53 protein-coding genes and 1 pseudogene (2 of these 54 only partly in view) are annotated in these 57671 nt (G+C 60.2%); 36 read left to right on the top strand and 18 right to left on the bottom strand.

Annotated elements, in window-relative coordinates; genetic code table 11:
• A protein-coding gene (locus ACGYK2_RS15635) for a lipid-transfer protein (RefSeq protein WP_152467141.1) crosses the window boundary here: on the bottom strand, positions 1-410 show its start. 775 nt of this gene lie to the left of the window's left edge; 410 of the gene's 1185 nt are visible here — the first part of the coding sequence; its start codon is at positions 408-410; its stop codon lies beyond the left edge, outside the window.
• 253 nt (positions 411-663) lie between these two features.
• Here ACGYK2_RS15635 and ACGYK2_RS15630 point away from each other — a divergent pair, with 253 nt between their 5' ends.
• Entirely contained in the window at positions 664-1275 is a 612-nt protein-coding gene (locus ACGYK2_RS15630) for a transferase hexapeptide repeat family protein (protein WP_043753615.1), read from the top strand.
• 111 nt (positions 1276-1386) lie between these two features.
• Here ACGYK2_RS15630 and ACGYK2_RS15625 read toward each other — a convergent pair whose 3' ends face one another.
• The 5 genes from ACGYK2_RS15625 to ACGYK2_RS15605 are packed head-to-tail and all read right to left on the bottom strand — an operon-like array spanning position 1387 to position 7588.
• Entirely contained in the window at positions 1387-2994 is a 1608-nt protein-coding gene (locus ACGYK2_RS15625; protein ID WP_043753618.1) for an acyl-CoA carboxylase subunit beta, read from the bottom strand.
• A gap of 2 nt (positions 2995-2996) precedes the next feature.
• A complete protein-coding gene (locus ACGYK2_RS15620; RefSeq protein WP_232237131.1) occupies positions 2997-3500 on the bottom strand; it encodes an acetyl-CoA carboxylase biotin carboxyl carrier protein subunit in 504 nt (167 codons plus the stop codon).
• Positions 3500-4969 carry an acetyl/propionyl/methylcrotonyl-CoA carboxylase subunit alpha gene (locus ACGYK2_RS15615; protein ID WP_136340206.1) on the bottom strand — a complete coding sequence of 490 codons (1470 nt, stop codon included), beginning with the start codon at positions 4967-4969 and terminating at the stop codon, positions 3500-3502. The genes ACGYK2_RS15620 and ACGYK2_RS15615 overlap by 1 nt, the downstream gene beginning before the upstream one ends.
• 12 nt (positions 4970-4981) lie before the next feature.
• Positions 4982-6781: an acyclic terpene utilization AtuA family protein gene (locus ACGYK2_RS15610; protein ID WP_152467139.1), complete on the bottom strand. Its 1800-nt coding sequence runs from the start codon at positions 6779-6781 to the stop codon at positions 4982-4984.
• Between the two features lie 21 nt (positions 6782-6802).
• Complete coding sequence (locus ACGYK2_RS15605) at positions 6803-7588, bottom strand: enoyl-CoA hydratase-related protein (protein ID WP_394374337.1); 786 nt, start codon at positions 7586-7588, stop codon at positions 6803-6805.
• A gap of 139 nt (positions 7589-7727) precedes the next feature.
• Between ACGYK2_RS15605 and ACGYK2_RS15600 the strand changes: the two genes are divergently transcribed.
• Genes ACGYK2_RS15600 through ACGYK2_RS15575 form a run of 6 tightly spaced genes read left to right on the top strand, consistent with a single transcriptional unit; the run spans position 7728 to position 12711 of the window.
• Positions 7728-8942, top strand: a complete 1215-nt coding sequence (locus tag ACGYK2_RS15600; protein ID WP_152467198.1) for an acyl-CoA dehydrogenase family protein — start codon at positions 7728-7730, stop codon at positions 8940-8942.
• Between the two features lie 13 nt (positions 8943-8955).
• The gene (locus tag ACGYK2_RS15595) at positions 8956-10155 is read left to right on the top strand and encodes an acyl-CoA dehydrogenase family protein (protein ID WP_152467138.1); all 1200 of its coding nucleotides are present in this window, start codon (positions 8956-8958) and stop codon (positions 10153-10155) included.
• A 9-nt stretch (positions 10156-10164) separates the two neighbouring features.
• Entirely contained in the window at positions 10165-11019 is an 855-nt protein-coding gene (locus tag ACGYK2_RS15590) for an SDR family NAD(P)-dependent oxidoreductase (RefSeq protein ID WP_057796873.1), read from the top strand.
• On the top strand, positions 11012-11815 hold the full coding sequence (locus tag ACGYK2_RS15585) for an enoyl-CoA hydratase-related protein (protein ID WP_152467137.1): 804 nt from the start codon (positions 11012-11014) through the stop codon (positions 11813-11815). Before ACGYK2_RS15590 ends, ACGYK2_RS15585 begins: the two co-directional genes overlap by 8 nt.
• A 12-nt stretch (positions 11816-11827) precedes the next feature.
• On the top strand, positions 11828-12310 hold the full coding sequence (locus ACGYK2_RS15580; protein WP_027264417.1) for a PaaI family thioesterase: 483 nt from the start codon (positions 11828-11830) through the stop codon (positions 12308-12310).
• Positions 12310-12711, top strand: a complete 402-nt coding sequence (locus ACGYK2_RS15575; protein WP_028093915.1) for a PaaI family thioesterase — start codon at positions 12310-12312, stop codon at positions 12709-12711. Before ACGYK2_RS15580 ends, ACGYK2_RS15575 begins: the two co-directional genes overlap by 1 nt.
• Here the strand turns inward: ACGYK2_RS15575 and ACGYK2_RS15570 are convergent.
• Positions 12693-14060 carry a TetR/AcrR family transcriptional regulator gene (locus ACGYK2_RS15570; RefSeq protein ID WP_394374340.1) on the bottom strand — a complete coding sequence of 456 codons (1368 nt, stop codon included), beginning with the start codon at positions 14058-14060 and terminating at the stop codon, positions 12693-12695. The genes ACGYK2_RS15575 and ACGYK2_RS15570 overlap by 19 nt on opposite strands.
• A 124-nt stretch (positions 14061-14184) precedes the next feature.
• On the opposite strand from ACGYK2_RS15570, the gene ACGYK2_RS15565 reads away from it, so the two are divergent.
• The 7 genes from ACGYK2_RS15565 to ACGYK2_RS15535 all read left to right on the top strand — a co-directional run bounded on the left by ACGYK2_RS15565 (position 14185) and on the right by ACGYK2_RS15535 (position 20330).
• Positions 14185-14946 carry a glucose 1-dehydrogenase gene (locus ACGYK2_RS15565; RefSeq protein ID WP_152467136.1) on the top strand — a complete coding sequence of 254 codons (762 nt, stop codon included), beginning with the start codon at positions 14185-14187 and terminating at the stop codon, positions 14944-14946.
• 115 nt (positions 14947-15061) lie between these two features.
• Entirely contained in the window at positions 15062-16999 is a 1938-nt protein-coding gene (locus ACGYK2_RS15560) for an AMP-binding protein (protein WP_197918524.1), read from the top strand.
• Positions 16996-17850, top strand: a complete 855-nt coding sequence (locus ACGYK2_RS15555) for an SDR family oxidoreductase (RefSeq protein WP_152467134.1) — start codon at positions 16996-16998, stop codon at positions 17848-17850. Before ACGYK2_RS15560 ends, ACGYK2_RS15555 begins: the two co-directional genes overlap by 4 nt.
• Positions 17851-17854: 4 nt before the next feature.
• Positions 17855-18559, top strand: a complete 705-nt coding sequence (locus ACGYK2_RS15550; protein WP_394374336.1) for a helix-turn-helix domain-containing protein — start codon at positions 17855-17857, stop codon at positions 18557-18559.
• A 21-nt stretch (positions 18560-18580) separates the two neighbouring features.
• Positions 18581-19036 (top strand): PaaI family thioesterase, encoded by a 456-nt coding sequence (locus ACGYK2_RS15545; protein WP_152467132.1) that lies wholly within the window; start codon positions 18581-18583, stop codon positions 19034-19036.
• A 194-nt stretch (positions 19037-19230) separates the two neighbouring features.
• Entirely contained in the window at positions 19231-19629 is a 399-nt protein-coding gene (locus tag ACGYK2_RS15540) for a DoxX family protein (protein WP_394374339.1), read from the top strand.
• Entirely contained in the window at positions 19626-20330 is a 705-nt protein-coding gene (locus tag ACGYK2_RS15535; RefSeq protein ID WP_043753650.1) for a glutathione S-transferase family protein, read from the top strand. Before ACGYK2_RS15540 ends, ACGYK2_RS15535 begins: the two co-directional genes overlap by 4 nt.
• 461 nt (positions 20331-20791) lie before the next feature.
• Here ACGYK2_RS15535 and ACGYK2_RS15530 read toward each other — a convergent pair whose 3' ends face one another.
• Positions 20792-22312: a class I adenylate-forming enzyme family protein gene (locus ACGYK2_RS15530; RefSeq protein WP_152467131.1), complete on the bottom strand. Its 1521-nt coding sequence runs from the start codon at positions 22310-22312 to the stop codon at positions 20792-20794.
• A 26-nt stretch (positions 22313-22338) separates the two neighbouring features.
• A complete protein-coding gene (locus ACGYK2_RS15525) occupies positions 22339-24339 on the bottom strand; it encodes an FAD-dependent oxidoreductase (protein WP_394374338.1) in 2001 nt (666 codons plus the stop codon).
• 126 nt (positions 24340-24465) lie between these two features.
• Between ACGYK2_RS15525 and ACGYK2_RS15520 the strand changes: the two genes are divergently transcribed.
• The 18 genes from ACGYK2_RS15520 (at position 24466) to ACGYK2_RS15435 (ending at position 45212) form a co-directional block, all read left to right on the top strand.
• A complete protein-coding gene (locus ACGYK2_RS15520; RefSeq protein WP_043753664.1) occupies positions 24466-25647 on the top strand; it encodes an acyl-CoA dehydrogenase family protein in 1182 nt (393 codons plus the stop codon).
• On the top strand, positions 25644-26423 hold the full coding sequence (locus tag ACGYK2_RS15515; RefSeq protein ID WP_027264403.1) for an enoyl-CoA hydratase/isomerase family protein: 780 nt from the start codon (positions 25644-25646) through the stop codon (positions 26421-26423). Before ACGYK2_RS15520 ends, ACGYK2_RS15515 begins: the two co-directional genes overlap by 4 nt.
• 9 nt (positions 26424-26432) lie before the next feature.
• Positions 26433-27593, top strand: coding sequence for an acyl-CoA dehydrogenase family protein (locus tag ACGYK2_RS15510; RefSeq protein ID WP_027264402.1), 1161 nt, complete (start codon positions 26433-26435; stop codon positions 27591-27593).
• A 27-nt stretch (positions 27594-27620) separates the two neighbouring features.
• The gene (locus ACGYK2_RS15505) at positions 27621-29012 is read left to right on the top strand and encodes a phenylacetate--CoA ligase family protein (RefSeq protein WP_136340197.1); all 1392 of its coding nucleotides are present in this window, start codon (positions 27621-27623) and stop codon (positions 29010-29012) included.
• Positions 29009-30616 (top strand): acyl-CoA carboxylase subunit beta, encoded by a 1608-nt coding sequence (locus tag ACGYK2_RS15500; RefSeq protein ID WP_152467130.1) that lies wholly within the window; start codon positions 29009-29011, stop codon positions 30614-30616. The genes ACGYK2_RS15505 and ACGYK2_RS15500 overlap by 4 nt, the downstream gene beginning before the upstream one ends.
• 10 nt (positions 30617-30626) lie before the next feature.
• A complete protein-coding gene (locus ACGYK2_RS15495; RefSeq protein WP_152467129.1) occupies positions 30627-32633 on the top strand; it encodes a biotin carboxylase N-terminal domain-containing protein in 2007 nt (668 codons plus the stop codon).
• Positions 32634-32637: 4 nt separating this feature from the next.
• Positions 32638-33597, top strand: coding sequence for a hydroxymethylglutaryl-CoA lyase (locus ACGYK2_RS15490; protein WP_152467128.1), 960 nt, complete (start codon positions 32638-32640; stop codon positions 33595-33597).
• A gap of 12 nt (positions 33598-33609) precedes the next feature.
• Positions 33610-34524, top strand: a complete 915-nt coding sequence (locus ACGYK2_RS15485; RefSeq protein WP_152467127.1) for an SDR family NAD(P)-dependent oxidoreductase — start codon at positions 33610-33612, stop codon at positions 34522-34524.
• On the top strand, positions 34524-35318 hold the full coding sequence (locus tag ACGYK2_RS15480) for a citryl-CoA lyase (protein ID WP_152467126.1): 795 nt from the start codon (positions 34524-34526) through the stop codon (positions 35316-35318). Before ACGYK2_RS15485 ends, ACGYK2_RS15480 begins: the two co-directional genes overlap by 1 nt.
• A 3-nt stretch (positions 35319-35321) precedes the next feature.
• Positions 35322-36485, top strand: a complete 1164-nt coding sequence (locus ACGYK2_RS15475) for an acyl-CoA dehydrogenase family protein (protein ID WP_152467125.1) — start codon at positions 35322-35324, stop codon at positions 36483-36485.
• 11 nt (positions 36486-36496) lie between these two features.
• On the top strand, positions 36497-37336 hold the full coding sequence (locus tag ACGYK2_RS15470) for a MaoC family dehydratase N-terminal domain-containing protein (protein WP_152467124.1): 840 nt from the start codon (positions 36497-36499) through the stop codon (positions 37334-37336).
• Between the two features lie 211 nt (positions 37337-37547).
• Positions 37548-38327 (top strand): ABC transporter ATP-binding protein, encoded by a 780-nt coding sequence (locus tag ACGYK2_RS15465; protein ID WP_028288584.1) that lies wholly within the window; start codon positions 37548-37550, stop codon positions 38325-38327.
• Positions 38328-38331: 4 nt separating this feature from the next.
• Entirely contained in the window at positions 38332-40329 is a 1998-nt protein-coding gene (locus ACGYK2_RS15460; RefSeq protein WP_234163364.1) for an AMP-binding protein, read from the top strand.
• A 15-nt stretch (positions 40330-40344) separates the two neighbouring features.
• Positions 40345-41229 carry a branched-chain amino acid ABC transporter permease gene (locus ACGYK2_RS15455; RefSeq protein WP_028288586.1) on the top strand — a complete coding sequence of 295 codons (885 nt, stop codon included), beginning with the start codon at positions 40345-40347 and terminating at the stop codon, positions 41227-41229.
• A 3-nt stretch (positions 41230-41232) separates the two neighbouring features.
• Positions 41233-42285 (top strand): branched-chain amino acid ABC transporter permease, encoded by a 1053-nt coding sequence (locus ACGYK2_RS15450; RefSeq protein ID WP_027264390.1) that lies wholly within the window; start codon positions 41233-41235, stop codon positions 42283-42285.
• 34 nt (positions 42286-42319) lie between these two features.
• Positions 42320-43558 carry an ABC transporter substrate-binding protein gene (locus ACGYK2_RS15445; RefSeq protein WP_051630972.1) on the top strand — a complete coding sequence of 413 codons (1239 nt, stop codon included), beginning with the start codon at positions 42320-42322 and terminating at the stop codon, positions 43556-43558.
• A 61-nt stretch (positions 43559-43619) separates the two neighbouring features.
• Positions 43620-44411 carry an ABC transporter ATP-binding protein gene (locus tag ACGYK2_RS15440; protein ID WP_028288589.1) on the top strand — a complete coding sequence of 264 codons (792 nt, stop codon included), beginning with the start codon at positions 43620-43622 and terminating at the stop codon, positions 44409-44411.
• 12 nt (positions 44412-44423) lie between these two features.
• Positions 44424-45212 carry an SDR family NAD(P)-dependent oxidoreductase gene (locus tag ACGYK2_RS15435; RefSeq protein WP_043753691.1) on the top strand — a complete coding sequence of 263 codons (789 nt, stop codon included), beginning with the start codon at positions 44424-44426 and terminating at the stop codon, positions 45210-45212.
• Positions 45213-45237: 25 nt separating this feature from the next.
• Here the strand turns inward: ACGYK2_RS15435 and ACGYK2_RS15430 are convergent, their stop codons facing one another.
• Positions 45238-46413 (bottom strand): CaiB/BaiF CoA-transferase family protein, encoded by a 1176-nt coding sequence (locus ACGYK2_RS15430; protein ID WP_276155042.1) that lies wholly within the window; start codon positions 46411-46413, stop codon positions 45238-45240.
• Between the two features lie 41 nt (positions 46414-46454).
• Here ACGYK2_RS15430 and ACGYK2_RS15425 point away from each other — a divergent pair, with 41 nt between their 5' ends.
• The 3 genes from ACGYK2_RS15425 to ACGYK2_RS15415 are packed head-to-tail and all read left to right on the top strand — an operon-like array spanning position 46455 to position 49681.
• The gene (locus tag ACGYK2_RS15425) at positions 46455-47243 is read left to right on the top strand and encodes an enoyl-CoA hydratase/isomerase family protein (RefSeq protein ID WP_152467123.1); all 789 of its coding nucleotides are present in this window, start codon (positions 46455-46457) and stop codon (positions 47241-47243) included.
• Positions 47244-47259: 16 nt separating this feature from the next.
• Complete coding sequence (locus tag ACGYK2_RS15420) at positions 47260-48498, top strand: thiolase family protein (RefSeq protein WP_152467122.1); 1239 nt, start codon at positions 47260-47262, stop codon at positions 48496-48498.
• A gap of 16 nt (positions 48499-48514) precedes the next feature.
• Positions 48515-49681, top strand: coding sequence for an acyl-CoA dehydrogenase family protein (locus ACGYK2_RS15415; RefSeq protein WP_136340189.1), 1167 nt, complete (start codon positions 48515-48517; stop codon positions 49679-49681).
• 146 nt (positions 49682-49827) lie between these two features.
• Here ACGYK2_RS15415 and ACGYK2_RS15410 read toward each other — a convergent pair.
• A pseudogene (locus tag ACGYK2_RS15410) lies at positions 49828-50349 on the bottom strand (SDR family NAD(P)-dependent oxidoreductase); the annotation flags it as partial.
• Between ACGYK2_RS15410 and ACGYK2_RS15405 the strand changes: the two are divergent.
• A complete protein-coding gene (locus ACGYK2_RS15405; protein WP_168733229.1) occupies positions 50300-51277 on the top strand; it encodes an FAD-binding oxidoreductase in 978 nt (325 codons plus the stop codon). The pseudogene ACGYK2_RS15410 and the gene ACGYK2_RS15405 overlap by 50 nt on opposite strands.
• Before the next feature lie 225 nt (positions 51278-51502).
• Here the strand turns inward: ACGYK2_RS15405 and ACGYK2_RS15400 are convergent, their stop codons facing one another.
• From ACGYK2_RS15400 to ACGYK2_RS15370, 7 genes are all read right to left on the bottom strand, one after another.
• Entirely contained in the window at positions 51503-52699 is a 1197-nt protein-coding gene (locus ACGYK2_RS15400) for a phenylacetate--CoA ligase family protein (protein ID WP_232237126.1), read from the bottom strand.
• 27 nt (positions 52700-52726) lie between these two features.
• Positions 52727-53536, bottom strand: coding sequence for an enoyl-CoA hydratase/isomerase family protein (locus ACGYK2_RS15395; RefSeq protein WP_028095226.1), 810 nt, complete (start codon positions 53534-53536; stop codon positions 52727-52729).
• Positions 53537-53564: 28 nt separating this feature from the next.
• Positions 53565-54716: an acyl-CoA dehydrogenase family protein gene (locus tag ACGYK2_RS15390; RefSeq protein WP_152467119.1), complete on the bottom strand. Its 1152-nt coding sequence runs from the start codon at positions 54714-54716 to the stop codon at positions 53565-53567.
• Positions 54713-55837, bottom strand: a complete 1125-nt coding sequence (locus ACGYK2_RS15385) for an acyl-CoA dehydrogenase family protein (protein ID WP_394374335.1) — start codon at positions 55835-55837, stop codon at positions 54713-54715. Before ACGYK2_RS15385 ends, ACGYK2_RS15390 begins: the two co-directional genes overlap by 4 nt.
• A complete protein-coding gene (locus tag ACGYK2_RS15380; RefSeq protein WP_136340184.1) occupies positions 55824-56273 on the bottom strand; it encodes a MaoC family dehydratase in 450 nt (149 codons plus the stop codon). The genes ACGYK2_RS15385 and ACGYK2_RS15380 overlap by 14 nt, the downstream gene beginning before the upstream one ends.
• Positions 56270-56989, bottom strand: a complete 720-nt coding sequence (locus tag ACGYK2_RS15375; RefSeq protein ID WP_152467118.1) for a transglutaminase family protein — start codon at positions 56987-56989, stop codon at positions 56270-56272. The genes ACGYK2_RS15380 and ACGYK2_RS15375 overlap by 4 nt, the downstream gene beginning before the upstream one ends.
• A gap of 63 nt (positions 56990-57052) precedes the next feature.
• Positions 57053-57671 carry the 3' portion of a CaiB/BaiF CoA transferase family protein gene (locus ACGYK2_RS15370; protein WP_394374334.1) on the bottom strand. It continues 518 nt past the right edge of the window, so 619 of the gene's 1137 nt are visible here — the last part of the coding sequence; its start codon lies off the right edge, out of view — the gene reads right to left on this strand; it ends in the stop codon at positions 57053-57055.

Genomic DNA, 57671 nt, shown 5'->3' with positions numbered 1-57671 from the left:
TCGTCGGTTTCACTGTCGAATGCCGCAAACGGGCTGACCCGGTCATGGAACATCGCACCGATTGCGCCGGGCTGCATCTGTTCGAACCCAAGTGCCAGAGCACATTCGACCGCGCCGCTTTCAACTGCCTGCCTGGCCAGGAACAGGGCGGACGATCCGGTCGAGCAGTTGTTGTTCACATTCAGAACCGGGATGCCTGTCATTCCGACATGGTACAGGGCGCGCTGACCGCAGGTGCTGTCGCCATAGACATAGCCAACATAGGCCTGTTGGACTTTATCATAATCCAACCCCGCGTCTGCCAGAGCGGACCGGGTCGCAGCGGTCGCCATCACATCGTAGCTTTCGGATTTTCCCGGCTTCTGGAACGGGACCATCCCAACGCCTGCAACATAGGCTTTGTCTGTCATTTCTCTCTCTCCCAAGTTCGGTCAGGCCACCCTAATCGGTCCGCCAGCCTATTTTCTACCATTTGTTAGATTTTAAATCCCAACCTTGGGAAGTGTCAATATCGCCAAGCTGTGACGTAGGGAGCTTGCGCTATTTTCTAACTTGTGTTTGTTTTCGGGCCACACGCCCTGATCGGCGGCACAATTGAGGGATTCTGGTCCCGGCGCAACCGCTGACAAGCGTTTAGCACTCAGCTTACGAAAGGTGGTCGGAATGGCATACTGTTATGAGTTCAAGGGTTTTATACCCGTCGTGCCCGAGGATACATATGTCCACCCCCAGGCCGTTCTGATCGGAAATGTCATCTTGGGTCATGGATGCTACATCGGCCCCGGAGCAAGCTTGCGGGGCGATTTCGGCAGGATCGTGATCGGGGATGGAGCCAATGTTCAGGACAATTGCATCATCCATTCCTTTCCCGGCCGCGACGCCGTGGTGGAAAGCGACGGCCACATCGGCCATGGCGCGATCCTGCACGGTTGCACAGTGGGCCGGAACGCTCTGGTCGGAATGAATTCCGTCATTATGGATGGTGTAGAGCTTGGGGCGGAATCGATTGTCGGCGCGCAGGCGTTTGTGCGTGGCGAAACCGTGATTCCGCCGCGTTCGATGGTGGTGGGATCGCCGGCAAAGGTGATCCGCGAGGTCAGCGAGAAAGAAATCGCGTGGAAAACGCGCGGCACCGCGGAATACCAGCAACTTGCGCGCGACTGTCTGGCCGGATTGACGCCGGTCGAGCCGCTGAAGGCGGTCGAGGCAAACCGGCCCGGCATGGCGGCCTCTGACGTCGTCTCCATTCAGGAGGCGCGGCGGACATCGTCCTGACCGGTCCGGGAACCGGACCGGTCAGGACTACTTCAGATTCCGAAAGCACCAGATGGAAGCGCCTTGACGCGGAACGGCACTCCCCGACCCGGTGTGCCGTCCCTCAAGCCTTTACAGACGGAAGATCCCGTAGTGCGGATCGTCGATCGGTGCATTGAGCGAGGCAGAAATCGACATGCCAAGCGCGTTGCGTGTGTCCGCCGGATCGAGGATGCCGTCGTCCCACAATTCCGAGGTCGAGGTATAAGCCTCGACATCGCGCTTGTATTTTTCCAGCACCGGTTCGCGGATCGCGGCGATTTCTTCTTCGGTCAGCTCTTTGCCTTCGCGCTGAAGCTGCCGAATCTTGACGTCCGCCATGGTATTTGCGGCCTGATCCGCCCCCATCACGCCGATCTCGGCCTGGGGCCACATGAACAGCGTGCGCGCGTCCCAGGCCCGTCCGCACATCCCGTAGTTGCCGGCCCCGTAAGACGCATTGGCGATCACGGTAAACTTCGGCACGACCGAGCCGCCCTGCGCCATCAGCATCTTGGCGCCATCCTTGGCGATGCCTCGTTCTTCGTATTCGCGGCCCACCATATAGCCGGTGATGTTCTGGAAAAAGACCAGAGGCGTGCGGTTCTGGTTGCACAACTGCATGAAATGCGCTGCCTTGAGCGAACTGTCGTTGAACAGCACCCCGTTGTTGGCAAGGATGCCGACCTTGTAACCCCAGATATGGGCAAAGCCGCAAACCATCGTGGTGCCATAGTCGGGCTGGTATTCGTGAAAGCGCGAGCCATCGACGATCCGCGCCAGAACCTCGCGCATATCAAACTGGGTTTTCCGGTCCTTGGGGATGATCCCATAAAGCTCCTTGGGGTCGTAGTATGGCTCTTCAAAAGCGGCGGTTTCGATGATCGTTTTCGGGGTGCGCATCCATTGGCTGACAATCTCGCGCGCCAGTGAAAAGGCGTGTTGTTCGGTCGCGGCGCGATAGTCGCCGGTGCCCGATACCGAGGTGTGCATGACCGCGCCGCCAAGCTCCTGAACACCGACCTCTTCGCCGGTAGCCGCCTTGACCAGCGGGGGACCGCCAAGGAAAATCGCGCCTGTGCCTTCGATGATGATGTTGTAGTCGCTCAGCGTCGGCACATAGGCACCGCCAGCCGTGCAGTGTCCGCCGACCACGGCAATCTGCGGGATATTGGCCTGGCTCAGCTTGACCTGGTTGCGGAACACCCGCCCGCCCAGATACCGGTCGGGAAACACCCCGTGCTGCAGCGGCAGGAAACCGCCCGCGCTGTCGCAGATATGGATGACCGGCAGACGGTTTTCCAGCGCGACATCCAGAAGACGCACGACCTTTTTCACGGTATGCGGATACCAGGCACCGCCCTTGACGCTGGCATCATTGGCATGAATGGCGACCTCGCGGCCTTGCACGATGCCGATCCCCGTAACCACGCCTGCGCCGGGCACCACCCCGTCATATTCACGACAGGCCGCCAGGGTTGAAAATTCCAAAAACGGAGTGCCGGGGTCCAGCAGCAGTTTCAACCGCTCGCGCACGCCCAGTTTGTTCTGGCGGGCGAGGCGGTCGATATCGCGTTGCGGACGTTCGAAACGCGCCGCGTGCTGGCGAGCGTGGAATTCCTTCAGCCGTTCAGACATGGCGGCGAAATTTGCCTTGTAGTCGGCGGCATTGGTGTCGATCTGACTTTCAATTCTGCGCATGGTCACTCCTCCTCCGGAGCCAATTGGGCCAGGATGTCTTTCAGACCAAAACTGTCGCCTTCGGCGAATGGCATTTCGGCAACGACCCCGTCGCGCGGCGCCGTCAGTGTGGTTTCCAACTTCATGCTTTCGATCACCAGAAGTGGCTGGCCTTCTTCAACCGCATCGCCGGGTTTAACCGCAACTGACACCACGACACCCGGCATGGGCGCCACCAATCGGTCGTCGCTCGCGCCACCGTCGCTTCCGGCCAGGCGTTCGGCGGGATCAACCCGCCCGACTTCGTAGGTTCGCCCGTCCATGTGCACAAAAGTTGCTTCCGGCCCCACGGCCAGTCGCAATTCGCGCACAACACCCTTGGCCCGCAGCTTGTAACCGCCCGGCAGACCCGTCGGATCCAATTGGCAGGCAACAGCGCCAGTGGGGGTGTTGAGCACGAACCGGCTGCCATCATGACCCAGCCAGCAATCAGTCTCTTCTCCGTCGATCTGAAAAATCCGTTGCATCAGTTTCTCCACCCACCCATCTTGCGGTACATTTCCGGTATCTGCATTACGTCACTCACCAGGCGCTCGTCCGATAGGGCCGCCGCCGCTATCAGCAAGTCAGAGACATCTTCGCCCGGCGCGGTTAGCGTTTCGGATTGTTCAGCCAGGAAGCCAGTTGAAACGTCACCAGAGGCGAAATCCGGATGTGCAAGGATTGCATCCAGGTAACCGGTGTTGGTCGTTACCCCGAGAATCACATAGCTTTGCACCGCGCTCCGGGCACGGGCGATGGCCTGCGCGCGATCCGGGCCATGCACGATCAGCTTGGACAACATCGGGTCGAAGTCGGTCGTTACCTTGCCGCCATCCAGAATGCCGCTGTCTACGCGGATCCCCTCGCCCTGGGGTTCGTCCAGCAGCAGGATATTGCCGATCGCGGGGCGAAAATCGGCGGTCGCATCCTCGGCACAGATGCGCAGTTCGATCGAGTGTCCGGTTTGGGGAATATCCGCCTGCACGGCGCTCAGCCCGTCGCCCGCCGCGACACGCAGCTGCTCGGCAACCAGATCAAAGCCGGTTACCATCTCGGTCACCGGATGTTCGACCTGAAGGCGGGTGTTCATTTCCAGGAAATAAAAGGCCCCATCCTGTGCATAGATGAATTCGACAGTCCCTGCCCCGCGGTATTTGACGGCGCGGGCAATTCCGGCAGCGGTCTCGCAGATCTCATCCCGTTGCTCGGGGGTCAGCGCCGGTGACGGCGTTTCCTCGATAATCTTCTGGAACCGGCGCTGGATCGAACATTCACGTTCCCAGAAATGGACCACGTTGCCCTGTCCGTCGCCCATCACCTGCACCTCGATATGGCGCGGGCGTTCGATATAGCGTTCGACGAAAAGCCGCCCGTCGCCGAAATATCGTTCGCCTTCGCGGCGCGCGGTTTCGATTTCGGTCTCCAGCGTGCTGTCCTCGCGTACGACGCGCATGCCCTTGCCGCCACCGCCGGCCGAGGGCTTGATGAGCAGCGGATAGCCAACGGCGCGGGCGCGTTCGACAAAGCTCGCCGGATCATCATCCTCGATGGCCGAGGGGGCGACGGGAAACCCGCGTTCCTCGACGAAGGCGCGGGCGCGGACCTTGTCCCCCATCAGGTCGATGACCTCGGACGTCGGGCCGACAAAGGTCACTCCGGCTTTTTCCAGCGCCGCGACAAAACCGGCATTCTCTGACAGAAAGCCATAGCCGGGATGAACCGCGTCCGCGCCGATCCCTTTGGCGGCTTCGACGATCTGAGGAATATCGAGATAGGCGGCCACGGGCGTCGGGCCGTCGATCATCACGACCTCATCTGCGATCAGATGCGCCGGCCCCTCTTGCTCGGCGACATGACGCAACACGGCAGTCGCAAGCCCGCGGGCCTTAGCGGTGCGCAACACGCGCGCCGCGATCTCGCCCCGATTGGCGACCAGGAGTTTCGAAATGGTCATGGTGTCGTCCTCTTAGTTCCGGGCCGCGGCATTCAGTCCGTCACGTGCGGCCAGATCGGCTGGCACGGGAATTTCGATATCAAGCAGCATCTGCGCGAACCCTTTGCCCTGCGGGTCTATGCGGACCGAGGCGATGCCGCCACCGCCAAGCGATTCATGCAACAGGAAATTCAGCGAATGGCTTCCAGGCAAGTCGAACCGTTCTACCCTGCCGTCGCAGACATGGGCGAAATAGTCCTTCACCACCTCTTCGCTGAGAGCCGAGCGGATATATGGTAGGTAGTCCGGCTTGCGCGCGAGGATGCCGATATTGGCGATGTCCCCCTTGTCGCCCGAGCGGCCCCAGGCCAAATCGACGAGGCGGACCTTGACAACGTCCGGACCGGGCTCGCGGCTATCTGCGGGCGGTGCGGCAGGCGGATCAAGGTGGACTGGCGTAGTGGCCACGCTCACGGGCACATCCTTGCCGTCGACCTCGACCGCGACGGGGGTTTCGGCCTTGCTCTGAAGGAAGGAAAATAGACGGACCACCGGCTGCACCTTTGGCCGTCCGGCGAAGAACCCGGTCAGACCCTGCGCGGTCGAAATCGCCATCGGTGCGATTTCGCCGGCAAAGATGTTCAGCGCGGCGCGATCGTCATGGACCGCGCCGATCTTGAGCACCACCTCGCGGGTCCGGGCGCGCGCATTTGCGCCGTAGGCCGCCTCGGCCCCCAGCACCTCGACGCTGACCTGCCGGAAATCTCCCATGTTGCGGTCGCGGAAAATCCGGCGACAGCGGGTCAGGATCGCCTCGGCCACACGTTCGGCCTTGGCGGGTGCGTCAATCGCGGCCAGTGTCAGGGTAGAGACCGCGCGCCAGCCATCGGCATGGGTCGCCGACACCTTGTAGCTGTCGGTGCGCCCAAGCCCCCTGCCGCCCTTGACCAGCACCCGGTCGGGTCCGACCTGTTCCAGGGTGACCCCGGACCAGTCGCAGATCACGTCGGGCAACAGGTAGGCGCGCGGGTCCCCGATTTCATAGAGCATCTGCTCTCCGACTGACCCGGGCACGACCAGCCCGCCGGTGTCAGGCGTCTTGGTCATGATGAAACTGCCGTCTTCGGACACCTCGACGATGGGCATGCCCATATTGTCCCAACCCGGCACGTCCTGCCAGTCGGTGAAGTTGCCGCCGGTTCCCTGGGGGCCGCATTCGATCAGGTGGCCGGCCAGCGATCCCTGGCTGAGCTTGTCCCAGTCATCGTCGCCCCAACCGTATTCATGCATCAGGGGACCAAGCGCGACCGCGCTGTCGGCGCAGCGTCCGGTGATCACGATGTCGGCCCCGGCATCCAGCGCGGCAGCGATGGGGCGGGCACCCAGATAGGCATTCATGCTCCAGATATCATCTGGAAATGCGACACCCGAGAACATTTCCGTCTGACCGTTTTTGCGAATTTCATCGGCCCTGGGCAACAGGTCATCGCCTAGCACGACTCCGACGGACAGATCGATCCCGGCCTGGGCGGCGGCTTTGGCAAGCGCATCGCTGCAGCCACGCGGGTTCACGCCCCCTGCATTGGCAACGACCTTGATCCCTTTTGCCTTGATATCCGACAACCAGGGTGCCAGCGCCTTGACGAAGTCCGGCGCATAGCCCGACTCGGGCGCTTTGGCGCGGGCCCGCGCCATCAGCGACATTGTCACCTCTGCCAGATAGTCAAACACCAGATAGTCGATCTCGCCCTTTGAGACCAGTTGACCGATCGCTTCCGGCGTATCGCCCCAGAAACCCGACGCGCATCCGATGCGCAGCTTTCGTTCCGACATATTCCTCTCCTCCCCGTTTGATCAGCGGCCCGTCCATTCGGGTTTGCGCTTCTCAATAAAGGCATCAAAGCCTTCGCGCGCGTCTTCGGTCTGCGCCACACGCGGTAACAGTGTTTCTGCAAACCGCATCTGCTGCGGATAGGTCATGTCCTCCATCGCGTGACAGGCGTATTTTCCCAGCCGGATCGCGCTCGGCGACTGCGCGGCGATCTGGGCAACCAGTTCTGCAACCTTGTCGTCCAGCCCCGCGGCATCGGTCACATAGTTGACCAGATTGAACTGCAGGGCTTCCTCGGCCGTCAGAGGAACGCCGGTGATGAACATCTCCATCAGCCTCCGCCGGGGCAGCACGCGCATCATGGGTGGCACGATCGTCATGGGAAACAGACCCACCTTCACTTCCGGCGTTCCGATGCGAGCATGATCCGCCATCACAGCCAGATCGCAGGCACAGATGATGCCCGCTCCTGCCCCCATAGCGACGCCATTGATGCGCGCGATCGTTGGCTTTCGGCACGCCTGTATCGTCTCGAACAACCTTCCGGCAAAATGATCCGGGTCCGCCGGATCCTGAACAAACGGGCCGCCATCCGCCCCCGCCTTGATGTCGCCCCCGGCACAGAAGGCGCGCTCGCCCTCGCCGGTCAGAACGATCACGCGGCAATCGCTGTCCCTCTCGGCAGCACATATGGCGACCATGATCCCGTCTGCGACCTCACGGTTGAGGGCATTTCGATTGTCAGGACGTCGAATCGTGATACGCACTTCTTTGCCGAGCGCCTGCGATTGAACAACGCTCTCAGTCATTTCCGAAGCTCCCCCCCCCTCTGTATTGCAGGACACCGCGCTTTCTTACGTCAGGTCGTCAAAAGCTTGGCTTGATCTATTTTCTAACATATGTTTGATTTTGGTCAACACGGCGGACGACATTTTTCGGGAGGATGATATGACCACTCAAAGTGAGGCCATCTCGGCTGATCTGGAAGCCATCAGGGCGAACTATTCTTTGACTGATGAGCAACGGCAGATCGTCGATCACGTGGATCGGGTGTCGCGCGAGGTGCTACACCCACTGCAAGCGCGTATGGATGACGAGGAATGGTGGCCCGATGATCTGTTCAAGCAGATGGGCGAGCTGGGCCTGCTGGGGATTACCGCACCCGAAGAGCTTGGCGGATCGGGACAGAACGAGTTCACCCAGGCGCTGGTGTCCGAGGTGATTTCGAAGTGGAATCCGGCTGTGGGCCTCTCACACGGGGCGCATGACAACCTGTGCCTGAATAACCTGCTGCGCAATGGATCCGAAGAGCATGTGAAGAAATACGTGCCGGGCCTTTGCTCGGGCGAGCTGGTTGGTGCTTTGGGCCTGACCGAACCGGGTGCGGGATCCGATGCGCTCGGATCCATGGCCACAACTGCCCGCCGCGACGGTGATGATTATGTCATCAACGGCTCGAAGATTTACATCACCAACGGCCCCATTGCCGATGTGATCCTGCTTTATGCCAAAACCGACAAGTCGAAGGGCGCCAAGGGCATTTCTGCTTTCATCATCGAGACGGACAATCCCGGTTTCAAGGTGGCGCAAAAGCTTGACAAGATGGGCTTTCGCGGCTCGCCAACCGGAGAACTGGTGTTTGAGGATTGCCGCGTACCCGCATCCGCCATGGTTGGACCGGAAAACACCGGCGTTTCGGTGGTAATGAGCGGGTTGGATCTGGAGCGTGCTATGGTTGCCTCAGTCTGCGTTGGCATGGCCGAACGCGCCCTGGAACTAGGGCTGGAATACGCCAAGATTCGCGAACAATTCGGCAAACCGATTGCAAGTTTCCAGATGATGCAGTCGAAACTGGCCGAGATCTACACCGAGGTCGAAACCGCGCGCGCATTCGGTTATCGGGCACTGGCCGCCTGTACGGGCCTACCAAAAGGGGCCGGGGGCCGTGGCGAAATCCACAAACTGACCGCGGCGGCCTGTCTTTACGCAGGCGAGGCATTCAACAAGGCGGTGACCGAAGCCTGTCATATTCATGGTGGCTCTGGCTACATGCAGGACACCGAGATCAACCGGCTGTTCCGCGCCAACAAATTGTTGGAGATCGGCGCGGGAACAAGCGAAGTCCGCAAGATCATCATTGCCGAAGAACTTTTGCGCGCCTGAGGGGGACGAGACAATGAACAAGCAACTGCGCAACGACACCGCTCTGCCAACACATTTCATGACGGACGAACAGCAGGCCCTGGCCGATCAGGCCGGCAAGTTCTTCATGTCCGAATTCCACCATCTGAATGCGGAAATGGACGATACTGATGACCTGCCGTCTTCGGTTTTCCCCAAGCTGGGCGAAATGGGCTACCTGGGACTGAACGTGCCGACGGAATTCGGCGGTGCCGGGCTCGATTTTACCTCGGCCTGTATCATCACCGAGGAAATGTCGCGCGCCTCGGCGGCCATCGGACTGACCCATGTGGCGCACGACAACCTCTGCGTCAATAATATCTATCGCAACGCCAATGACGAGTTGCGCCGAAAATACCTGCCAGGTCTGTGCGACGGCACGCTGGTGGGTGCCCTGGGTCTGACCGAACCCGGCGCGGGGTCTGATGCGCTTGGCTCGATGCGGACCACGGCCAAAAAGGATGGCGACGACTACATCCTGAACGGCGCCAAGATCTACATCACCAATGGGCCGATTGCCGATCTGGTGCTGGTCTATGCCAAGACATCGCCCGAAAAAGGGGCCAAGGGCATTTCCGCCTTTATCGTGGAAACCGACACGCCCGGTTTCAAGGTGGCGCAGAAGCTGAACAAGATGGGATTCCGGGGCTCGCCGACGGGCGAACTGGTATTCGAAGATTGCCGTGTTCCGGCCAGAAACATGGTCGGCAAGCTGGATGGCGGGGTTGCCGTTACCATGTCCGGACTTGATCTGGAACGTGCCATCGTCTGTTTCAACGCTCTGGGCATTGCGCAGCGGGCGCTGGATATTTCCATCGATTACGCCAAGACACGCCAGCAATTCGGCAAACCGATCGCCAGTTTTCAGATGGTTCAGGCGATGCTGGCCGACATGTATACGCAGATCGAGGCCGCGCGGAGCCTGTCCTTGCGCACCGCTGCCATGTGTGAAGGCCTCGAAGAGGGCGAAGGCGGGCGCGGCGAAATACACAAGCTCACCGCTGCGGCGATCTACAAGGCCGCTGAGGCGACATCCTTCGTGCTGGACAAAGCTGTCCAGATTCACGGCGGCTCGGGTTACATGCGTGATACAGAAGTGAACCGGCTATACCGGACCGGTCGCGTGCTTGAGGTCGGCGCAGGCACCCAGGAGGTTCGCAAACTCATCATCTCTGGCGAATTGCTGAAGAACTAGGGGCGGAACATGAGCGAAGCGAAATCAAGGCGTTACGCGTCGGATCTCATGGCGGGTCAAGTTGCCCTGGTCACGGGGTCCGGATCTGGAATGGGCCGGGCGACGGCGATCGAAATGGCCGCTTGCGGGGCAAGGCTTGCGCTGTTCGCGCGCCGCGAAGAGCCGCTGGAAGAGACCGCCGAAATGATCCGGGCGGCGGGGGGCGAGGCCTTTGTCGTGCCCGGAGACACCCGCGACGAAGACAGTATCGAAGCTGCGATGGGGCGGATCAAGGACCACTATGGGCAGTTGGATGTTTTGGTGAACAATGCCGGCGGCCAGTATATCGCGGCCGCCCGCGATATCACCAACAAGGGCTTCGAAGCCGTGATCCGCAACAACCTGATCGGATCTTGGCAGATGACCCGGGCAGCGGCGGATCACTTCATGTACGACAATGGTGGATCGGTTGTGTTTGTCACCGCCATCTCTGCGCGCACCGCGCTTACCGGCTTTACACACACCGTCGCCGCCCGCGCCGGTGTGACGGGCATGATGAAAACGCTGGCCGCCGAATGGGGCGAGTACGGCATCCGGCTGAACTGTGTCGCGCCGGGCACGATCAAGACCGATGCGCTTGGCCGCTATCCGATTCCGCCGGAACAGTGGAAAAAGCTGAACCGCTCGGTGCTAAACCGGATGGGGGCGGCCGAGGACATCGCAGGCACGATCATTTTCCTGGCCTCGAAACTTGGCGGTTTCATCACCGGAGAAGACATTTATGTAGACGGCGGTGAAACCTTGCATATGGGTCATGACGCGCGGGACATGATCAACCCCGCGATGTTCGAGAAACGCGAACGGGGAGATGGCAAGAATGAATAAACAGCCCGTCCTTCTGGAGATTTCCGACAGGATCGCTACGGTTACGCTGAACGACCCCGAGCGGCGCAACCCGGTCACCGGCAACGACATGATCGCTGCCCTTCTGGAGACCTTCGCCAAGGTGCAGGCCGATCCTCAGGTCAGCGTGATGATCCTGACCGGGGCCGACCCGGCCTTTTGTGCAGGCGGGGACATCAAGGAGATGAACGATCCCGACAGCGTGTTCCGCAAGGAGCCGCTGGCGGCGGCGCAGAGTTATGTTGATGGGGTGCAGCGGCTGCCGCTTGCGCTCTACAACATGGATATTCCGACGATCGCCGCAGTCAACGGCCCGGCGGTGGGCGCGGGGTGCGACCTGACCATGATGTGCGACATGCGCATCGCGTCAGAAAAAGCAAGGTTCGGCGAGGTGTTTCTGAATCTCGGAATCATTCCGGGCGATGCGGGCAGCTGGTTCCTGTTGCGTCGTCTGGGCCACCAGAAGGCCGCCGATCTGACCTTCTCGGGGCGCATGGTCGAGGCCAAGGAAGCGCTGGAGCTTGGTATGGTGCTTGAACTTGTGCCTCATGAAAAATTGATGGAACGGGCCCGTGAACGGGCCGCTGTCATCGCCGCGAAACCGCCGCGCGCGGTGCGGGTCGCCAAGCGTCTGATGCGCAATGCCGAACGGATGGACCTGCCGGATTTCCTGAATTCCGCGGCGGCCTATCAGGCGCTCATGCATCAGACCGAAGACCACCACGAGGCGGTTGCTGCGTTCGTCGAAAAACGAAAACCCAATTTCACGGGGCGTTAAAGGAAAGATCGCATGTCAGACATCACCCAAAAGAAGATGGAGCAAATCGCGCAGATGTGGAATGCGCGCGGCAAGGGTCTGATAACGCATATGGCGCTTGAGATCGAAGAGGTCTCGACGGAAGGTGTTCGGGTTCGGATGCCGTTCAATCCGGACTTTTGCGTCGATGCGGAACAATCGCTGCTCCACGGTGGTATCCTGACGGCACTTCTGGACAGTGTCTTTGGACTGGCGAACTTTGTTGCCATCGAAGGCGTCAGTACCATGGCCACTCTTGACCTCAGAGTTGATTACCTGCGCCCGGCCCGTTCGCGCGCGGATGTCATCGTTCAAGCGCATTGTTTTCGCAAGACCCGCCACATCGCCTTCAATTCCGGCAGCGTCTGGTTCGCGGGCCATGAGGATGCTGAAATAGCTAGGGGAACCGCCTCGTTTGCATTGACGCGCGGCGAAACCAGCCTGTTTGACGCAATGACAAAAGGAAAAACCTCGTGATGGACGTGCAAACTGTCAATGCCAATGTATCCCGGGTGCCGTTCTTCCGATTTCTCAACTTTGAGGTCAGAAGTCTAGACAGTCTCCATGCTGAGGCGGAAATGACCTTTGATGACCGCCATATCGGTAACCCGATCATGGAGTACTACCATGGCGGCATAATCGCGAGTTTTATGGAGGCCACTGCCGCCATCGCGGTACAGCCCGATTTCGCCGACGTTCCGGCCAAGCCGATCAACCTGACCGTCGATTACCTCAGACCCGGTGTGAAGGGACCGCTTTTTGCGCGCGCTAACGTCACGCGCAAAGGCAAGCGGATGGCAAGCGTCAGCGTGCTCAGCTGGCAGACGGATCGGGAAAAGGCGGTTGCCGAAGGGCTGTATCACTTCCTTCTGGTCTGACCGGGGCAACCGCTTTCAGGGCTACCTTGTCCTGTGGACGGGGTCGCTTCCCGGTTACAAATGCCTTCCAATAGCAGATTGATGAGCATGCTGGAGAATTCAGGCAGTGATAGATATCCTTCCACTCCTGCCTTGTTCGGGTCGAACCATTCCACCGTCCAGTTTAAGGCACCCAACATCACTTGGCGCAAGGGGACGATCTTGATATCCGACCGTATGGCACCGTCGTCCTGAGCTTCACGGAGTATCCGATCCCAGAGTTTTCCATACTCATGGCGAATACCCCTGTGCCTCTCCCTGAAATGATTGGGGAGCATTCCATAGCTTCTGATATTCGCCGAGGTGAATTCACTTGCCTTGAAGAGGAAATCCAGGTGCGCCCAGATTGCAGTCGCTATCTTGGCGTGATGATCGTACGGGGCATCGAATTTCCGAACGGCGGCGGCTTCGACACCTGATAGCAAGTCCCTCAGTCCGGCGTTTAGAACTTCGTCAACGATCGCTTCTTTGGAGTTGAAATGGTAATAGACGCTGCCCGCTTTCATGTCCGCTTCTTCCGCGATCTTTCTCAGCGTGGTCGCCTTGTAGCCATTGTCCCTCAGAACGCGCGCTGCGGCCTTTAGAATTTCTGCACGGGTCTTAGCCGCCTTGCTGTCGGGATCCGGGGTTTTGGCGGTAGTGGCGGGGCACAGCTTCAAGCCTTCGGTATCCGCCTTGCGATGTGGACACATTCCGTCAAGTATCAGCTTACTCATTCGTTCCGCGAGTATGCGCACCGGATACGAGTCGACATCGTACCATTCTACGGTCCAGTTCATGGCACTCAGGATGAACTGGCGGATCACAGCAGTGGATATGTCGCTTCGAAGGTGGTCGGCGCGTTTGGCGTCATTCAGGAATTTGCCCCAGGCACCCGCATATGATGCACGCAATTCGCGATGCGGGGCGCGTGTTTCGTCCGACAACATCGGATAGTTCCGAATATTGGCTGACGTAAAGTCGCTGTCGGTCAATAGGTAGGCAAGGTGTGTTTCAATCAGCAGTCCGAAAGTCTTGCGAAAATCCTCCGAACTTGTCGGTGCCGACCGAACGATTTCACTGACCGCCTGATATAGTTGACGGACGCCAAGATCGAGAACTTCGCTCAGAATCTGGTCCTTGGATTGAAAATGATAATAAATGCTGCCGGCCTCAATGCCAGCTTCCTGCGCGATGTCGCGCATAGTCGTTGCGTGATAGCCTTCATACCGAAAAAGTCGCGCAGCCGCCGAAAGGATACCCTCACGTGTCCTCTCAGACTTGCTCAAGTCTTCGCTCAGTGTCCTGGGGGGGTCAGTCTTGTGTACCATTTCATTTCGATACTTGCGGGACACGAGACTGTCCATTGCATTAAATCTAACAAATGTTAGAATAATCCAAGGAACGTTCCGAATCAAGTTCTTGACAAAGGTTTATCGGAAGAGGAGGACCTCCATGCGAGGGTTGAGTGGAAAACGGGTCATTGTGACCGGCGGTGGAAGCGGCATTGGCCGCGCAGTTTGCGAACGGTTCGGCGAAGAGGGCGCCGAAGTTGCCGTTTTCGATCTGAACAAGGATGGGGCGGAGGAAACTGTCCGACTGATCACCGAGGCTGGCGGGAAGGCGCAGGCCTTCAAGGTAGATATCACCGACCGTAGTCAAGTCGACACGGCGGTGGCCGAGTTCGAATCCGGCGGCCCGATTGATGTGCTGGTGAACAACGCCGGCTGGGACGTCAGCAGAATGTTTCTCGACACCGATGCCGATCTTTGGAAAAAGGTTATCGACATCAATCTTTACGGCCCGCTCAACATGCATCACGCGGTGCTTCCGGGCATGGTCAAGAGCGGCGGCGGTCGCGTGGTTAACATCGCCTCTGACGCTGGTCGTGTCGGGTCATCCGGCGAGGCGGTTTATTCAGCCTGCAAGGGCGGCATCATTTCGTTCACGAAGACCGTGGCGCGCGAGCTGGCGCGCAAAGGTATACAATTGAATGCGGTCGCCCCGGGACCGACCGACACACCTCTGTTCGCTCAATTTGCCGAGGGCGAGGCAGGTCAAAAGATCGCCGAAGGTCTCAAGCGGGCGATTCCGATGAAGCGCCTGGCGCAGCCGACGGATTACCCTGGCATCATCTGCTTCCTGTCGTCGGACGACGCAGGGTTCATTACCGGCCAGGTGATTTCGGTTTCGGGCGGCTTGTCCATGCACGGTTGAAGCCATGACAGCAGCGCCGGACACCAGGCGTTGCTGCCAAACCGTGCCAAAAGAGTTACCTCCCCGACTGGCCGCGCCTTTTGTGCGGCCCTTTTTCATTCTAGAAAGGTTGCGAATGTTTCAGCCAGGCTCTGACATCCAGCGGACAAGCACTCTGACCGCATTTCTGACGGGCTGCGGCATTGACAGTTACGAGGAACTCGTCCGCCGTTCGAATGAAGACCCAGACTGGTTCTGGGGCCGGATCATTGACCATGCCGGGATACGGTTCGCGCGGCCCTACAGCCGGTTGCGAGATATCTCCGAAGGGCCCGAATCGATCCGGTGGGCCGTCGGGAGTACTTTGAATCTGACGGAAACCTGTCTTGACGCCCGAATTGTCGATGGCTTGGGCGACAAGGTCGCAATCGACTGGGTCGGCGAAGACGGAAGCCGCCGCCGCTGGACCTATTCCGACCTTACCGCCGAAGCCTCCCGCGTTGCCTCGGCCCTTGCCACGCGCGGTGTAAGGCCCGGTCAGGCGGTGGGCATCTATATGCCGATGATCCCCGAAATCGAGGCCGCGCTTCTGGGGATTGCCCGGCTGGGCGCGGTTGCGGTGCCGCTGTTTTCCGGTTTTGCGCCTCATGCCATCGTATCGCGCCTGAACGACGCGGATGCCGTGGCGGTGCTGACAGCGGATGCCACACCCCGGCGAGGCAAGCCGGTCTGGATGGAGGCGAGCCTCGCCCAGGCTTTGACCGACGTGCCATCGGTTCATACCGTGATCAGCCTGCGACGGTTCGGCGGTGCGGTAGCCGATCCCGCCCGCGATCTGGACTGGAGCGAAACCGTGGGCCGCGCCAGTCCGGAGCTTGCCGCCGTTCCGGTCAAGGCCGAAGCCACCTTTCTGATCGCCTATACGTCAGGCACCACCGGACGGCCCAAGGGCGTCGTGCATACCCATCTGGGCGTGCAGGCCAAGGCCACGGCCGATTTCCTGCTTTGCCTCGACATGAAACGGGATGACCGGCACCTCTGGATGACCGACATGGGGTGGGTCATGGGACCGCTTACCCTTTTGTCGGTGCTCTTGTCCGGTTCGACTCTGGTGCTGGCCGAGGGCGCACCATCAATGCCCGGCGATCCCTTCAGGCTGTTGCGTCTTGCGTCCGAGATGGAGGTCACGCATCTCGGCGTGGCCCCGACCCTGGTACGGCAGTTCATGACGCAGGATACTGAATCTTTGTCGGGCTACGACTTGTCGTCCCTGCGCATCGTCGCCTCGACCGGCGAGCCCTGGACCGAGGATGCCTGGCTCTGGCAGCTCGATCATATCTGTCGCCGCCGCGCCGTGCCGCTGAACATCTCGGGCGGGACCGAGCTTTTTGGCGCGATCCTGACCTCGACCGTGCTGCACGAGCTCAAGCCCGGCGGATTTTCGGCCCAGGCCCTGGGTGTCGGGGCCAAGGTTCTGCGCCAGGACGGCAGCGAAGCCGCACCGGGCGAGGTCGGCGAACTGGTCGTGACCCAGCCGCCTCTGGGTCTGACCCCGGCCATCTGGGGGGACCGCGATCGCTACCTTGAAACCTACTGGTCCACCTTCCCCGGCCTCTGGCGGCACGGCGACTGGGTGCGCTGCGATCCGGACGGGACATGGTATATCCTGGGCCGGTCGGACGACACGCTGAACATCGCCGGCAAACGCATCGGCCCGCCCGAGATCGAGGCGGCCCTGACCGAAACCGGAGAGGTGGTGGACGCCGCTGCCATCGCGGCACCTGATGACATCAAGGGCGTGGCCGTCGTCTGCGTCTGCGTGGCGGCCCCAAATGTGTCGCCGGACGCGGAGCTCGTGAACCGGCTCAAGGATCGTGTCGGAGAGATCGTCTCGAAGCCCTTCCGCCCGCGCGAGATCCACTTTGTCGAAGCGCTGCCCAAGACCCGCAGCATGAAAACCATGCGCCGTGTCGTGCGTGCCGCCTTTCTCGGTGAAGATCCGGGCGATCTGTCGTCGATCAGCAACCCGGAAACCATTCAGCCCATCGCAGACCTGCAAAAGGAAAAGTCATGATCACTGTTTTCGGAGCCACGGGCACGACTGGCGCGCCCCTCGTCGATACGCTTCTGGCAAAAGGCGCGTCCGTGCGCGCTGTCACCAGCGCCCCCTCCAAGTTAGATGCGCTAAGGGCCAAAGGATGCGAGGCGGTCGCAGCGGATTTCACGGACCCTGCCGCGCTGGCGCGGGCCTGTGACGGGGCAGAAAAGATATACCTGGTCACGCCTGCCCATCTGAACATGCGCCAGTGGAAGGCGAACGTGATCGAGGCGGCCAAGGCCGCGGGCGTGCGCCATATCGTTGTGGCCACGGGGCTTGGCGCGTCGCCCAAGGCGGGGCTGACCTTTGGAAAGTGGCATTCCGAAACCCAGGAGCTGCTGAAGCAAAGCGGCCTTGACTGGACCTTTGTCCAGCCGACCTATTTCATGCAGAACCTGCTGTGGCAGGCCGGCAACATTGCAAAGGACGCCGTGTACTATGACGATCTGGGCGGCCCCGTGGCCTGGATCGACGCCCGCGACATCGCGGATGTCGCCGCCGAGGCGCTGACCGCTCCGGGTTACGAAGGCAAGGCTCTTGGCCTGACCGGGCCCGAAGCTCTTGCAGGGGATGACATCGCGGCCCTTCTGTCCGGGGTGACGGGACGAACAGTGTCGTGCGTGTCCCTGTCGGCCGAAAATGCCAAGGCGGGCATGGTGGCTGGCGGAATGCAGGACGAGGTCGCCAGAGCCATGGTCGAATTGGCTTCCATCGCGCCCAAGGGCTACCTTGCCGGCATCGAGACCACGGTCAGTGATGTGATGGGACGCCCGGCGCGCCGATTTGCCGATTTCGTCGCCGAGAACCGGGATGCTTTCGTCAAGTAACCTGATGGAGCCGCCGCGTTATCTCGAACTGGCTCCGCCTGAGGAAGCGGCCAAACAGATCGACCATTTGTTCGTGTTCCGCGATACCGGTGTGCTGAGCGGTGGTGGACACGGGCGGTTCGCAACCGACCTCTTTACCCTTTCGGTAACGCGCTACGACAGCGGCGGCGGGCGCGTATCGCTGGCAGAACCGCGCCCCTATTTTTCGCCCCGCCCAAGGCCATTCCTGGGTGTCGTGGCCGGGCTGCGACTGTCGTCACGACCGCAGCGATTTCCCGACTCCAAAGGGCTGGACATGCTGGCCTCAGAACTGGCCCGGGTTCAGAACGGGGACGATGACCTGCCTGCGCTCATCGCGGTGCTTGACGGCCTTGCGAGAGACCTGCGCTTTGCCGCACCAACCGGAGCTTACAGCGACCGGACCAAACGTCGAAAGGTGCGGGCGGAAACCGGCGTGTCGCGGCGGCGGCTTGCGACCTTGCGACGCTTTCGCCGGGCTCTCGGGCAGCTTGCGTCAAAGACCCTGCTGCTGAGCGATCTGGCGCTGGACGCCGGATACTACGATCAATCTCACTTGTCCGCCGCTTGCCGGATCTTCGCCGGCAAACCGCCCGGCGCGTTGCGCGCTCTGTCTATTCCGCGTCGTTTTGACCTTTCGCTACAAGATACGCGCCTCAAAGACCGCCTAAGATTGGTCATTGACGAATGAAATCGAAGAGGAAGACCCGCCATGACACAATTCAAACCGAAAAACCCCGACTATGACGCACGCGTGCGCAACAGTTTCGATCGCCAGAAGGTGATGAACACGTTGGGGATCAGCATTGCCGAGTTGTTACCCGGCCGCATCGTTCTGGAAATGGCACATCAGGTTGCACTGACCCAGCAGCATGGGTTTTTGCATGCCGGAATCCTGTCGACAGCGCTGGACAGCGCCTGCGGATACGCGGCCTTTTCGCTGATGCCAGCGGACGCGGCAGTGTTGACGGCCGAATTCAAGATCAACCTACTCAACCCGGCGGACGGCGAACGGTTTCGCTTCGTCGCTGACGTGGTGAAACCAGGCAGGACGCTGACCATATGCGAGGCGCGTGCCTATGCCGTGAAGAGCCAGGATGAAAAGCTCGTCGCAACGATGACCGGAACGCTCATGGCGCTGATCGGGCGGGCGGGGGTCGCGGACTGAGCGCAACCCGGCCGCAGCACATCCGATCCGGGCGGCCGGGCCGATTATTCAGACAGCTGGATCAGCTGTTCCAGCGGCTCGCGACCTCGGCCAACCGTTTCCCGTAGGCGCGCGCGGTATCCAGATCGCCGCCAGCAGGTTCAGACCTGCCAAGCGGTAATGTTAGCCTTTAGCAGTGCGGTCGCCGATTATTCCTGCTCCGTATAGCACTCGGGATCATGTTCCTGGCGCACAGCCTGTTTCTCAAGCTCTTCATTTTCACACTTCCCGGAACGGCGCAGTTCTTCATTTCGATCGGGCTGCCCGGCTGGTTTGCTTATATGGTCTTTGCAGTCGAGGCGATTGCCGGTGCCCTTTTGGTCCTCGGCGTACAGGCTCGGTGGGTCGCGTCGGCGACCGTGCCCATCCTGGCCGGTGCGACCTGGGCTCACTCCGGAAACGGCTGGATGTTCGGATACGAGAACGGCGGGTGGGAATACCCGGCCTATCTGACGCTGCTTGCCATCGTGCAAGGGCTTCTGGGCGACGGCCGTTTCGCCCTCAGCCCTTCCTTCGCGCCCGGTAACGTGCAGATGGCGGGAGAGACAACATGAGCCTCCACCTCATTAGCCATGCGCTCTGCCCATATGTGCAGCGCGCGGCGATCTCGCTCACTGAGAAAGGTGTCACGTTCGAGAGAACTGACATCGATCTTTCGAACAAGCCCGACTGGTTTCTTGCCATATCTCCGCTGGGCAAGACGCCTGTCCTGGTTGTGGACGGGACGCCGATTTTCGAATCTGCGGTTATCCTCGAATATCTTGAGGATACACAACCCCACGCGCTTCATCCGCACGACGCTCTCGATCGCGCCCGCCACCGTGCCTGGATTGAATTTGGATCTGCTGTCTTGAACGACATTGCGGGGTTCTACTCGGCGCCGAACGAGAAAGCGTTGGAAGAAAAAGTGGCGGCGCTCCGCGCAAAGTTCCTTCGGCTGGACGCGGAGCTTGGGGAGGGACCATGGTTCGATGGCCACCGGTTCAGCCTCGTCGATGTCGTATTCGGCCCGGTCTTCCGCTATTTCGACGTTTTTGACACCATCGGAGAGTTTGGCGTCTTCACAGGGCTTGCCCGTGTAAGGGCCTGGCGACATGAACTGGAGCGTCGGGTTTCTGTGAAGAATGCCGTCAGTGAAGATTACCCGACCCTTCTGCGTGACTTCATCAGACGGCGCAATTCTTACCTGTCCCAGATCATGCAGACAGGAGGGCCGAAGAAGACAGTTACACAGGTGCGATCGGCTGACCGCTGATCACTTGATATCGTTTTGTCGGGCCGCAGTACAGAACCGGACGTTTGAGGTCGCTTGGCGAATGTCCGCTTTGTCCCGCACATCGGATAGTCGCCGACTTTCCCTTGAAGGCCCGCAGCAGCCCCAACCGGCAATTGCCGGCAGTCCATGCCCGTCGGTGCGATGCGCCGGGTTACTGCTGCCCCCACAGCGCAACCGGGAACAAACCACCGATCGCACTGATGAATGGCTCAGGGATCTACGAATCCTCCTGAGCTCAAACACCCGGAAAACCCTAGCCGTGTAGTCCGACAGAGGGCTGCGCTTCAATCGCGGGTCAATCTATCCCAGATGGTGGATCACTTTCAGGGGGTTACTCCAAAGGGCGGGGATAAGAAGCTCGTGGCAACGAGGATAAGAACGCTTTTATCGCTATTGGGGCGAACTGGCGTGGCTGGCTGACGATCGGGTCAGAGCGAAAATTAATCTGCGAGCCGGGCTTCGAGGATATGCCGCTGGATCTTGCCGCTGGTCGATCTGGGAAAATCCTCGAACGCGATGAAGCGAATTTCGCGTGGTCGCTTATAGCCAGCGAGGCTTTCGCGGCACAAGTTCAGCAGCGCCTCGGCATCCGGCCCGTCATCGTCACAGGCGACAAAGGCCACCGGGCTTTCCCCCCATTTCGCGTCGAAGGCCCTTACCACGGCGGCATCGATCACATCGGGATGAGAAAGAAGCACACGTTCGATTTCCGCCGGATAGACGTTTTCACCTCCGGTCTTGATCAGGTATTTCGCCCGATCCACAAAGTCGACGGTGCCGTCCGCATTGCGCCGGAACAGATCGCCCATGTGGAAAAAGCCGTTGCGAAAGTCACGGGCATTGGTGTCGTCGGCGTTCCAGTACCCGGAAAACAGCGTCGGACCCCGAAGCGCCATTTCGCCCGGCGTTCCATCGGGGACTTCGCGGTCGTCGGGATCGACCAGCCGCACCTCGCAAAAGGCGCTGATGCGCTTGGACAGCCGGTCCGGGGTCACACCCGGCGCGATCAGATCGGCGGTTCCCGGCGGCAGGCCGGTTTCGGTCGCCCCGAAGGAATTCAGATAGGGCGTGTCCAGAAGACCGGTCAGTTCCGCGATCTGATGCGGCGGCACCAGATCAGCCATTGCGCCGCAAACCTTGATCCCCTTCAGCGGCAAAGGGTTGGCGTGCCGTTCGTTAATAAAAGCCTCCAGTGCCCCGGGCATCATCACGAACCAGCCGATCCTGTGGCGTGACAGCGCCTCGTTGATGACGGCGGGCTGCAGCCCGTCCACCATCACCACGGTCCCGCCCCGCAGGATCGTTGCCAGCGCATGATCGGTGGAGGCCATGTGGAACATCGGCGCCCAGGCGATGAACCCGTCGCCGGGATCCAGCGCCAGCTGGGCCGCAAAAACCATGGATCGGGCGATATGCGCGCGGTGGCTGATATGCGCCCCCTTGGGCAGGCCCGTGGTCCCCGAGGTATAGAGGATCGTCAGACCGGCCTCGGGGTCGTCAACCATGGTTCCGGTGCGCGGGTCCGGCTCGACCCCGGCAATGGCCGTTTCCAGGTCTGGCCCGACGGTTAGACAGGGTGTCGACGCGACGGCGCGGTAAGCTTCTGAAAGTTCCGGTTCGACAACCGCGAGAACCGGCTCGACCAGATCGATGCAGTGCCGCAGTTCATCGGGGGCAAGCCGCCAGTTCAGACAGGCGACGATCGCGCCGATTCCCGCTGCTGCAAGTTCGACCTCCAGGTATTCTGAGCGGTTATGCGACAGGATCGCGATCCTGTCTCCGGGCGCCACGCCTCGTGCCAGAAATACAGCCGCCAGACGATCGACCCGCTCCAGCAGTTCTGCATAGGTCAGTTTTCTGCTGCCGTCCTCGATGGCGAGGGCGCGGGCGCAGTCATGTGCGCGGGTTCGAAAGATCGAATACAGATCAGCGCGCCCCGCGCGGATGACGTCGGTCAGCATAGTTTCCCCCTTGCCCGAGCCTCGGTTCAGAGATCCTGCGCCAGGCGCACGCCCTCATCAATGGCGCGCAGCGCATCCAGTTCGGCGGCCTCCTTTGCCCCGCCGATCATCGTAACCGGGACGCCGCGCGCTACAACCTCTTTGGCCAGGGCCCGTTCCGGTTCCTGACCGGTGCACAGCACAATTGTATCGGCTGCGATGACCGTCGGGTTTCCGTCCGCGACGATGTGCAGCCCCGCATCGTCGATATGTTCATAGGTCACCCCGCCCATTGCCTCGACCCCATGTTTGCGCAGCGCGTTGCGCAGGATCCACCCTGTCGAAACACCAAGCCCCGCGCCCGGTTTAGCGGTCTTGCGCTGCAGCATGACGACCTTGCGGCGCGACGGCTTCGGTGCCAGAGGGTCGCCCGCCAGGGCACCCGAGGAGACAAACTCGGGGTCCACTCCCCAGGTTTCGCAAAAGACGTCGGAATTCGCGGTCTCGGCGGGTTTGGTCACTAGGAACTCGGCCACATCATGACCGATGCCCCCCGCCCCCATCACCACGACACGGTCGCCCGCCTCGCGGTCACCGGACAGAATTTCGGCGTAGGTCGCGACGCTGGGATGGTCGATACCCGGCAGGTCGGGAATGCGCGGCGTGACCCCGGTGGCGATGACCACATGGTCAAATCCCTCAAGATCGCTCGCCTCTGCCCGCTGTCCCAGACGCTGCGTGACCCCGTGTTTCTGCATCTGACCGGCATAATACCGCAGGGTTTCGTCGAATTCGTCCTTGCCTGGTGCGGCGCGGGCCAGATTCAGCTGACCGCCCAATTTGTCCTGCGCTTCGAACAGGGTGACATCGTGGCCCAGCCGTGCCGCCTCGGCGGCTGTGGCCATGCCCGCGGCACCACCGCCAACGACGGCCACTTTCTTTGGCGTGTCGGTTGGCGTATCCCGGAATTCCGTTTCACGCCCGGCCCTTGGATTGACCAGACATCCGACCGGCCGGTCCGAAAAAATGAAATCCAGGCAGGCCTGGTTGCAGGCAATGCAGGTGTTGATCTCGTCTGCGCGGCCCTCGCGCGTCTTTTTCACGAAATGCGGATCGGCCAGAAACGGGCGCGCCATCGAGATCATGTCCGCATCGCCAGAGGCAAGTATGTCTTCTGCAAGCTGGGGTGTATTGATCCGGTTCGAGGCGACTACCGGGATCGACACCGCCGCTTTGACGTTGGCTGCCGCCTTGCGCCAGGCACCGCGCGGCACCGGGTAGGCGATCGTCGGCACGCGGGCCTCATGCCAGCCGATGCCGGTGTTCAGGATATCCGCACCCGCAGCCTCGATCTTGCGGGCCAGTGCGGCAATTTCTTCGGCGGGCGCGCCGCCCTCGATCAGATCGGCCGCCGAAATCCGGTAGATGACCAGAAAGTCGGGGCCGCAACGTTCGCGCACCGCGCGCACGATCTCGACCGGGAATCGGTGGCGGTTCGCGGCGCTGCCGCCCCAGTCGTCTTGGCGCTTGTTGGTGTGGGTGACGGTGAATTCGTTGATCAGGTATCCCTCGGACCCCATGATCTCGACGCCATCAAAGCCTGCGGCCAGCGCATTGGCGGCCGCTACGGCAAAATCCTCGATGGTACGGAGAATGTCGGCTTCGGTCATTTCACGCGGGATGAAACGGTTGATCGGGGCGCGGATCGGCGACGGGGCCACACACCCTTCGATCTTGGCATAGCGCCCGGCGTGGAGGAGTTGCGCGCAGACCAGGCTGCCTTCGGCCTGCACCGCCTCGCAGATCGGGCGCAGGTCAAGCGCTTCTTCCGGGTCATCGATTCTCGGACCTTCTGGATCGAATATGCCCTCGGCATTGGGCGAAAACCCGCCGGTGACCAGAATCGCCGCCTCCCCCCGCGCACGCTCGGCGTAAAACGCGATCTGTTTGGCTATGCCGTCAGGCTCGGTTTCCAACCGCGTGTGCATCGACCCCATGATGACACGATTTCGCAATGTATGCTGGCCTGCGCGGATGGGCGAGAGCATGGTTTCAAAGCTTCCATCTGGTCTATTTTTCACTTTGGTTCTCCTCCTCAAAACTGCACTTGATCTACATTCTAACATTTGTTAGATTTTTGGAAAGAAGATTTTCGCTCATGGGGAGGAGCACCGATGCAATTCCAGCCTACAGACGATCAGAAGGCGTTTCGCGAGACCGCAAAGCGCTTCGCAACTGAAAGGCTTGCGCCCACATATCAAGAACGCGCCAGCGGCCATACATTCGACCGTGCGCTGATCAAGGAGATGGGCGCACTGGGGCTGATCGGGGCCGATCTGCCCGAGGAATTCGGGGGTCTCGGCGAAAGCTCTGTCACGTCAGGGCTGATCGTCGAAGAGATCGCCTATGCCGATTTCAACGCAAGTTACGTGCAGCTTCTGGGCTCTCTCATGGGCGGAATGGTTGCCAAACATGCCTCCAAGGACATCGCGTCGGAATGGGTGCCCAAGGTTGTTTCGGGTGATGCGGTCATTGGCCTGGGCCTGACAGAGCCGCGCGGCGGTTCGGATGCGGCGAACCTGATTCTGAGGGCCGAGAAATCCGGCAACGGCTGGCGGCTGAACGGTGAAAAGACATCCATGAGTTTTGCCAGTCAGGCGGATGCGGCGGTCGTCTTTGCCCGTACCGGCGATCCTGATGGCGGCTCACGCGGGGTCAGCGCCTTTTTCGTCGATCTGAACCAGGAAGGCATCAAGCGCACCCATTTTGACGACATCGGCACCAAGCCTGTCGGGCGCGGCTCGGTTTTCTTTGACGATGTTTTCGTGCCGGCTGAAAACATGATGGCGGAACAGGACCATGCCTTTGGCACGATCATGGCGGGCTTCGACTATTCCCGCGCACTGATCGGGCTGGAGTGCCTGGGGGCCGCGCAAGCGTCGGTGGATGAAACCTGGGCCTACGTTCAGGAGCGCGAGGCATTCGGAGCCCCGATCGTGCAGTATCAGGGTGTCAGCTTTCCCTTGGCCGAGGCCGAGACCCAACTGACCATGATGCGCCAGCTTTGCTATTACACGTTGGACCTGCGCGACCGTGGCCTGCCCCACACCTCTCAGGCCGCCATGTGCAAATGGTACCTGCCCAAAACCGCCTGCGAGATCCTGCACCAGTGCCTGATCCTGCACGGACATTACGGCTACACCACCGACCTGCCCCACCACCAGCGCTACAACGATGTGCTCGGCTTGCAGATCGGTGACGGCACCGCGCAGATCCAGAAGCTGGTGATCGCCCGCGAGAAGGTCGGTCGCATGGCGCTGCAGTATGACAAGAAGGCGAAGGGAGCCTCGAAATGAGCGACCCCATCCTCGTCACTTCCGAGGGCAACACCGGCATCATCGAACTGGCCCGCCCCGAGAAATTCAATTGCCTGTCACTTGAGGTGCATGAGCGTATTTCTGTCGCGCGTGCGGAATTCGAGGCGAACCCCGCTATTCGGGCGATCCTCATCCGGGCGCAGGGCAAGCACTTTTGCACCGGTGCCGATCTGGTGGAAGTGAAAGGTAAATTGAACGATCCCGCCGCGCTGGACCATTTCATCGCCTTTGGCATGAACAACCTGCGTGCGCTCGAAACCTCCTCCCTCCCTGTCGTGGTGGCAGTGCAGGGGTTGTGTCTGGCCGGCGGGATCGAACTGATGCTGGCATGCGATGTGTGTTTCGCGGCCGAAAGCGCCCAGTTTGGCGATCAGCACGCGCAATTCGGGCTGATTCCCGGTTGGGGTGGCTCGCAGCGGTTGACACGGTTGATGGGGCAGCGCAGGGCGCTCGACCTGATGTTCTCGGCCCGCTGGCTCAAGTCGGACGAGGCCAAAGAGGCCGGATTGGTCAACTACATCGTGCCGGATGCGGACCTGCACAAGTCTGCGCTGGAATACTGCGAGAAAATCGCCACCCGTTCACGTCCCGGCATCGCCGAGATGAAGCGGTTGGCGCGCGAAGGCGCGGACCTTGGTATCGACCAGCAGATGCGGCTTGAGCGCGATGCCGCCGTGCGCGCACTGCCCAGCGATGACGTGGCCGAGGGCCTCGATGCATTCGAGAACCGGCGCGCCCCCGAATTCAAGGCTTGAGGACGAAGCATGGATTTCATTTTGAACGACGAACAACGCCAGATTTACGACTATGGCGGCCAGCTGGCGCAGAAGTTCGACAACGATTACTGGCTGAGACACGCACGCAAGCACGAGTTTCCGCACGAAATGTTCCGCCAGATCGCCGATGACGGCTTCCTCGGCATCATGGTGCCCGAGGAATATGGCGGCGCGGGCCTTGGTATGACCGAAATGGCCCTGTTCATGGAGGGCACCGCCAATCACGGCATTCCTCTTTTGATGATGGTGGTCGGGCCGACCATGTCGCTGGCCCATATCGCCAGCCACGGGAGCGAGTTCCACAAGAAAGAACTGCTGCCGGCTGCCTGCCGCGGTGATATCCAGTTCTGTTTCGCGATCACCGAACCGGGGGCCGGGTCTAACACGATGAAGGCCACTACGCTGGCCAAGCGTCGAGGCAACCGGTTCAGCCTGTCGGGCGAAAAGACCTTCATCACCGGGGCCGAAGTGGCCGACTACTGCCTCGTGGTGGCGCGGACCAAACCGCATACCGAGGTCAGCCGCAAGACCGACGGCTTTACCCTGTTCGCCGTGGATCTGAAGAAAAAAGGCGTCGACAAGCAGCGGGTGAAGATCTCGATCCCCCTGCCCGAGGAGCAGTGGACACTGTTCTTCGACGATGTGGATCTCGGCCCCGAGGATGTGGTCGGCGAGGTGGACGAAGGGTTCTCGATCCTGTTCGACAGCCTCAACCCCGAGCGTATCATCCTGGCCGCCTTGTGCTGCGGCATCGGCCGGTTCGCCCTGAACAAGGGCGTGGCCTATGCCTCCGAGCGCAATGTGTTCGGCCAACCCATCGGTGCGCACCAGGGCGTGCAGCATCCGATGGCCAAGGCGCACACAGCGGTCGAGATGGCCAGTCTGATGACCCGGCGCGCGGCATGGGAGTTCGACAACAAGCTGCCTGCCGGTGCGTCGTCGAACATGGCGAAATATGCCGCCGCCGAAGCCGGGATCGAAGCGGTCGACGCGGCGCTTCAGGCGCATGGTGGATCGGGCTTTACCGAAGATACGGGACTTTACGAAATGTACCCGCTGGTCCGCCTGCTGCGCACAGCGCCGGTGAACCGCGAACTGTGCCTGAGCTTTATCGGCGAAAAGGTCATGGGCCTGCCACGATCCTATTGATCGCCACGGCTTGGAACGGAGAACGACATGCAATTTGGAATGCGCTTCCGGCGGGAGGATGCCGCCGACAAGGTAAATGATCGCTTCTGGCACGCGATCGAGGGCACGCCGCTCGACGAGGTGCGCCGTATTCAGGAAGAGCGGCTGCGTGACCAGATGGCCTATCTCAAGTCGAATTCGACCTTCTATCAGGAAAAGTTCGCCGACGCCGGTGTCGATTTCGACGAGATTCGCAGCATCGAAGACCTGCAGAAGCTGCCTTACACCTACAAGACCGAGATCCGCGAAAGCCTTGCTGCGGAACCGCCCTTCGGCAAGCACCGCGCGGCACCAATGTCGGACATCATCCAGATGCAGGCCTCGTCGGGCACCACCGGCAGCCCCTCGTATGTGGCCCTGACCGAATCCGACGCCGAAATGTGGCACGAGATGACGGCGCGCTGCTTCTTCGCCAACGGGGTGCGACCGGGCGATATGGTGTTGCACGCGTTTTCGCTGGCCAAGGGCTTTGTCGGCGGCATCCCGGTGATGCAGGGATTGCAGTACATGGGCACGATCGATGTGCCGGTGGGGGCGGATGGCGGTGCAGAACGTCTGCTGCGCGCCTGCGCAGACACGCGGCCGCGTTGCGTGGTCGGCGCTCCGAACTTTGTTCTGCACCTGGCCGAAAAGGCTCCCGAGGTGCTGGGATGCAAGGCCAGCGAACTGGGTATCGAGCGCGTGATCGTCGGCGGCGAACCCGGCGGCGGCATTCCCGCAATTCGGGCAAAGATCGAAAAGGCCTGGGGTGCGAAATGCACCGAGATGCTGGGCGGCACCGATCTGGGCGTGACATACTGGGCCGAGTGCGACGCCCAGTCGGGTATGCACATGGTCAACATGGACTATATCATCACCGAATTGCTCGACCCCGAAAGCGGCGAAATCATCCCCTGGGAAAAAGGTGCCGAGGGCGAGATGGTCTATACCGCGCTCGGCCGCCAGGCGAGCCCGCTCGTGCGGTTCCGGTCAGGCGATTATATCGAAGTGATCGATACCGAATGCTCCTGCGGCCGCACCGGGCCGAAGATCCGCTGTACCGGCCGGACCGACGACATGCTGATCGTCCGGGGGGCCAATGTCTTCCCGTCGGCGATCAACAGCGTCATTACCGAAATGGTGCCGGACACCAATGGCGTCATGCGCATCGTGGCCGATTTCGAGGGCCACACCACGCAGGGCGCGCTGACGGTGATTGTCGAACGCGGCCCCAATCGCGATCCGGCCGATGACGTCACCCTCAAAAAGAAAATCGAGCAGCGCCTGCGCGAATCCTTGGTCTTCAAGGCCGACGTTCACCTGGTTGCGGCCGACACTTTCGAAAAACCTGGCGCCGCCAAGGTCGCCTTCGTTCTCAGGAAATATCCAGACCTGCCATGACTAGAATGAAATCCCTTCTCGACACCGCGTCGGACGACTTCCGCGCCAACGACGTGTCTTACCGCGAAAAGGTCGATGAACTACATGCCCTCCGGCTCTTACAGCGCGTCGGCGGCCCCGAAATGGCGCGCAAACGTCATGTGGACAAAGGCAAAATCCTGCCGCGCGAACGGATCGAACGACTGATCGACCCGGGCACACCATTTCTGGAACTCGGCGAGTTGGCCGGACTGAATATGCACAAGGGAGTTCCACCCGGCGCCGGCATCATCACCGGTATTGGCGTGATCGAAGGCCGTCAGTGCATGATCATCGCCAATGATGCCACCGTAAAGGGCGGCACCTATTTCGGGATCACCTGCCGCAAACACGTCCGGGCACAGAAAATTGCCTGGAAAAACCGCCTGCCCGTCATCACCCTCGTGGACTCCGGCGGTGCCTTCCTGCCCGACCAGGCCAACCTTTTCCCCGACGAAGGCCAGTTCGGCTCCATCTTTCACCAACAGATCGGCATGTCTGGCGATGGTGTGCCGCAAATCGCCGTGGTCATGGGGCCCTGCACCGCGGGTGGTGCCTATATCCCCGCGCTCTGTGACGAAGTGGTGATCGTGCGCGGTCAGGGCTTTATGTATCTAGGCGGACCGGAATTGACCTTTGCCGCAACCGGCGAAAAGGTCGAAGCCGAAGAACTGGGTGGCGGCAAGATGCATTCGTCCGTCTCCGGTGTGACAGACCATTTGGCCGAAGATGACGCCCACGCTCTGGCCATCACGCGCGAAATTGTCAGCCATCTTGGCGAAAAACCCCAACCCCGCAAGACGCCCGAAACGCCCCGTGCGCCCGCCTACCCGGTCGAAGAGATTTATGGACTCATCAGCCGCGACCCCAAGGTGCCGACCGACAACCGCGAAATCGTGGCTCGGTTGGTCGATGAGAGCGATTTTCACGAATTCAAACCGCTTTATGGCGACACGATCATGACCGGCTGGGGCCGCATCCACGGCCACGAGGTCGGTATTCTCGCAAATACAGGCGTGCTTTTCGTCGAAGCCGCACTGAAGGCCACGCATTTCATCAATCTCTGCGTCCAGCGTGATATTCCGCTGCTGTTCCTGGCCGATGTGAACGGCTTCATGGTGGGCCGCGAGGTCGAGCAGATGGGCATTGCCAAGGCTGGCGCCAAGATGATCACGGCCATGTCTTCGGCCCGGGTGCCGAAATTCACCATTATCACCGGCGGCTCCTATGGGGCGGGATACCTGGCCATGCTGGGCCGCCCGTTCCAGCCGGACGCAATGTTTGCCTGGCCGACGGGACGGTCGGCGATCATGGGGCCGGAACAGGCCGCCAGCGTGCTGGCTCAGGTCCGCGCGCAGATCAACGAACGCGAAGGCAAAAGCTGGACCCCCGAGGAGGAGGAAGCCTTCAAGGCACCGATCCGCAAGGAATACGAAGATTTTCAGGGAGCCTATAATTTTGCTTCCAACCTTTGGATCGACAGCGTGATCGAGCCCTGTGAGACCCGTGATGTCATGGCGCTGATGCTGGATGTGACATCGCGCAGACCCAAGGTCGATACCAAATTCGGCGTGTTCAGGATGTGAGGAGCGAACCGTGAAAATCAAGACGCTTCTGATCGCCAACCGCGGCGAAATTGCCTGCCGGATCGCGCGCACTGCGCGGGCCAGCGGTATCATTCCCGTCGGCGTGCATTCGCAGGCCGACGCCAATGCCCTGCATGTCCGCGAGATTGGCAAATCTGTCTGTATCGGCGCCGGACCTGCATCCGAGAGCTATCTGAAAATCGACGCGGTGATTGCCGCTGCGCAATCAGTGGGCGCGGATGCGATCCATCCCGGTTATGGCTTTCTGGCCGAAAACCCCGATTTTGCTCGTTCGGTCGAAGCCGCCGGCATGATCTTCATGGGGCCGACGCCTGAAACGCTTGAACGTTTCGGCGACAAGGCCAGCGCCAAAGAGGCCGCCGTGGCGGCCAGCGTCCCGGTGATTTCGGGCGCCGAAGGTGCGCGGTCCGATCCCGAGCAGATTGCCGAGGAGGTGCGCCAAATGGGCCTGCCGGTGCTGCTCAAGGCGGTCGGCGGCGGTGGTGGGCGCGGACAACGGCTCGTCACTGACGAAACCACGCTGGTCGAGGACATCGAAGGCGCGCTGCGCGAAGCAAAATCCACCTTCGGCTCCGAAGGGCTGCTGTTGGAGCGTTTCCTGCCCGAGGCGCGCCATGTTGAAGTGCAGATCGCAGGTGACGGCAAAGGCCATGTGGTGCATCTGTTCGAACGCGATTGCACGCTTCAGCGCCGCCACCAGAAGGTCATCGAGGAAGCCCCGGCCTGGGGTCTGCCCCGAACGCTTCTGGACGACATCGCACGCGACGCGGTGCGCTTGGGCGAAACGCTGGACTATCGCGGGCTGGGCACGGTCGAATTTCTGGTCGCGGGTGGCGAGTATTTCTTCCTTGAGGTGAACCCGCGCATTCAGGTGGAACATCCCGTCACCGAAGCGATCACCGGGCTGGACCTTGTCGCGCTTCACCTGCGGATTGCCGAAGGCGCGGGCCTTGGACTGGTGCAGGACGATCTGACGATCAACGGCCACGCGGTCGAGGCGCGGCTTTACGCCGAAGATCCGGCGATGCAATTCGCCCCGTCGACGGGCACGCTCTCCACGCTCAGCCTGCCATCGGGCCTGCGCATCGACAGCGGCGTCGAAGAAGGCGATGCCGTCACGCCCTACTACGACCCGATGATCGCCAAGCTGATCGTGCACGCGCCCGACCGGGAAACCGCATTGGCACGTCTGGCCACGGCGCTTGATCATGTCGCGGTCGAAGGTGTCGAGACCAATCGCGCCTTTCTAACGGCGCTGGCGCGAAACCATGAATTCGAACGGATGCAGGTGCATACCCGCTGGATCGACGGCAGGCTGGATGAGCTGACACAGGCACCCGGCCTGACCCGCCCCGATCTGTGGAAGGCGACCGCTGCCATTCTCTTCGTGACCCAGTCGCGCAGCGACACAAACGCCAATCCCTGGACCAACCGTGATGCCTTTACCGGCTGGCGGCTTGGACTGGGCGGCGATGCGATTGAAGCGGGGCAGCGCGTGACGCTTACCGATTCTGACGAGGTATCCGAAGAACTGCGCGTCAGTCCTGTCAAACCGGGTGCCAAGTACACCATCCATTCGGAGAAAGGCGAGGCGCTGATACTGTCGGCACGTGAACTGACCCCGGGCCGTTGGCGTGTCGGCGAAGGCGACACCGTCCATCTGATCGACGCGCGCCTGCACGCGGGCGTGATCGAACTGGATACGCCCGAAGGCCGCCTGGTATTTCGGCCCGCCGCGCCCCTTGCCTTTGCCGGCGACAATGCCGCGGCGGATCGCGCCGTGACCTCTCCGCTGACCGGCATGATTGTCGAAATCAAGGTCTCCGATGGTCAGAGCGTGGCCGAAGGCGACGTGGTCGCGGTCATGGAATCCATGAAACTCGAAATCTCGATCCGGGCGGCCGCGGCCGGGATCGCCAGCAATATATCCGTCTCGAATGGGGACATGGTCGATCGCGGCCAGGTCATCGCCGAGATCCTGCCATCCGAGGAGTGATGAAATGAGCGACTTTCCCAAATTCGTAGAATTTCGTGAAGAAGGCCCGCGTGAGGGTTTTCAGATCGAAAAGAAGATTTACCCGATCGAAGAGCGGATCGAACTGATCGACATGCTCAGCGAAACCGGCTTGAAACGCATTCAGGTCGGCAGCTTTGTCAGCCCGAAATACGTTCCTCAGATGGCGGACACCGGCGAGTTGTTCCAGCGTATCAAGCGCAAACCGGGCGTGAACTACACATCGCTGTGGCTGAACGACAAAGGGTTTCGCAAGGCCCTGACCGCGCATGAGGTCGATATCGACCCGCGTCTGCTGTTCTATCCTTCCGAAGCATTCGCCCAATCGAACAACAATTGTTCCTCGGCCGAGATGCGGGAAAAACAACGTGACTGGGTCCGTCTTTACAAGGAAGAGGGATATACCGTCGACGCGGCCTATGTGATGACCGCCTTCGGCTGCAACCTCGAGGGCCCCATCCCCCAAGAACGCATCTTGGACGATTTCCGCTTTATCCTTCAGCTATGCGAAGAAGAGAACATCCCCGTGCCGATCCTCGTGGTCGCCGACACCATGGGTTGGGGAAACCCCGAGGCGGTCAAACGGATGATCGGCGCCCTGCGCGAATTGGCGCCCGAGGCGCGCATCGGTATGCACATCCATGACACACGTGGGCTGGGGATCGCCAACGTTTATGCGGCCCTGTCGATGGGCGTGGACATGTTCGAAAGCTCCGTCGCCGGTCTTGGCGGCTGTCCTTTCGCGGGCCACGGCCACGCGCGCGCCGCAGGAAATGTCTGCACCGAGGATTCAGTGTTCCTGTGTCACGAGCTCGGCATCGAAACCGGCATTGATCTGGACAAGCTGATCGCAGCGGCGGTCAAAGCAGAAGAGATCATCGGTGTGCCGCTCATGGGCCGGGTCATGCACACCGGCGGGTTGGACAAATACCGCAAGTCACGCTGAGGGAGCAAGAAGATGACAAAAGCACTTGACGGAAAGGTCGTTCTGGTCACCGGGGCCGGCGGTGGGATCGGGCGTGATATCGCCTTGATGGCAGCCGCAGAAGGCGCCGCCGTGGTGGTCAATGATCTGGGCGCATCCCTGAAAGGCACCGGTCAGACAGAAACTGCGGCGCAGAAAGTCGTCGAAGAGATCAAGGCGGCGGGCGGCGATGCGATCGCCGATGGCGGCAACGTCACCGATCCGGACGCCGCGCGCGCGATGATCGAGGCGGGTGTCAAGGAATTCGGCCGCATCGACGCGGTGGTGAACAACGCCGGCATCCTGCGCGACGGGTTCTTCCACAAAATGACCTACGAGGATTTCGACGCGGTGGTGAAGGTCCATCTCTATGGCGCCTTCAACACCAGCCGCGCGGCGGCCGATTATTTCCGCGAGCAAGAGGGCGGTGCTCTGGTGCACATGACCTCGACCTCGGGGCTGATCGGCAATCTGGCGCAGGCGAATTATTCGGCGGCAAAGCTGGGCATCGCGGCCTTCTCGAAATCGGTAGCGCTCGACCTGAAACGCTGGAACGTGCGGTCAAACTGCATCGCGCCCTTCGCCTGGAGCCGGATGATCTCGTCTATCAAGACAGACACCCCGGAACAGGTGGCACGGGTCGAAAAGATCAAGGAGATGACACCGGCCAAGGTTGCACCGATGGCCTGTTTCCTGATGAGCGACCGCGCGGCTGACGTGTCAGGACAAATCTTTGCGGTTCGCAAGAACGAGATCTTCCTGTTCAACCAGCCCCGCCCGGTGCGGTCGGTTCATTCCGATGATGGCTGGACCGCCGATGAAATCGCCGAGCGCGCCATTCCCGCGCTCAAATCACAGTTCACGCCGCTCGAAGTTTCGGCGGATGTCTTTTCGTGGGATCCGGTTTGATGGGAAAACGCAAAGAAAAAATCAGCTCCGACATTGCCTGGAGCACCTCTGACAAGATCAGCGTGCGTGGGCTCGATCTGCCCAACGAGATCCTGGGCCACATGAACCTCGGCGATCTGGCGTTTCTGCAGTTGACGGGTCGCAAGGCCACGCCCGAGGAAAGCCGCGTCTTTAACGCTATCGTCATTACCTTGGTCGAACATGGTATCACGCCCTCGGCCCTGGCGGCGCGGATGACCTATATGGGGGCGCCGGAATCGCTTCAGGCGGCTGTGGCGGCTGGCTTGTGCGGGCTGGGCACCGTCTTTGTCGGTTCTATGGAGGGTGCCTCGAAGATGCTTTACGAGGCACTGCCACAGGACAAGTTGGGCACCGGTGTCGATCTGGATGCGCTGGCCGTCGAGACGGTGGAAAAATTCCGCGCCCGCAAGATGATCGTGCCGGGGCTGGGCCATCCGGTGCACAAGCCGGTCGATCCGCGCACACCTCGCCTGTTCCAGATCGCTGCCGAGAACGGCAAGTCCGGTGAATACATCGAGTTGATCCAGAAAATTCAGGCCGTTGCCGAAGAAAAATCGGGTAAGATGCTGCCGATCAACGCCACCGGGGCGATCGGAGCGATCTGCTGTGAATTTGGCTTCCCCTGGAAGATCGTGCGGGGCTTTGGCGTCATGGCACGCGCCATCGGTCTGGTCGGTCATATCCTCGAAGAGAGCGAAAACCCGATTTCCTATGAGCTTTGGCAGCGTGCCGAGCAGGAAATTCTTGAAACGTCGGGTCCGGGAGCGAAGTAACCGATGCAGACGTCAGCCCCAGACACTCACACCGATCTGCGCGACGCCTTGCGCGCACTTTGCGCGCAGTTTCCGCCAGAGTATCATCGCAAGTTCGGCGAAGACGAAACCTACCCCGAGGAATTCGTCGATGCGCTGACCCGCGAGGGCTGGCTTGCCGCGATGATCCCAGAGGAATACGGTGGCTCGGGTCTGGGGTTGACCGAAGCCTCGATCATCATGGAGGAGGTGAACCGCTGCGGCGGAAACGCGGGCCATTGCCACGGGCAGATGTATAACATGGGCACGCTGCTGCGGCATGGTTCGGATGAGCAAAAGCAGAAATACCTGCCCGGCATCGCCAGCGGCGCGTTGCGCCTGCAATCCATGGCCGTGACCGAACCGACAACCGGGACCGACACCACCAAACTGAAGACCACCGCGGTCAAGAAAGGTGACCGGTATGAGATCAATGGCCAGAAGGTCTGGATCAGCCGTATCCAGCATTCCGACCTGATGATCCTGCTGGCACGCACCACGCCGCTGAGCGAGGTCAAGAAAAAGTCGCAGGGCCTGTCGATCTTTATGGTCGATCTGAAAGAGGCTATCGGCAACGGGATGGAGGTCCGCCCCATCGCCAATATGCCCGGCCACGAAACCAATGAAGTGTTTTTCGACAACCTGGAAATCCCCGCCGAGAACCTGATCGGCACCGAGGGGCGCGGGTTTTACCATATTCTTGACGGGTTGAACGCCGAACGGACCCTGATTGCGGCGGAATGTATCGGTGATGGATACTGGTTCGTCGACAAAGCCCGCGCCTATGCCGGTGACCGCGTGGTCTTTGACCGTCCCATCGGCCAGAACCAAGGCGTGCAATTCCCTATCGCCAGGTCTTATGTGAACATCGAGGCCGCCAATCTGATGCGCTTTGAAGCCTGCAGGCGGTTCGATGCTGGGCTGGATTGCGGAGCACAGGCGAATATGGCTAAGCTGCTGGCTTCGGAGGCCAGCTGGGAAGCGGCCAATGCCTGCATTCAGACCCATGGCGGCTTCGGTTTCGCACGGGAATACGATGTCGAGCGCAAGTTCCGCGAGGCGCGCCTCTATCAGGTCGCCCCGATCTCGACCAACCTGATCCTGTCATATGTCGGAGAACATATCCTCGGCATGCCAAGATCGTTCTGAAGGCTAGGATTATGGGTGAGATCGACCTTGACGCGCTGGCGCCCTGGCTGGGACGCACCGAGACTAAGGAAGATGTTCTGACGCACGGGCTGATCGACAAATTCCGCGCCACGCTCGGTCCGCATCTTTGGGATGGAGCGGGCGATGTCCCGCTGGGAATTCATTGGTGCCTTGCCCTTGATACCGTGCCAGCGACCGCCCTGTCAGAAGACGGCCATGCCGCGAGGGGTGGATTTCTGCCCCCTGTTCCGCTGCCCGCCCGCATGTGGGCTGGCGGCGATGTTACGCATATCGCGCCGCTGAAAATCGGCGAAACCATCACCCGACGCTCTTCGATCAGGGATATTGTGGCCAAGCAGGGCCGTAGTGGACCATTGGTCTTTGTGACCGTCGAACATGAGTATCTGAGTGGCAACCGGCTTTGTATCCGGGAGCAGCAAACGATCGTTTATCGTGAGATTTCCGCCCCCCGCACGGGCGAGAGCGCACCTGACGCGGGTGACCCCACCACGCTCAGATCGACCCTGACACCGGATCCTGTTCTGCTGTTTAGCTATTCGGCGCTGACGTTCAATGCCCATCGCATTCACTATGACCACATCTACGCCACCGAAACCGAAGCCTATTCCGGGCTTGTTGTCCATGGCCCCTTGCAAGCCACGCTACTTCTGAATCTGGCGGCGGATGCGTTGAAAACATCGCCTCACCGGTTTTCTTTTCGCGGACTCGCGCCACTCACCCTGCCCTGCGAATTGCAACTGCACAATGAAGAGACCGGCACCTCCGGGACAGTCTGGTGTCAGGATCAAAACGGTCTTCGAAGCTTTTCCGCAGAGTACGCGGCTGTCTGATCGTTTTTCTTCGGTAGCGAATTCAATTGTTGACCAAATTTTCTAACATCTGTTAGGAATGGCGGAGAAACTTGGTAAATAAACCAGGCAAACCTCTGAATTTAGAGGTGGGAGGAGGAACAATGCGAGGAAAACTCGTAACCAACGAAAAACCGTGCGGTCAGGCTATGCGCGCCTCCATGAGGTGTGGGGCAAAAGCACGGGCCGCAACATGACCACGAATAACGGGCACGTATCCTCACCGCTTGCGGTGCGTGGTGCAACTTTGAAATTTGGCGGTGTGACCGCGCTCGACGATGTGAGCATTTCTGTGGCCGACGATGAATTGCTTGCAATTATCGGACCGAACGGAGCCGGAAAAACATCACTTCTGAACGTGACTGCGGGCTTCTACCGTCCGCAGAAGGGCCGTGTCGAATTGTCCGGGCAGGACGTGACCGGCCTGCGTGTTGACCAGATCGCCCGGCGCGGTCTGGCGCGGACGTTTCAGGGCACCCATCTTTTTGCCGGGCAGACGGTGGTGGAAAACATTATGATCGGCCGCCACATGCTGATGAAATCGAATGTAGTCCAGGCCTTTTTCCAGTTCGGTCCCGTGATGCGCGAGGAATCGGAACATCGTGAAGCCGCAGAGGAGATCATCGATTTTCTCGAGATCGAGGCAATCCGCAACCGGCCCGTGGGCACGTTGGGGTATGGGTTGCGCAAGCGTGTCGATCTGGGCCGTGCATTGGCGCAGGAACCGTCGATCCTGCTGATGGATGAACCGATGGCCGGCATGAACTCGGAGGAAAAAGAAGACCTGGCGCGCTTCATTCTCGATGTGCGCGAGGCGCGCAAGATTCCGGTAGTTCTGGTGGAGCACGACATGGGCGTCGTGATGGACCTTGCCGACCGGATCGTGGTGCTGGATTTCGGGCGGGTCATCGCCGAAGGCACCCCGGAAGAAATCCAGAAGGACCCGGCTGTCATAAAGGCATATCTGGGGTAGCGGCATGGTCAAACAACGGACAGCAATGGTCTTTTCGGACCCAGCAGTGACACATAGCGAAACCCTGCCGCAGGTTTTGCTCGCGCGAGCGACATCCACACCGACCAACCTCGCCGAACGGCACAAGCGCCTGGGCATCTGGCGTGAATTCACCTGGGCCGATGTTCTTGACAGGGTTCGCGCCCTGGCTCTCGGGTTGGAGAACCTGGGCTTGTCGGCTGGCGAATCCGTCATGATGATTGGCGAAAACGAACCCGAACATTTCTGGGCTGAATACGCCGTCCAGTCGTTAGGCGGCAAAGTCCTGTCTGTCTATCCGGATCAAAACGCTGAAGAGATTCTGTATCTGGCCGAAGACTCGCAAACGCGGATTTTTCTGGCGCAGGATCAGGAGCAGGTCGATAAATGCATCGAGATTGCGGGCAAGTACTCGGGCGCCCTGGCGGTCGTTTACTGGGACGATTCCGGTCTGTGGGGCTATGATCATCCCCTGTTGCATTCGTTTGAAAGTGTGAGCGCGGCAGGGCGTCAGATCCACGCCAAGGAACCCGCCAGATTTGAAGAACACGTAAAACGTGGACGGGCGGACGATACCGCCTTGCTGTCCTATACCTCGGGTACCACGGGAAAACCCAAGGGCGTTGTCATCAGCCATCGCTACCTGTTCGACAATTGCTCGCGGGTGATGGGGGCAATCGAAATCGCGCCGGGCACCGAATACCTGACCTACATTTCGCCGGCCTGGGTCACGGAACAGATTTTCGGCCTGTCGATCGGTTTGATCGCGCCCATGGTCGTCAATTTCCCCGAAGGCCCTGAAGACGTACTGACCAACATTCGCGAACTGGCGGTCGACGCACTGGTGTTCAGCCCGCGCCAGTGGGAAAATCTCGCCTCCATCGTTCAGGCCCGGATGCTGGGGGCGGGCAAAATCCGCAATGCGATGTACAACTGGGGCATGAAGGTCGGCCACGACGTTTATGTGGAACGGCTGGAGGGGCGTAGCCCCAGCCTTGCCGCACGCCTGCAGCTTCCCTTTGCCGAAGCTCTGGTGCTGCATCACCTGCGCGACAATCTTGGCCTTGGTAAGGCCAAAAACGCAATGAGCGGCGGCGCCCTGATGGCACCTGACGTCTTTCGTATGTTCCACGCGATGGGGGTTAAGCTGCGCAACGTGTATGGCGCGACCGAAATCGGCCTTCTGACCGCGCATGTCGGCGAAAGCTATCAGCTGGAAACCAGCGGCAGCTGGATGCAAAGCAACACGAACTACGGCGAACCGCTGGAATACAGGGTCTCGGACGAAGGGGAGCTTCAGGTGCGTGGCGGATCGGGCTTCGGTGGCTATCACGGCAAGCCCGAAAAGACCGCAGAGGAATTGACCGAAGACGGTTGGTACAAGACCGGTGACGCGGTGTCGATGACCGACGACGGCGAGCTTTTGTTCTTTGACCGTGTCAAGGATATGCGCCGCCTGGCAAATGGGCACAGCTATCCGCCGCAATTCATCGAAACGCGGTTGCGGTATAGCCCCTTCATCAAGGATCTCATGACCTTGGGCGACGAAACCCGGAGCTTCGTCAGCGCGCTTATCAATATCGATATGGAAGTTCTCGGGCGTTGGGCGGAAGAGAACAAGATCAGCTTTTCGACCTACACCGATCTCTCGCAGAAACCCGAAGTTCTGGACCTTATCAAAGGCGAAGTGGCGCGCATCAATGCGCTCCTGCCCGAAGGCTCGCGCGTGGCACGTTTTGCGAATTTTCCCAAGGAACTCGACCCGGATGAAGGCGAGTTGACCCGCAGCCGAAAGCTTCGCCGGGCCTTTCTGGAGGAACGGTATGCCAAGCTCGTCGAGGCGATCTATGCTGGCGATGACGAGACAGATCTCGAAATCGCTGTGACCTATCAGGACGGCCGTCAAGGCGTTCTCAAGACCACGGTTCGCGTGTCGGATGTTGAAAACGCATCGAAGGCTGCCAAGCGGCAGTCCAAATCTTAAAGGAGGTCGGCGACAATGGTCTATTTCATCAATGACATCATTACCGGGGCTTTGATCGGCCTTCTGTATTCGCTGGTGGCCATGGGCTTTGTTGTGATTTACCGCGCCAGCAAGGTGTTCAACTTCGCGCAGGGCGAGCTTGTGATCATCGGCGGGTTCATCGTCTGGTTCACAACGATGCAAGCGGGGCTTAGCCTTTGGTTGTCGATACCCCTTTCGCTGGTTCTGGCCGGGCTGGTCGGGTACGCAATCGAACGGATTTTCCTGACAAAGCTGATCGGTGAATCGGTTTTCTCGATGGTCATGGTCACCGTCGGCCTTTTGATCCTGCTGCGCGGTTTGGTGCTGCTTGTGTTCGGTCCCGCGGTAAGACCCTTCCCGATCATTTTTCCGCTGAAACCCTTGTTCCTCGGCGATATGTTGATCCCGATGAACCTCCTGATAGGTGGGATCATCACCATTGTCGCGGCCGTCGGCCTGTCGTGGTTCTTCAACCGGACCCGGTCCGGCCTCCGTATGACCGCTGTGGCGGAGGACCACGTCGTAGCTTCCTCGATGGGCATTTCGGTGAAAGGCTCGATTGCCGTTGCCTGGGTTCTCGGGGCAATCCTGTCCACAATTGGTGCGATGATCTTTCTCAGCGGCAAATCGCTGACCTTCCTGGCCTCGGATATCGGGTTCGCGGCCCTGCCGGTGGCGCTCTTTGCCGGGCTGGAATCCATCGGCGGGCTTATCTTGGCAGGAATAATCATCGGCATCGCGCAGAGCTTGACCACCAACTACCTTGATCCGTTGATCGGTGGCTCGCTCGGCAGTGTCGTTCCATATATCATAATGCTTGCCATTCTGCTGATCCGGCCGACCGGCCTGTTCGGCTGGCGCACAATCGAACGGGTGTAATCCATGGATCCTTCTGGCGTATTCCCGACAAGCTATCGCAGTGACAGACGTTTGATCCGAACGCGCTGGCAGTTTCTGGCCCTCGTCGTATTCATGGCTCTACTGCTGTTGGCGCCTTACCTGGTGAGCAGCCGTATCATCGCTATCCTGAATATGATGATGATCAGCGCCGTCATCGCCGTCGGGCTTCAGATCTGCACCGGCTATGCGGGCCAGATCAACCTGGGTCAGGCGGCGTTCATGGGGGTCGGCGCCTATACGGCCTCGATACTGGCCTCGAAGACCGGCCTTACGTTTCTGCTGACCATTCCTCTGGCCGGGCTCTCGGCTGCGCTGTTCGGCTTTCTCTTTGGCTTGACCGCGGCGCGGATCAAGGGGTTCTATCTGGCACTGACCACGATTGCAGCTCAGTTCCTGTTCCACTTTGCCGTATTGAACCTGCCGTCAACCTGGCTGGGTGGGTCGAACGGTATCACCGTGCCCCCGGCCGAGCTTTTCGGGCTGCGATTTGTCAGCGAATCTTCGCAGTTCTATCTGAATTTCGCCGTGACCGCGATCATGGTGGCGGGCGCGTTCGGGATCGTTCGGTCACGCTTCGGCCGTGCCTTCGTGGCGGTCAGGGATGATGACGTGGCCGCGGGTATAATGGGGATCAATGTCGCGGCCACAAAGGCAAATGCCTTCCTGATCGGCGCTTTCTATGCGGGCGTCGGCGGGGCGCTTTGGGCCTATCTGATCCGCTTCGTGGGGGTAGACCAGTTCACCCTGTTTCACTCGATCTTCTTCGTCGCGATGATCATCGTCGGCGGGATGGGTTCAATCGTGGGGGCCCTGATCGGCGTCTTCATTATCCGCATCATCCAGGAAATTATCGCGACGGTCGGCCCCAATATCGCCGACTCGGTATCATTCCTTGGCGGTGACATCGTGTTCGCTGGCATGAATGTCGTTCTTGGCGGCGTGATCGCATTGTTTATGATCCTCGAACCCAAGGGGCTGATGCACCGCTGGAACATCCTGAAGTCGTCATACCGTATCTGGCCGTTTCCTTACTGAGAAATAGAGCGGCTCTAAACCTGGGAGGAAGAATATGACTTACCAATCGAATCGAGGTCTTCGCGGCTTACTGGCAGCGGCTGCCTTGGCGGCCGCGGCGACCATGCCTTTGAAGGCGCAGGCCGAAGAGACCTATAATCTCGCCCTGCTGTCGGACTTTTCCGGCCCTTATGCTGACATCATGCCCATCCTGGCAGGCGGACGCGAAGCTGTGTTCACCTGGTGGAATGAAACCCGCGGCAAGGAACTTGGCGTCACGCTGAACTACAAAAACTACGAAACCCGCTATGACGCGGCACAGGTGGCAAGTCTCTGGCCCGGGATCAAATCGGAACTGGACCCGATTGCGGTTGTCGGCCTCGGCGGGCCTGACGTCGCGGCCCTTTCCGAACGCCTGCCGGAAGACAAAATCCCGATGTTCATGGCCACAGCGGCCTACGGTTTTGCCTGGCAACCGGATGCCTGGATTTTCAACCCACGCCCGACCTATTCGCACGAAAGTGTCGGCTTTCTGAACTGGATGCGTGAACAGCGCGGAGGAGACGAACCGCTCAAGGTTGCGATCCTCGCCTCCGAAGCATCGCCTGCCTATGTCGACATGGCAAAGGGCCTTGAACTCTATGCCGAAGAGCACCCCGAGGAGATCGACCTCGTCGAGGTCATCTATACCGAAGTTCAACCCACCGATCTGACGGGGCAAATGCGCCGCGTTGTACGAGCCGGGGCCGAGGCGCTGGTAATCCAAACTAACACCTCTATCGTGGTTGCCGCGAAACGTGGGCTGCAGGCCAACGGGGCGAACATCCCGATCATGATGAGTTCGCATAACGGGCTTCCAGCCTCGGGTGGCGCGCTTGGCGGGCTTGAGCAAATGGAGGGGGACTTTGAAGCCTACGGCATGGCGATTGCGGCCGATGAGGACACTCCCGCGCGACAATTCTACGAGACATTGGTTGCCGATTACGGACTCGAAGCACCTTGGAACGTCGTGACCGCAATGGGCGTATCTCAGGGTCTCTATACCGTGACCGTGATCGATCACGCGATCGAGGCGAACGGCGCCGAGGGCCTGACCGGAGAGATGGTACGTGAGGCGCTTTTTGCCAAACCGATCACCACCGAAGAAACCCATGGGTTCCTGCCGACCTTGTCCTTTACGCCAGAAGCACCGTTCCCATTGGAAGGCCTCAAAGTGAATGTGGGCACCGTCAAAGATGGGAAAATCACCATCGCGGCAACGGGTGTCGACGTTCCGCAAGTTGAGAAATGGTGAATTAATCCGGGCGCCGCAGTCGCGGCGCCCGTTCTGATCCTTAGCCCCGGGCAATATGACCATGCTGGAACTCAACAACGTAGAGGTGACATATTCCGACGTCATCCTGGCGCTCAAAGGCGTGTCCATGACAGTCCGTGCGGGACAATGTGTTGCTCTGCTCGGTGGCAATGGCGCAGGAAAAAGCACGACGCTTAAAGCCATCTCGGGAACGCTCAAATCCGAGGATGGAACCGTTTCGGCGGGGTCCATCGTTCTGGACGGAACTCCCATTCAGAACATGGAAGCCTCGGAAGTCGTGAAGAACGGTCTCATCCATGTGATGGAAGGGCGGCGCGTTTTGCGGCATCTGACGTCAGAGCAAAACCTGATCGTCGGCGGGCACATGGTGCCCAACTCCGCCGAGCTGAAAAAGCGCCTGGACCATGTTTACACCTTGATGCCCCGGCTTGCGGACCTGCGCAACCGCACCTCTGGCTTCATGTCTGGTGGCGAACAACAACTGCTGCTGATCGGCCGGGCCATGATGGCCAGCCCCAAGATCATCGCGATCGACGAACCGTCGTTGGGATTGGCCCCGATGATGATCCGGGATGTTTATGAAGTGCTCAAGCAGCTCAAGTCAGAAGGCACGACCTTCTTCCTGGTCGAACAAAACAGCGCCGCGGCGCTATCGATCGCCGACTATGCCTATGTGATGGAGAACGGCCGGATCGTGATGGACGGCCCTGCCGACAAGCTTGCTGACAACGAGGACATCAAGGAATTCTATCTCGGCGTCACCGCATCGGGCGAGCGCAAAAGCTATCGAGATATCAAACACTATCGCCGCCGGAAGAGATGGCTGGGATAGAAAGGAACGAAGATGAGTAACCTGCTTTCCATCAAAGGTCGTACCGCATTTGTAACCGGAGCGGGGCAAGGCGTTGGTCGGCAAGCCGCGCTTTATCTGGCGGAACACGGAGCCGGTGCCATCGTTGTCAACGATTTTCACGCCGAACGGGCCGAAAGCGTTGCCGCGGAAGTGGAGGCAGCGGGTGCAAAGGCTCTGCCACTCGCCTTCGACGTCTCGGATTTCGACGCGGTTGGCGCGGCGTTTGCCGAAACGCAGACCACATTTGGCGGCGTGGATATTCTGGTCAACAATGCGGGCAACGCCGGGCCGACATCGCGGCTCGACGATCTGGTCCCTTTTTGGGAATCCGATCCCGACGAATGGCGCCGCTGGATGGCCACCAATTTCGATGGGGTGCTGAACTGCACCCGTCACGCCATGCCGTTGATGGTTAACAGTGGCTATGGGCGCATTGTGACCGTCATTTCCGACGCCGGCCGTGTCGGTGAACCGCATCTGGCGGTTTATTCCGGGGCCAAGGCCGGTGCGGCCGGCTTCATGCGGGCAATTGCAAAGGCCGGCGGCCGGTTCGGGATCACCGCGAATTGCGTCGCCTTGGGGGGCACAAGAACTCCGGCTGTCGCCGACCTGATCCCGGATGCAGAGACCGAGAAGCGGGCATTGTCGCAGTACGTGATCCGCCGTCTGGGCGAGCCGGAAGACCCCGCCGGAATGATCCTGTTCCTCTGCTCGGATGCTGCCAGCTGGATCACCGGTCAAACCTATCCGGTGAATGGCGGGTATTCTTTTGCCTGCTAGAGCCGCCATCGGACGGCTGCCGCCTCTAGTTGGAGCTGTCCGAAAAAACGCTGTCATTATCTGCCCCGAGCTCGGGGGGCAGATCCGGTATCGCGGTTTCGAAACCATCGAATTTCAACGGCTGGACAATAAAAGTCTCGGCCTTGCCGCCGTCATGCGTAATCTTGCGCAGCAGCTGGCGCGCACGCACATGGGGGTCGTCCAACGTTTCGACCAGGGAATTGACCGGACCCCATGGCACCCCCGCCTTATCCAGAAGGTCGCCCCATTCGGCGCGCGTCTTGTTGACCAAAATCGCCGCGATTTCTTCGCGCAGCGCGGCCTTGCGGGCGACACGGTCGCGGCCTGTCAACGGCGCAAGATCCGCCCTGTTGATCACATCGCAGAACGGTTTCCAGAACCAGTCCTCATGCGCGATGGACAAGGTCAAGAGCTTGCCGTCTTTGCAGGTGAACACGCCATAGCCCGGCTCGGCGATAAATTCGCCCAGCGGTGTTCCATTGGCGGCGGGAACGAGGAATGCGGTCAACATCGAAACCACCGCATCCGACATGGACACGTCCACGTAACGCCCCTGCCCTGTGCGCTGGCTCGACACCACCGCCGACAGGATTGCGATCGCCGCGAACAACGCCGCGCCAACATCCGCAAGGGGGATCGGCGGCACAGGGCCGGGCTGCTTTGCATCGGCCTGATCGGCCAGCAAACCGCCAACCCCTTCATAGCTCAGGTCATGGCCAGCCCTGTCACGATAGGGGCCGTCCTGCCCGTAACCCGAAATCGATACATAAACCAGCCGCGAGTTGACACGACGCATGTCCTCGAAACCGGCACCCAAGGCCGCAAGCTTGCCAGGGCGGAACCCTTCGACGATGACATCCGATTCCTTGGCCAGTTCGCGAAACCGTGCCAGCCCCTCGGCCGATTTCAGATCCAACGCAACGCTGCGCTTGCCTCGGTTCAGTGCCCGGAACAAGGGCGGAAATTGCCGGGCCGGATCGCCGACACCCGGTCGTTCGATCATGATCACCTCGGCTCCCATGTCGGACAACAGCATTGTGGCATAGGGACCGGGAAACTGTTCGGCAAGGCTGAGAATTTTCAGGCCGGCCAGGGGTGTAGTGCTCATATCAATCTCCAGCTCTTTTGTTTTCCACGTGCGGGTCCGCCCGAGTGCAGCGCAAATCGCCGCAAAAGACAAGGCGAAAAACCAATAATATGTATAATTATCAGGAGCTTAGCATGAGTGAAGCAAAGCAGACGCTATTCGTTGAGCGGGTCGAAAAAACTGAATGGATTACCTTCCAGCGCACCGAACAGCTCAACGCAATGTCAACGCAGATGCTGCGCGAGATGGCGGCAGCACTGGAATCGGCGCTGGCCGACGATGGGGTGCGTACAATTGTCCTGACCGGCTCTGGCCGGGCATTCTGCGCCGGTGCCGATCTGAAAGAAGTTGCTGGCGCCAAACATGCACCAGGCGAGCCGGATCTTCTGGATCTTGTCGATCACACGTTTGGGCTGATGCGACATGGCCCGAAACCGGTGATCGCCGCAGTGAACGGGCTGGCGATGGCGGGCGGTTTGGAAATGGTGATGGCCTGCGATCTGGTCTTTGCCGCCGAAAGCGCGCAACTGGGCGACGCACATTCCAACTTTGGCGTCTTTCCCGGGGCCGGCGGTGCGGCGATCCTGCCGCGTAGGATTGGCCTGAACCGCGCGAAATACCTGCTGTTCTCGGGCGAGAACGTTTCGGCACGGGACATGATGGACTGGGGACTGGTGAACAAGGTCGTCGCGGACGAAGACCTGCGACAAGCGGTGCAGGCCTTTACCGACAGGCTGGCAGAAAAAAGCCCGGCGGTCTTACGCCGCATGAAGACGGTTGCCAATCGGTCGCTGGACGTGGACGAAACCGCCGCGCTTTCCGAAGAGATGCTGAACCTGCGCGCGCACATGCGATCCTGGGACATGCACGAGGGTCTGTCGGCGTTCAATGAAAAACGAAAACCGCAGTTTCGCGGATACTAGGTCAGGAGGACAAACGATGCAGGACATTTACATCGTTGGCGTCGGGATGACGCCGTTCGGAAAGTTCCGGGACAAAACCATCAAGGACATGACCGGCGAGGCCGTCGCCGCCGCGCTTTCCGATGCCCGAGTGACGGCAGATCGTATCGACGGCGCATTCTTCTCGAACGCGGTGCAGGGCCACATGGAGGGCCAGCACATGATCCGCGGCGAAATCGCGCTGCGTGAAATGGGCATTCAGGGCATTCCGGTGGTGAATGTCGAAAACGCCTGCGCCAGCGCCTCGACCGGGTTCAAACTGGCAGTCGATTTCCTCAAGGCCGGCAATGGCGACTGCTGTCTCGCCGTGGGCGCCGAAAAGATGTATTCTGACGACCGTGCGTTGATGTTTTCGGCCTTCGACAGCGGCTGGGACGTCAGCAACAGCGAAGAGGTCGCGCAACGGCTGGCCGATCTGGGTGCAGGGGTCGAGGAACCCGAAGGATCGAAATCGCCCAAGCCCTACAGCGTGTTCATGGATGTCTACGCAGGCTTCGCCCGGCTGCACATGAAGACCTTTGGCACAACTCAGGAACAGTTCGCCGCCGTCGCCGCCAAGAACCATGCGCATTCCGTGCATAATCCACTGGCGCAATACCGAGAAGCCATGAGCGTCGATCAGGTATTGGCCGCGCCGCCGATCACCTATCCGCTGACCCTGCCGATGTGCGCCCCGATCTCGGACGGGGCCGCTGCGGCCGTTTTATGCACCGGCGAGGGGATAAAACGTCTGGGCCTAGATCCCGCGCGCGCGATCAAGGTCAAGGCCGCGATCCTGCGCTCGGGCACCGATCGTCCGCCGGAAGATTACAAGAACCACCTGACCCGGCTTGCCGCGCTTGAGGCCTATGAACAGGCCGGGATCGGCCCCGAGGATATATCGGTGGCCGAAGTGCATGACGCCACGGCCGTGGGCGAAGTGATCCAGATCGAGAACCTCGGATTTGTCGAATTCGGCGAGGGCGGTCCCGCCAGTCTGCGCGGCGAGACAAAGATCGGCGGACGCATTCCGGTGAACCCCTCGGGCGGGTTGGAATCCAAGGGCCACCCGGTCGGTGCCACAGGGATAGGGCAGGTTTTCGAACTGGTCACGCAACTGCGCGGCGAAGCTGGCGCGCGCCAGGTCGAAGGGGCAAAGAATGCCATCGCCGAAAACGGCGGGGGGTTGCACGGGGTAGAAGAAGCGGCCGCCTGCGTCATCATTCTGGGCCGTTGAAACAAGGAGACGAACCATGGAAAACGTGATCGCCGCCGCTCAGGCAATCTATACAGATGAGCAACGCATGTTGCTGGAAAACTTCCGCAAGATGGCCGAGGCAGAGTTCGCGCCGCTGGCCGAGAAATACGAGAACCTCGGCCACCCCCCCGATGCGAAAACCCTGAAGTCCCTGTTCGCCAAGGTCGAGGAATTCGGGCTGATCAGCGGCCTGATCCCCGAAGAGGAAGGCGGTGCCGGAATCGACCGCATGACCTATGGCATCCTATACGAGGAACTGGCCCGGATATGGGCCGATCTGGCAATCGCGGTGCTGATTCAGGGTCATGCCGTGTTCGCGGTCAACCTCTTGGGAAATGTGGCGCAGAAAGAGGCCTATCTGAAGCCGCTCCTGCGCAGCGAACGGATCTGTGCCACCTGTATTTCCGAACCAGAGGTCGGTTCGAACGTACGCGAGGTCAAGACACGTGCGGACCGAGAGGGCGATAAGATTTTCGTCACTGGCCAGAAGCTCTGGATTTCCAATGGGGCCCAGTCGGATTTCGCCATCGTTGTCTGCAATCTGGACGACGGTATTTCCATGGTCATCGTCGACCGCGACACCGGCAACTATGAGAGCCGCGAATTGCGCAAGATGGGACTTGTCGGTGCATCGACCTGTGAATTGTTTTTCGACCGGGCGGAAACCACCGCCGAGCATGTTCTGGGTAATGCAGGCGGCGGCCTGTTCCAGACGTTGAAACTGTTTGAGAGCGCGCGTGTGTTTGTTGGCCTGACCAGCATCGGCATTGGTCAGGCGGCATTGGAATGTGCGGTCAAATATGCCCAGGAACGCGAGCAGCATGGCAAGCCGATTGGCGGGCACCAGTTGATTCAAGGCTACCTGGCCGACATGGCCACGCACCTGGATGCCGCGCGCCTGTTGTGCCAGCGCGGGCTGCAACTTCTGGACCTGGGCGTGCGCTGTGACACCCAGACCTCGATGGCGAAATGGTATGCAACCGAAATGGCCGTCGAAATCGCCGGCAAAGCGGTGCAGATCCACGGCGGCAACGGCATCACCAAAGAGTTCGACGTTGAACGGCACTTCCGCAATGCAAAGGTCATGCCGATTCCCGATGGCACCACCGAAATCCAAAAACTGGTCATCGGGCGCAACCTGACCGGGCTTAACGCGTTCTGAAATCGTGACTCTAAGAATTGCGGCCGGGGATTCCCGGTCGCCTTATCGTAGGCCCCCGGTCCGGGGGGGGCGGCCAACGGATCATGCCCCAACCGGCGCTGCGGGACGCGTTTGATCAATGCCTGTCCCGCGTCAGTGGCAAAAAACTCACGGTTCAGGTCGGTTTCGATATAACCGGGGCAGATGGCATTCACCCGGATGCCATGCCGCGCCCATTCAAGCGCCAGAGACCGGGTCAGTTGAATCAGCCCTTCCTTGGACGCGGCATAGGCGGACACATGGCTGGCCACCCGTGTGCCCAGAAACGAGGCGACATTGACGATACAGCCCCCGCGTCCGGCATCAATCATCGCTTTGGCGGCGATACGTGCGACATGAAATGCGCCCTTGAGATTTGTGTCTATGATCGCGTCGATTTCGGCCGGCCCGTGTTCCAATGCGGGAAGAGATGCCGTCGTTCCGGCATTGTTGATGACAGTGTCAAAGACCCGTCCCTTCAGCGCGGCTTCCACCGACTTCGGGTCCGCCACGTCCATCTCTATCACATCGGCCTGCCCCCCTTCCGCCGCTATCTTTGCGGAAAGCTCAGACAAGCGGGCGACGCGGCGGGCGGCCAATGTGACGTCGACATCCTGCCCCGCCAGCAGTTCGGCGAAATGCTCGCCCAATCCCGAAGATCTGGCGGACGACTATCAATTCATCCCGGGCCAGTACGTCACGCTGCGCCGTGCCGATGATATCGATGGTGTGCGGCGATGCTATTCGGTCAGCTCCGGCCGAGACGATGGCGAGTTGCGCGTTCTGGTCAAGCTGCTGGAAGGCGGAGCGTTTTCCTCTTTCGTTCATAGCGAACTGCCACCGGGCACCGAACTTGATGTCATGACGCCCGAAGGCACATTCGGATCAAAGATACGACAAGGCGGACCACGCACCTATCTCGCCCTGGCCCCGGGCAGTGGAACTACTCCAATCATTTCGATCATCCGCTCGGTGCTTGCCACCGAGGCCGGGGCCAACTTCATCCTTTTTTACGGCAGTCGAACGCTAAGTTCCATCATCTTCCGCGACGAATTGAACGATCTCAAGGATACCTATCCCGGACGGTTCTCTCTTTTTCATACACTGACGCGCGAAGGCACCGATTCCCCACTATTCTCGGGCCGGCTTGATGCGGAAAAGCTGCGCAAGTTCTCCGGTGCCCTGTTCGCTCCGGCAGAAATAGAAGATGCTTTTCTTTGCGGCCCCGCCGAGATGATTCAGGAACTCAAGACCGCGCTCCGCGACCTAGGCGTTGAAGAGAACCGTTTTCATGACGAGCTGTTCGCTCCCGCCGATGCTGACAATACCGCCACCGTCACGCTTGCGCCGCTTACGGCGGAAGCCGCCACTGGAGAAGGAGTTCAGGTCACGGCGATCCATGATGGCACCGCCCGCAGCTTTGTGATGACACCTGATCAGGAAAGCGTGGTCTCCGCCGCCGCAGCAGGTATCGAACTACCCTATTGCTGCAAGGGCGCAATGTGTTCCACCTGCCGCGCCAAAGTTATCGAAGGCGAGGCAGAGATGACGCTGAACTATGCTTTGGAGCCTTGGTAGTTGAAGGAGAACTTTGTCCTGACCTGCCAGGCCCGTCCGAAAACCAAAAAACTGACAGTCGATTTCGACCACGTTTGACCTGTGCCGCTTTCCGCGACACCCCACGGGCGCGCGGGGCCGGGATCCCCAAGACCTTCGCCAAGTTGAAAGTCTTGGGTCCACGAAAACCCGCGTGCCAGTGTCGGCTAAAAGGTCGGATTCAGGCAAAGCGCACAGAACCCGATCTCAGCGGTCTTTTTGGTTGACGATCAGTTCTGCATTTTCGGGTAGTTCCGAAACAATGTTCACCTCGTCAGCACGAATTCGTGCATGCAGTTTGAAGGTATCAGCGGCGGCTGCTTCTGCGGCGGAAGCGTCGGCACCGTCTTCCAGCACAAGCGAGAGGCGGATCATGTCGCGATCGTTCTCGCGCGTTACCACGGCCTGCGCGGCCTTTGCGCCCGGCGTGCCGATGACAACTTCTTCAACCACGCGCGGATAAACGAAAATCTCGCGCACTTTGACCGCTGCCCCGACCCGTCCCTGCAATGCTGAAATCCGGCTGACGGTGCCATCCGCGTTGCTTTCCAGGGCAAAGGCGCTGTCGCCGGTGCCGAACCGGATCATCGGCCAGGTGGCATCGCGCGCGGTCACGACAACCTCGCCAGGTTCGCCATGAGCGACCTGTTCGCCGCTGACCGGATCGCAGATCTGCACCACGCGGTCGGGATGAACCAGGTAGCCTTCGCCGCCATCCTCATAGGCGACAAGGCCCAGATCGGCGGTGGCATAGGCGGCCCAGGTGGACACGCCGTATTCGGCCTCGATCCGGCGGCGCTTGGCCATCCAGTCGCCCATCTCACCGCCGAGGAAGGCTGTCTTCACCTTCCATGCGTCGCGGCCATAGGTTTCGATCACCTTGTCCGCCAGCGTCAGGAAAAACGCGGTCGAAGCGCAGATCGAAGTCACGCCGGTTTCGGCGATGATCTGTGCCTGAAGCTCCGTATTGCCGACGCCTCCGGGGATCACCGTGGCGCCTGCGGCCTGTGCCGCTTCGTCGAACAAAAGCCCCGCGGGCACCAGATGATACATCCAGGTGTTCAGGATGATATCCCCCGGCCCCACGCCTGCCGCCTTGAACAACCGGTCAAGGCCGTGGCCGCCACCGTCCGAAAGGGCCGGTTCGAAAATCGGGCCGGGGGACACGTAGATCCGCCCGACATCCTTCAGATCCGAGGCCAGGAACCCGCCAAAGGGCGGGTTCTCGCGCTGGATCTTCAGAAGCTCTTCTTTTTTCATCACTGGAAGACGCGAGAGGTCCGCCACCGATGTGACAGCTGCCGGATCGAATCCGGCAGCCGTAAATCGCGATTTCAGGCCAGGAGCTTTTTCGGCCGCAGCGGCATAGGCTTGAGCTATATCTTTGTAGATATCATCAGACATTTCCATGCCTCCTCGTCCAATCGGGCGTTAAAGCGGGCAGTCCTTACGGAAGTTCGGCGCGCGCTTCTCGCGGTGCGACAACACACCTTCCTTGACGTCCTCGCTCATGAAGCCAAGCATCTCCAGCGCGGTCGACGCATCAAAGATCGGCCCGGCCTGGCGCAGCCAGTTGTTCAGCGAATACTTGGTCCAGCGAATCGCGCTTTGCGAGCCGTTGGCCAGTTCGACGGCTGTATCCAGCGCGATCTGCTGCAGCTCGTCATCCTCGACGCACATTGATACCAGACCGATACGCTCGGCCTCTTCGCCCGACACCGGCTTGCAGGTCATCAGATAGTATTTCGCCTTGGCCATCGAGGTCAGCAGCGGCCAGATAATCGCCGCGACGTCACCGGCGGCAACACCAAGGCGGGGATGACCATCGACAATCTTGGCCTTCTTTCCGGCGATCGAGATGTCGGCCAGGATGGCAACCACAAGGCCTGCGCCGGCCGCAGGGCCATTGATCGCGGAAATGATCGGCTTGTTGCAGTTGATGATGTTATAGACGAGATCCTTGGCTTCTTTCCACGTCTTCATGATCTCGTGCGAATTGCCAATCATGTTTTCGATCAGGCTGAAATCACCCCCGGCGGAAAATGCCTTGCCCGCACCGGTCACGATGACCGAATTGATGTCTGGGTCACGGTCGATATCGATCCACATGTCCGTCATCTGAGTGTGGGTTTCGGCATCGACCGAGTTGAATGTCTCGGGCCGGTCGAACGTGATGCGCAGGACGCGATCCGCCGGGTAGTCAAATTTCAGTTTATCGTATTTTGCATAACGATCCGACATGGTTCTATTTCCTCCGTGGGGTATTGAGTCAGCCAGGCAGTCCCAGGACGGCCTTGGACAGGATGTTTCTTTGGATTTCGTTCGATCCACCGTAGATCGTGGTAGGTCTGGCCTTGTAGAAACTCGCCAGAACATCGACACTTACGTTGCCGACCTGAAGCGGCCCGATGGAGCCGCCATCGGGACCGGCTGCTTCGATCATCAGCTCGGTGATGCGCTGGAAGCATTCAGTCACCCAAATCTTCAGCATGGACACATCCGCACCGAGCGTCTCGCCACGTTTGAGCTGATCTGCAAAACGGGCATAAAGCGCGGCATGATCTTCCACATCCAGTGCCGCCTGGGCAAAGCGGTCACGGAACACCGGATCGTCAAACGCGCCACGGCCACGGGCAAAGCTTTCAAGCTGTCCCAGAGCGTTCTGGGCCAGACTTGGCGAACCGATGAAAATGCGTTCGAAGCTCAAGAGAGCCTTGGCCATCGTCCAACCCTTGTTCAGCTCGCCCACGAGGTTCTCGCGGGGCGTCCGTGCATTGTCAAAGAAGACCTCGCAAAACTCGGTCTCGCCCGACAGGGTCGTGATGGTGCGCACCTCGACTCCGGGTTGATCCATCGGAGCGAGCAGGAAACTGATGCCCTGCTGTTTCTTCGGCGCATCGGGATCGGAGCGCACCAGCATGAAAATATGCGTGGCGTCATGCGCCATCGTGGTCCAGATCTTCTGTCCGTTGATGACAAAGTCGTCGCCGTCAATCTCTGCGCGTGTGCGCAGGTTCGCCAGATCGGACCCGGCGCCGGGTTCCGAATAGCCCTGACACCAGATATCTTCGCAACTCAGGATACGCGGCAGCCAGTAATCTTTTTGTTCCTGGGTGCCGAATTTGATGATCAGCGGCCCGACCATCTGCACGCCCATGTCGCGGCCGCGATTGACGCCCCAGCGCTGCTGCTCTTCGTAAAAGATCAGCAACTTGGCGGCGTTCAGCCCCATACCGCCGAATTCAGCGGGCCAGGCTGGCGCGACCCAGCCCTTGGCGTGAAGCTTGCGGTGCCAATGTTCGATCTCGGCGAACTTCGGTCGGTGCGGCAGGTGACGCAGCTCCTCGGGATATTCCGCCTCGAAGAACTGGCGCACTTCTTTGCGGAACTCTGCATCGGTCATAGCGTTCCAGTCGGTCATTGTGCTGCCCCCTCTGCTTCGCGTGCCTCGAACCATATCCGCCTGTGATAGGCATCGTCGCCCAACCAGGCCGACAGCACCAGCGCCCGGTTCAGGTAGAGCCCGATATCGAACTCATCCGTGTACCCGACGGCCCCGTGCAGCTGGATGGCGTCGCGGGTGATTTTCTTGGCGGCCGTGACGGCGCGCGCTTTGGCGCGGCTGGCAATCGGGGCCCGAACCTTCGGATCGGTTTCGATGTCCATCTGCGCAAGCGCCTCCCGCACTCCGGCCTGCGCGACCTCGCACATCACGTTGAGGTCGACGGCACGGTGCTGGATGACCTGGAATGATCCGATCGGCTTGTCGAACTGCTCCCGCGTCTTGATGTAGTCGAGCGTGATCTCGAAGGCGCGCTCGCTCAGGCCGACAAGCTCGGCCGCGGCAAGCGCCGTTGCATCGGCGACAGCCTCGGCCAGTGCAGTGAGAACCGCACCGCTGCTGGCCAATTCCGCGGCCGGAGTTCCCGAAAACGAAAGCTCGCCCAGAGAGCTGCCATCCGCCTGCGTCCGCTTGTCGATGACAAGCCCCTGCGCGTCTGCCTCAGCCAGAACCAGAACCGGACCATCATCCTGTTCGGCCACGACAAGGAACCCGTGCGAACCGATCGCACCGACGACCCAGGCCTTGCTACCGGTCAGCTTTCCGTCCGCGTATCGGCAGGTCGCATCGGCAGGCGCCCCGTCGGGGCCGCGTTCCTGCCAGGCAACCGCCAATGAAATTTCGCCGCCGATGAGCTGTGCCATCTTCGGATGATCCGGACAAAGGCGGCGCAGAAGGCCGAGGCTCAGACCGATCGTCGACACGACCGGTTCCGGGGCAATCACACGGCCGACTTCCTCGGCGATGACACCCCCGGCGGCTAGGCCCATGCCAAGCCCGCCCTGATCTTCGGGCACCGCCACGCCGAAAACACCGGCCTCGGCCAGTTCCCGGACCATCTCCGGATCGAAACCGCCCCCGGCATCACGGAGTTGTCGGGCTCTGTCACTTCCGCCCGCCCGTTCAAACAACGTGCGCACGCTCTCGCGCAACAGGCGAAGGTCTTCTTGTTCGCTGGAAAGGATATCAGTTTGTGTCATTTTGTTTTCGCTGGATCATCACGGGGGTGTCGGTCGAAAAAACGACCTCGCCCTCGGGGTTTCTGGCGCTGAGCGTATAGTGCAAAACACCTCTGTCGGGCTTGCTTTTTGACGGTGTGACCGAGTTGACCGTCAGTTCGACATCAAGGGGTTCGTTCGGGTGCACAGGCCGCAGCCAGCGCAAATTGTCAAAGCCCATGCCGCCGATATTGGCAACATCGACCATCATCTCGGTCATGACCGGCTTGAACACCTCAAGCATGGTCTGAAAGCCCGAGGCGATCAGGCTGCCATGTATGGCGGTTGCATAGTCTTCATCGGTGTGCAGCCGCTGCGGATCCCATTCCTTGGCAAAGGCCTTTATTGAATCCGCGCTCATCGGAGCGCTGCGAAAGCGATAGACTTGGCCCGGCGAGAAGTCTTCCAGATACCTCAAGAGGCACCCTCCTTTGCGAAACCGTCATCGTATCCGCTCGCATCCTTGGATATTCGGATGCGGTTGAATTCTTCCAGCTTCGGATAGGTTTGCTTGAACGCCACCAGGAACTCACCCATCGGCGCGTCGAAATAGAGACCACGGTCGTTCACATATTCCATGTGCCGGTGATTCTGTTCGTCGAACTCATGAAAGAGCGCGTCGTGATAGCCGTCGAAGACCAGGGGTTTGACCCCGAATCTTTCACACAGTTCCATGTTGAATGCAGGTGTCACCTTGTAGGCCTCATTCCCCAACCACAGCTGAACATAGCCGTGGTAGATAAAGAGATCGGTCCCCATCAACTCCTGCAACTTGGGTGTATTCAGGTGGTTGCGCACATCCGCGAACCCCAGAGCGGCAGGGATACCCACAGCACGCAAACAAGCCGCCAGAAGAATTGCCTTGGGAACGCAAAACGCCGCTTCCGCCCCAGCGATACGGCTGGCACGGTAAGAGTCCTCATCCAGCGCAAAACAATAGGGATCATAGCGAATATCGTCGCGCACCGCTTCGAACAGGCGGATCGCCTTATCTCGATTGGTTGCGCCCACAGGAAGATCACGCAAAGCCGATGTCACGAAACCCTGCACTTCCAAGCTATCGCTTTCCACAAAGCGCGATGGCATGACATAACGCTCAGCTTCAGTCGGCAGGTCATCGTCAGACTTGTCCATTGGACCCTCCTTTTTTCTAACAATTGTTAGATTACCGATTCAAAACCTGCCCGTCAACGGGATTTACTCTGTCTTTGGTTGGTCCAAGCCATAACGCGTATTGTCTTCGCCCAGAGTGGCTGCAACTCCGACCGAATTTCCGGAAGAACGGAACTCCGGGGCAATTGGCAGCGGCAAAGCGGGCGCGTCCCGGCCGGAGATTTTTACGGTCCGCCCGAACACGTCACGCGCTTTGAAATGCGGGCCACGCGCCGCCTCGGCGGGCGTCTTCACGACCGAACAGCAGCAATCTGCCGCAGCCAGCAAAGGCTCCCAATGGGTCGAGGGGTGTTCCCTCAGACGACGTGCAACCTCTGCGGCACAGGCATTTGGATCGGACCAGTCATCGCGAAGGGCCACCGGCAAACCAATGACATCGCAGAACGACTGCCAGAACTTTTCTTCCAACGCGCCGACGGCGATCTGACGCCCGTCCGCAGCCGTATAAAGCCGATAACGGGCCAGGCCACCCGTCAGACGGCTGCAACCGCTTTCGATGTTCTGCCCGGCAATCACACCTTCGGCATGGGCCCAATAGGCAAAGGCGAACGCCCCCTCGGCCATTGCGATATCCAGATGCATCCCCTGCCCGCTTGCCTGCCGCGCAATCAGGGCCAGCAGGATATTCATCACCGCAGGATAG

The organism is Sulfitobacter sp. 1A10359 (genome assembly GCF_043558145.1).
GTDB lineage: Bacteria > Pseudomonadota > Alphaproteobacteria > Rhodobacterales > Rhodobacteraceae > Sulfitobacter > Sulfitobacter faviae.
This window is presented reverse-complemented; position numbering and strand designations above follow the sequence as displayed.

Bases quoted from the DNA above. Each gene is read 5' to 3' on its own strand.
- ACGYK2_RS15415 (WP_136340189.1), top strand. From the start codon at position 48,515: ATGGAAAACGTGATCGCCGCCGCTCAGGCAATCTATACAGATGAGCAA.
- ACGYK2_RS15620 (WP_232237131.1), bottom strand. From the start codon at position 3,500: ATGCAACGGATTTTTCAGATCGACGGAGAAGAGACTGATTGCTGGCTG.
- ACGYK2_RS15455 (WP_028288586.1), top strand. From the start codon at position 40,345: ATGGTCTATTTCATCAATGACATCATTACCGGGGCTTTGATCGGCCTT.
- ACGYK2_RS15375 (WP_152467118.1), bottom strand. From the start codon at position 56,989: ATGGACAAGTCTGACGATGACCTGCCGACTGAAGCTGAGCGTTATGTC.
- ACGYK2_RS15385 (WP_394374335.1), bottom strand. From the start codon at position 55,837: ATGACACAAACTGATATCCTTTCCAGCGAACAAGAAGACCTTCGCCTG.
- ACGYK2_RS15450 (WP_027264390.1), top strand. From the start codon at position 41,233: ATGGATCCTTCTGGCGTATTCCCGACAAGCTATCGCAGTGACAGACGT.
- ACGYK2_RS15600 (WP_152467198.1), top strand. From the start codon at position 7,728: ATGACCACTCAAAGTGAGGCCATCTCGGCTGATCTGGAAGCCATCAGG.
- ACGYK2_RS15585 (WP_152467137.1), top strand. From the start codon at position 11,012: ATGAATAAACAGCCCGTCCTTCTGGAGATTTCCGACAGGATCGCTACG.
- ACGYK2_RS15400 (WP_232237126.1), bottom strand. From the start codon at position 52,699: ATGTCTGATGATATCTACAAAGATATAGCTCAAGCCTATGCCGCTGCG.
- ACGYK2_RS15470 (WP_152467124.1), top strand. From the start codon at position 36,497: ATGGGTGAGATCGACCTTGACGCGCTGGCGCCCTGGCTGGGACGCACC.
- ACGYK2_RS15560 (WP_197918524.1), top strand. From the start codon at position 15,062: ATGTTTCAGCCAGGCTCTGACATCCAGCGGACAAGCACTCTGACCGCA.
- ACGYK2_RS15555 (WP_152467134.1), top strand. From the start codon at position 16,996: ATGATCACTGTTTTCGGAGCCACGGGCACGACTGGCGCGCCCCTCGTC.
- ACGYK2_RS15565 (WP_152467136.1), top strand. From the start codon at position 14,185: ATGCGAGGGTTGAGTGGAAAACGGGTCATTGTGACCGGCGGTGGAAGC.
- ACGYK2_RS15545 (WP_152467132.1), top strand. From the start codon at position 18,581: ATGACACAATTCAAACCGAAAAACCCCGACTATGACGCACGCGTGCGC.
- ACGYK2_RS15610 (WP_152467139.1), bottom strand. From the start codon at position 6,781: ATGTCGGAACGAAAGCTGCGCATCGGATGCGCGTCGGGTTTCTGGGGC.
- ACGYK2_RS15515 (WP_027264403.1), top strand. From the start codon at position 25,644: ATGAGCGACCCCATCCTCGTCACTTCCGAGGGCAACACCGGCATCATC.
- ACGYK2_RS15485 (WP_152467127.1), top strand. From the start codon at position 33,610: ATGACAAAAGCACTTGACGGAAAGGTCGTTCTGGTCACCGGGGCCGGC.
- ACGYK2_RS15510 (WP_027264402.1), top strand. From the start codon at position 26,433: ATGGATTTCATTTTGAACGACGAACAACGCCAGATTTACGACTATGGC.
- ACGYK2_RS15395 (WP_028095226.1), bottom strand. From the start codon at position 53,536: ATGTCGGATCGTTATGCAAAATACGATAAACTGAAATTTGACTACCCG.
- ACGYK2_RS15615 (WP_136340206.1), bottom strand. From the start codon at position 4,969: ATGACCATTTCGAAACTCCTGGTCGCCAATCGGGGCGAGATCGCGGCG.
- ACGYK2_RS15630 (WP_043753615.1), top strand. From the start codon at position 664: ATGGCATACTGTTATGAGTTCAAGGGTTTTATACCCGTCGTGCCCGAG.
- ACGYK2_RS15625 (WP_043753618.1), bottom strand. From the start codon at position 2,994: ATGCGCAGAATTGAAAGTCAGATCGACACCAATGCCGCCGACTACAAG.
- ACGYK2_RS15535 (WP_043753650.1), top strand. From the start codon at position 19,626: ATGAGCCTCCACCTCATTAGCCATGCGCTCTGCCCATATGTGCAGCGC.
- ACGYK2_RS15445 (WP_051630972.1), top strand. From the start codon at position 42,320: ATGACTTACCAATCGAATCGAGGTCTTCGCGGCTTACTGGCAGCGGCT.
- ACGYK2_RS15550 (WP_394374336.1), top strand. From the start codon at position 17,855: ATGGAGCCGCCGCGTTATCTCGAACTGGCTCCGCCTGAGGAAGCGGCC.
- ACGYK2_RS15465 (WP_028288584.1), top strand. From the start codon at position 37,548: ATGACCACGAATAACGGGCACGTATCCTCACCGCTTGCGGTGCGTGGT.
- ACGYK2_RS15525 (WP_394374338.1), bottom strand. From the start codon at position 24,339: ATGCTCTCGCCCATCCGCGCAGGCCAGCATACATTGCGAAATCGTGTC.
- ACGYK2_RS15500 (WP_152467130.1), top strand. From the start codon at position 29,009: ATGACTAGAATGAAATCCCTTCTCGACACCGCGTCGGACGACTTCCGC.
- ACGYK2_RS15605 (WP_394374337.1), bottom strand. From the start codon at position 7,588: ATGACTGAGAGCGTTGTTCAATCGCAGGCGCTCGGCAAAGAAGTGCGT.
- ACGYK2_RS15530 (WP_152467131.1), bottom strand. From the start codon at position 22,312: ATGCTGACCGACGTCATCCGCGCGGGGCGCGCTGATCTGTATTCGATC.
- ACGYK2_RS15580 (WP_027264417.1), top strand. From the start codon at position 11,828: ATGTCAGACATCACCCAAAAGAAGATGGAGCAAATCGCGCAGATGTGG.
- ACGYK2_RS15425 (WP_152467123.1), top strand. From the start codon at position 46,455: ATGAGTGAAGCAAAGCAGACGCTATTCGTTGAGCGGGTCGAAAAAACT.
- ACGYK2_RS15590 (WP_057796873.1), top strand. From the start codon at position 10,165: ATGAGCGAAGCGAAATCAAGGCGTTACGCGTCGGATCTCATGGCGGGT.
- ACGYK2_RS15570 (WP_394374340.1), bottom strand. From the start codon at position 14,060: ATGGTACACAAGACTGACCCCCCCAGGACACTGAGCGAAGACTTGAGC.
- ACGYK2_RS15480 (WP_152467126.1), top strand. From the start codon at position 34,524: ATGGGAAAACGCAAAGAAAAAATCAGCTCCGACATTGCCTGGAGCACC.
- ACGYK2_RS15520 (WP_043753664.1), top strand. From the start codon at position 24,466: ATGCAATTCCAGCCTACAGACGATCAGAAGGCGTTTCGCGAGACCGCA.
- ACGYK2_RS15390 (WP_152467119.1), bottom strand. From the start codon at position 54,716: ATGACCGACTGGAACGCTATGACCGATGCAGAGTTCCGCAAAGAAGTG.
- ACGYK2_RS15475 (WP_152467125.1), top strand. From the start codon at position 35,322: ATGCAGACGTCAGCCCCAGACACTCACACCGATCTGCGCGACGCCTTG.
- ACGYK2_RS15575 (WP_028093915.1), top strand. From the start codon at position 12,310: ATGGACGTGCAAACTGTCAATGCCAATGTATCCCGGGTGCCGTTCTTC.
- ACGYK2_RS15420 (WP_152467122.1), top strand. From the start codon at position 47,260: ATGCAGGACATTTACATCGTTGGCGTCGGGATGACGCCGTTCGGAAAG.
- ACGYK2_RS15440 (WP_028288589.1), top strand. From the start codon at position 43,620: ATGCTGGAACTCAACAACGTAGAGGTGACATATTCCGACGTCATCCTG.
- ACGYK2_RS15505 (WP_136340197.1), top strand. From the start codon at position 27,621: ATGCAATTTGGAATGCGCTTCCGGCGGGAGGATGCCGCCGACAAGGTA.
- ACGYK2_RS15595 (WP_152467138.1), top strand. From the start codon at position 8,956: ATGAACAAGCAACTGCGCAACGACACCGCTCTGCCAACACATTTCATG.
- ACGYK2_RS15460 (WP_234163364.1), top strand. From the start codon at position 38,332: ATGGTCAAACAACGGACAGCAATGGTCTTTTCGGACCCAGCAGTGACA.
- ACGYK2_RS15490 (WP_152467128.1), top strand. From the start codon at position 32,638: ATGAGCGACTTTCCCAAATTCGTAGAATTTCGTGAAGAAGGCCCGCGT.
- ACGYK2_RS15435 (WP_043753691.1), top strand. From the start codon at position 44,424: ATGAGTAACCTGCTTTCCATCAAAGGTCGTACCGCATTTGTAACCGGA.